Below are 56167 nucleotides of genomic sequence, written 5' to 3' on the forward strand. Positions count from 1 at the left end.
TAGGCCGCGTGGTCCATGAACGAGCCGTCCAGCTCGATCACGGCGCGCGCCTCGTGCGGGATCTGGTTCAGCACCCGGCTCAGCCGCGGCACGGCCAGGAAGGTCAACTGCCCGCGCGCCCGGATCCGGTGGACCCCGCCGTCGAGCTCCTCCAGCGTGATCCTGGTCCGGGCCAGCCGGTGCAGGGCCAGCGCGACCGCGACGGCGATGCCGATGGCCACGCCCTCCAGGACCCCGCCGAGCACCACGGCCGCGATGGTCGTGCCGTAGACCACGATCTCGCGGTGCCGCGTGACGGTACGCAGGTGCGTGGCGCTCACCATCCGCACCCCCACCGCCATCACCAGCGCGGCCAGTGAGGCCAGCGGGATCAGGTCGAGGGCGGGGACGAGCAACCCCGCCGCGAGCAGCACCCAGAATCCGTGCAGCATGACCGACCGCCTGCTGACGGCACCGGACTTGACGTTCGCCACGCTGCGCATGGCCCCGCCCGCGACGGGCAGCCCGCCCAGCGCGCCGGAGACGATGTTCGCCGCGCCCTGCCCCCGCAGCTCCCGGTTGAGGTCGGCGCGGGGCGGGCGGTTGCCCGTACGCCGCTCGGAGACGATCAGCTTGTCGGTCGCGACGGCGGAGAGCAGGGATTCCACGCTGCCGACCAGGGTGATGGTCAGCACGGCGGCGATGATGCCGAGCACCGGGCCCTCGGGCAGTTCGGGCAGCGCGTGGCTGCGCCAGGACGGCAGGTCCACCCGGGGCAGGCTGAGGCCGGCCACGGCGGCGAGGGCGGTGGCCGTCGCCACGGCGGCCAGCGCCGCCGGCACCCTGCGCAGGGCGCGGCCCGTCCGCCCGGGCAGCTTCGGCCAGCCGAACAGGACGAGCAGCGTCAGCACGCTGACACCGAGCGCGACCGGGTGCAGATCGGCCAACTGATCGGGCAGTCCGAGGACGTTGGCGACGGCGGAGCTCTGCGGGGTGCCGCCGAGCACGATGTGCAGCTGGGCCAGCGCGATGGTCACGCCGATGCCCGCGAGCATGCCGTGCACGATCGCCGGGCTGACCATGAGCGCCGACCGGGCGGTGCGCAGGGCGGCCAGGCCGAGCTGGCAGATGCCGGCCAGCACGGTGATGGCACAGGTGGTACGCCACCCGTAGTGCTGGATCAACTCGGCGGTGACGACCGTGAGTCCGGCTGCGGGCCCGCTGACCTGGAGCGGTGCGCCGCCGAGCCGTCCGGCCACGATCCCGCCGACCGCCGCGGCGACCAGGCCCGCCTGGAGCGGGGCCCCCGTGGCGAGGGCGATGCCGAGCGAGAACGGCAGGGCGATCAGGAAGACGGCGATGGAGGCGGAGAGGTCCGCCGAGAGGTTCGTGGGTGTGGGGGAGGTGGCTGTCATAAGGTCCCGTCTCCTCGGGGGAGGGGTGAAGCGGCGGGAGTCTCAACACTCGGTAAATGGATGGTAATGGAGAGTAAAGAGGAGTGGTGGGGAATGGGGGCAAATGGACTAGGAATTAGCACTCGGGGGTGATTAAGCATTTTGTACGGCTTGTCACATCTTCCTCACGGTGAACCCCATGGGACGTTGCGGCGCGGAAGCGCTGAAACGGAACTGCGAGGGAGAGGTGGGGCGGATGATCGCCGCCACGAAGAAGATCGCCGGCGGCCTGGTCGCCACGGCGCTGGTGCTGGGAGCCGCCGGCTGCAGCTCCTCGGGTCCCGCCAAGTCCCCGGCTTCCGGGGCTCAGCGGAAGGGCGCCAACGCCCCCGAGGCCCCCGGCAGCGTCAACCGGCTCATCGGTGACGGCTCGACCGCGTACACCGGTGCGCAGCCGCACGTGCAGAAGGCGGAGAAGCTGAAGCCCGGTGAGAAGCCGCCGCAGTTCGTGGTGTTCTCGTGGGACGGCGCCGGCGAGGACAGCCAGAAGCTCTTCTCGCACTTCCGCGAGGTCGGCAAGCAGTACAACGCCCGGATGACGTACTTCCTCAGCGGCGTCTACATGCTCCCGGAGGAGAAGAGCTCCCTCTACACCGCTCCCCAGCACTCACCCGGCCGTTCCGACATCGGCTTCGGCGACCTCCAGGGCATCAAGGACACCGCCACGCAGGTCCGCGAGGCGTGGCTGGAGGGCAACGAGATCGGCACCCACTTCAACGGCCACTTCTGCGGTCCCGACGGCGGCGTCGGCACCTGGTCGGTCGAGGAGTGGAAGAGCGAGATCAACCAGGCCAAGTCCTTCGTCAAGAACTGGAAGACGAACGCGGGCCTGAAGAGCATGCCGGCGCTCCCCTTCGACTACGACAAGGAGCTGATCGGGGCCCGCACGCCGTGCCTGGAGGGCCAGAAGAACTTCATGCTGGCGGCGAAGGACATGGGCTTCCGCTACGACTCCAGCGGCATCAGCAAGCAGATCTGGCCCAAGAAGACGGACGGCCTCTGGGACCTGCCGCTGCAACTGGTCCCGATGCCGGGGCGCGGCTTCGACACCCTGAGCATGGACTACAACTACATGGTCAACCAGTCCGGGACGACCTCGCAGGGCGACCCCTCGCAGCACCAGTACTGGGGCGACCAGATGCGCGACGGCCTGAGCCAGGCCTTCGACCGGGCCTACGAGGGCAACCGCGCGCCGCTGATCATCGGCAACCACTTCGAGTCCTGGAACGGCGGCACCTACATGCGCGCCGTCGAGGAGTCCATCAAGGGCATGTGCACGCGGAAGGAGGTCCGTTGCGTGCCGTTCCGCGAGCTGGCGGACTGGCTGGACGCGCAGGACCCCAAGACCCTGGAGTGGATGCGCACCCTCGACGTCGGCGAGGCGCCGAAGCAGGGCTGGACGAAGTTCCTGACCGCGGGGCCGCCGCCCGCGCCGCCGGCGGCCCCCGCCGCCGTCACGCCGGCTGCGGAGCCGGCTGAGGGGGCTGCGGACGAGGGCTGACGAGGCCCTCTGCCCCGCCGGGCGCCCCGGCACCCTCACGCAGGACGAAATCGGGGTCGACCTGGTCCGCCAGGTCGACCCCGGTCTTGGCGTTGCCCCAGCTCTCCGCGTTCTTGAGGTGGAAGCGCACCATCTGCTCGGTGTACCGCTCCCAGTCGCGGTGCGCGTACGAGTCGTCGGCCGCGTCCTGGAGGGACTGGAGGGCGAGCCGGTTGGTCGCCTCCAGCAGCTCGAAGGCGGCCGGCCGGCCCTTCTCCATCGCCCGCACCCAGTCGGAGTGCCCGACGGTGACCAGCAGGTCCTCGCCCACCTCGTCCTGGAGGAACTCGATGTCGTCCGGGCCCTGCACCTTGTTCCCGATGACCTTGAGCGAGACGCCGAAGTCCCGCGCGTACTCCTTGTACTGGCGGTAGACGGAGACGCCCTTGCGGGTCGGCTCGGCGACCAGGAAGGTCATGTCGAAGCGGGTGAACATGCCGGAGGCGAAGGAGTCCGAACCGGCGGTCATGTCGACGACGACGTACTCGTCGGGGCCGTCGACGAGGTGGTTGAGGCAGAGCTCGACCGCCCCGACCTTCGAGTGGTAGCAGGCCACGCCCAGATCGGCCTCGGTGAACGGCCCGGTGGCCATGAGCCGTACGGGCGCCCCGTCGAGCAGGAGCGTGCGCGCGCAGGCCTCGTACACCGGATTGTCCTCGGTGACCCGCAGCAGGCGCGAGCCCCGGCCGGGCGGGGTGGTCTTGATCATCGTGTCGACGGACGCGATGCGCGGGTTGGAGCCCCGCAGGTACTCCTTGATCAGGGGCAGGTGCGCCCCCAGGGCGGGCAGTTCGGCGGCCTCGTCCTCGCCGAGTCCGAGCGCGGCGCCCAGGTGCTGGTTGATGTCGGCGTCCACCGCGACGACGGGAGCCTCATTGGCGGCGAGGTGGCGGATGAAGAGGGAGGACAGCGTGGTCTTGCCGCTGCCGCCCTTTCCCACGAAAGCGATCTTCATGTTCACCAAGCGTAGTGGACCGATCGCGGTGAGTTGTCAAGGTGAGTGAAGAAGACCACTCCAAGGAGGGGTCGGTGCTATGGGTGTGCAGTGCGTAGGCTCCCTACTTATGAGTAGCGCTTCTGACCCGTTGGCCGCCCTGGCCGGGCTGCCGGGTGTCGCCGAGTCCGTGGATTCCGTACGCAAGGCAGTGGACCGGGTCTACGGGCACCGGGTGATGCGCCGTCGCAGTGGCGAGATCACCTCGGAGGCCGCGCTGCGCGGCGCCCGTGCCAGCGCGGCGCTGTCCGGTGCGGACTGGGCGCTGGAGGAGGTGCGCCGCCGGACGGACTTCGGGTCGGAGCCCGAGGCGCTGACGGTGGGCGCTGCGCTCCGCCTCACCGCGGAGGCCGGGCAGCTGCTGAGCATCTGGCGCCAGTCGCCGCTCCGGGTCCTGGCGCGGCTCCACCTGGTCGCGGCGGGTTCGACGGCGGCCGGGGACGTGGTGGGCCGGCCGCGGCTGGCGGGCGAGCCGGTGGACGAGCCGCTGGTGGAGCTGGAGCTGCCGAGTGCGGAGGAGGTCGCCGGGCGGCTGGACGGGCTCTCCCGCCTGATCATCGCGGGCGGCTCCGCCCCGGCGCTGGTCACGGCGGCGGTCGTGCACGGCGAACTGCTGGCCCTGCGGCCCTTCGCCACGTACAACGGGCTGGTCGCGCGGGCCGCCGAGCGGATCGTCCTGATCAACAGCGGTCTGGACCCGAAGGCGATCTGCCCGGCGGAGGTCGGCCACGCCGAGCAGGGGCGCGAGGCGTACCTGGCCGCGTTCGAGGGCTACGTCTCCGGTACCGCGGAGGGGATGGCCGCCTGGATCGCCCACTGCGGGCGGGCGATCGAGCTGGGCGTGCGCGAGTCGACGGCCGTCTGCGAGGCGCTTCAGCGCGGCGCGGCCTGAGGTTCGCGCGTGGTGTCCGGGGTTTTTCGCCCGGACATGGGTTGCGGCGACACCGTACTGCTTTGGTGTCGCCGCTGGCATTTACGCCCAGTTACCAAGCGTCCTCGATGGTTGCCCATCAGGTCGGGAACTTTGCCCGTCACCTGGTGCGGCTGGCCCGTAATCGACGGGTCGACGTCGCGTGGGTGCTCGGCGTTCATGCTTCGGTCCGTGGGCCTTACTGCGTTTTAAAGATGATCCTCTCGGATGTTCTTTGGTCTCGCGGGCCGTTGCTTTATTTGTACTCCGCTTGGGAGCCATGCGAAACCCCTGGCTCCACTTTTTACTTTCCAGGGCAAGATCGGGCGAACTGGACGGCCCGTATCGGTGCAGGTCAGGACAATCACGCGGACGCGGCGGCGGCCAGCGCGTTGGCCCGGCGCCGGCTCGCGTACCAGACCAGCCCCGCCGTGGCGGCTGCCGCCCCGACGGCCGCGGCGGCGACCAGCGCCGGCCGCGCCGGCATCGACAGCCCGGGCAGCCGCTGCTTGAGGCGCACCGGGCGGTCGAACACGAGCACCGGCCACTCCCGCGCCAGGGCCTCGCGCCGCAGTGCCCGGTCGGGGTTGACGGCGTGCGGGTGCCCGACCGCCTCCAGCATGGGGATGTCGGTGGCCGAGTCGCTGTAGGCGTAGCAGCGGGCGAGGTCGTAGCCCTCGGACTCGGCGAGCTCGCGGACGGCTTCCGCCTTCGTGGGCCCGTAGGCGTAGTACTCGATCTCCCCGGTGAAACAGCCGTCCTCGCCGACGACCATGCGCGTGGCGACGACGCGGTCGGCGCCGAGCATCTCCCCGATCGGCTCGACCACTTCCGCACCGGAGGTCGACACGATCACCACGTCGCGGCCCGCCGTGTGGTGGGCCTCGATGAGGGACGCGGCCTCGTCGTAGATGATCGGGTCGATCAGATCGTGCAGGGCTTCCGCGACGATCTCCCGCACCTGCTGTACGTTCCACCCCTTGCAGAGGGCGGAGAGGTACTCGCGCATCCGTTCCATCTGTTCGTGGTCGGCGCCACCGGCCAGGAAGATGAACTGTGTGTACGCGGTGCGCAGCACGGCGCGACGATTGATCAGTCCGCCCTGGTAGAAGGACTTGCTGAACGTCAAGGTGCTCGACTTCGCAATGACCGTCTTGTCCAGGTCGAAGAAGGCTGCGGTGCGAGGCGAGGAGTGCGGCAAGGGCTGATTTTCCACGCACTGAGCATATGCGCCCACCATTCGGCGTAAGGTGTGGCGCGTGGGTTTGCCTGAGAAGGCTCTCGGGTACACCATGGAAGTCACGGATCGTTCGCGACCGTGCTAACCCGGTCTGGCTCCTCCCCCCCCGAGTCGGACCGTGGGGACGACCCCCGCTCTCCCCCCCGGCGGGGGTCGTCGCATGTCCGGACGCGGTTTGCGTCCCTGCCTTCGGCCCCAAGTGACCATCCCTCCGGCCCTCCTGTGTCTACGGGGCCGGCGCGGCGAAGGCCCTCACCCTCTCAGACTCGTAACGGTGCGTAGTGGTTCCACCGCGCTCCGGAACTCACCTGAGAGAGTGACCGGGTTATTCACAATCGACGCGGTGTCCACAGTTTTCGAGCAAGATCCACTTCTTTTTCCTGATCGCTGCACGGTGATTCCAGCCGCGAAGTCCGCGGTGCTGGATTTCGCAGTGAGAAGGGGGCGGAGATCGTGGTCCGATCGAAGTCGTGTGAAACACCCGAGTCCGTGGTGGGCGGGGCGGCGCCCGGTGGCGGGCGACCGCTGATCATCACCGAGGACCCCCTGCTGCTCGACGACCTGTTGCGGCTGTGCGCCGCCGCGGGGGCCGAGCCGCATGTGCACCACGCGGTGCCGGAGCAGAGCGGAACGGGCGGCGCAAGCGCCGAGGGCCCCGGGAGCGTCGGATGGGAGTCCGCGCCGCTGGTGCTGGTCGGGGACGACGCCGCGCTGCGGGTGCGCGGGGCGCCGCGCAGGGAGGGGGTGTTCCTCGTCGGCCGGGAGCTGGACGACCCCCTCGTGTGGCAGCGGGCCGTGGAGATCGGCGCCGAGGAGGTGCTCAGGCTGCCCGACGCCGAGAGCCGGCTCGTCGACCGCATCGCCGATGTGGTGGAAGGCGCCGGCCGGCCCGCCCTCGCCGTCGGCGTGATCGGCGGCAGCGGCGGGGCCGGGGCCTCCACCCTCGCCTGCGCGCTCGCCCTCGGGGCCGCCCGCGCCGGAGAGCGGACCATCCTCATCGACGGGGACCCGCTGGGCGGGGGCATGGACGTCCTGCTCGGCGGCGAGGCCGCGGAAGGACTGCGCTGGCCCGACTTCGCGGCCTCGCGCGGCCGGGTCGGAGCCGGAGCGCTGGAGGAGTCCCTGCCCGAGCTGCACGCCCTGAGGGTCCTCAGCTGGGACCGCGGGGACCGGGTGGTGGTGCCGCCCGAGGCGATGCGCTCGGTGGTGGCAGCCGCCCGCCGCCGGGGCGGGGTCGTGGTGGTCGACCTCCCGCGGCGGGTGGACGAAGCCGTGGCCGAGGTGCTGGCCCAGCTCGACCTGGTGCTGATGGTGGTCCCGGGCGAGCTGCGGGCGGTGGCCGCCGCGGGCCGGGTGGCCGCCGGCGTACGGATGGTGGCCCGGGACGTGCGTGTCGTCGTACGGGGCCGCTGCCCCGGCGGTCTCGACGCCGAGGCCGTCGCCGGGCTGCTGGGGGCGCCGCTGGCCGGCGAGGTGCCGGTCGAGGTGGGGCTCCCCGGGCGGGTGTGCGAGGGGGAACCGCCGGGGGCGCAGGGGCGGGGCGCGCTGGCCCGGTTCTGCGACGGCTTCTGGCAGCGGGTGCTCGGCTCCGCCCAGGGGGTGACGGCATGAGCGCGGTACTGCTGGATGCGGTGCGCCGGCGGCTCGCCGAGACCGGGGCGGAACCGACCCCGGCGCGGGTGGCGGCGGCCCTGCGGGCCCAGGGCCGGCTGCTCGGCGATGCGGAAGTGCTGGGTGTGGCCGCCGAGTTACGGTCCGAGCTGGTCGGGGCTGGCCCGTTGGAGGCGCTGCTCGCCGACCCCGAGGTCACCGATGTGCTCGTGGCGGCCCCCGACCGGGTGTGGGTGGACCGGGGCGGCGGGCTGGAGCTGACCGGCGTGACCTTCGCCGACGCCGATGCCGTGCGCAGGCTCGCCCAGCGCCTCGCCGCCGTCGCGGGACGGCGGTTGGACGACGCCCGGCCCTGGGTGGACGCCCGGATGCCGGACGGCACCCGGCTGCACGCCGTACTGCCCCCGGTGGCGGTCGGGACGGCCTGCCTCTCGCTGCGGGTGGTGCGGCCGCGGGCGTTCACGCTGGAGGAACTGGTCGCGGCCGGGACCCTGCCGCCCGGCGGGCACCGGCTGCTCCGGGAGATGGTCGAGGCCCGGCTGTCGTTCCTCGTCTCCGGCGGGACCGGCACCGGCAAGACCACCCTGCTCAGCGCCTTGTTGGGGCTGGTGGGCCCCGGCGAGCGGATCGTGCTCGCCGAGGATTCGGCCGAGCTGCGCCCGGACCATCCGCACGTGGTGCGGCTGGAGACGCGCCCGGCCAACCAGGAGGGGGCGGGCCTGGTCACGCTGGCGGACCTGGTCCGGCAGGCCTTGCGGATGCGGCCCGACCGGCTGGTGGTCGGCGAGGTCCGCGGCCCCGAGGTGGCCGACCTGCTCGCGGCCCTCAACACGGGACACGAAGGCGGCTGTGGGACGGTCCACGCGAATGCCGCCGCCCATGTTCCGGCCCGCCTGGAGGCGCTGGGGACGGCCGCCGGGCTCGACCGGGCCGCCTTGCACAGCCAGTTGGCGGCCGCGCTGAACCTGGTCGTCCACCTGATCCGGGACCGGGAAGGGCGGCGCCGGGTGGCCGAGGTGCACGTGCTGGAGCGGGACGCCGCCGGGCTGGTGGTCACCGTACCGGCGCTGCGGTGGGCCGCGCGGGGCTTCGTACGGGAGCGCGGCTGGGAGCGGCTGCGCCCGCTGCTGCGAGGTATCCGGTGAGCGCCGGGGCGGTGCTGCCGGTACCGGTGTTCGCCGGGGTGCTGTGCGCCGGGGCGGCCGCCTGGGTGCTGGCCGGGGGCGACCGGGTCTCCCGGCGGGCCCGGGTGCTGGTGGCCGGGGGCGGGCCGGTGGTCCCGGGCGGGCCGGTGCGCCTGGAGCGGCTGCTGGCCGGCGTACGGATGCGGGCGGCGCGGTGGCGCGAGTGGGCCTGCCTCGGGGCCGGGCTCCTGGTCGCCGTGCTGGGCGGATCGGTGGTCCCGCTGGTGGCGGGGGCGGCCGCCGTGCCCCTGGTGCGGCGGTGGCTGCGGACCCGGGCGCGGGAGCGGGCCCGGGTGGCGCGGGCCGCCGAGGTGGTGGCCCTGTGCGGGGCGGCCGTGGGGGAGTTGAGGGCGGGAGCCCAGCCGGGGCAGGCGCTGACGGCGGCCATACGGCGGACGGCCGCGGCCCCGGGCGGCCCGGGCCCGGCGGAGGCGGGGGTGCTGGCCGCCGCCGCGTTCGGCGGGGACGTGCCCGCCGCGCTGCGCCAGGCGGCTCGGGAGCCCGGCGCGGAGGGGCTGGCCGGGATGGCCGCCTGCTGGCGGGTGTCGGTGGACGGCGGCGCGGGCCTGGCCGCCGGGCTGGAGCGGCTGGAGGGCGCCCTGCGGGCCGAGCGGGACCGCCAGGAGTCCCTGAGGGCCCAGTTGGCGGGAGCCCGGTCCACGGCCGTGGTGCTCGCCCTGCTGCCCCTGGTGGGCCTGCTGATCGGCACCGGACTGGGGGCGGATCCGCTGCGGGTGCTGCTGCACACCCCGATGGGGTGGGGGTGTCTGCTCGCGGGCGGCGTGCTGGAGGCGCTGGGACTGGTGTGGTGCCGGCGGATCGTACGGGCGGGGGAGCGGTGATGGGCGGCTTCGGGGGCTTCGATGTCCACAGGCTGGGGATGGTGCTGTGCCTGGCGGTGGCGGCGCTGTGGGCGGGGTCGGCGGTCGTGGCGCGGGTCCGGGCGCGGGCGGCCCGGCGCCGGTTCGCGGTCCTGCTGGGGGTGAAACCGGGTCCCAAGGGGCCGGCGCCGGGCTTCAGGGTGCGCGGCGCGGTCGCGGCCTGGGCGGGGCCGGCGGGGGCGCTGCTGGCGGGCTGGGTGCTCGTCGGCGGGGTGACCGGGCTGGCCGCCGGCGGCCTGGCGGCGTTCGCGGTCCGCCGGTGGGGGTCCCGGGCGCGACCGCCGGCGGGGGTGGACCCAAGGGAGGCGGAGCGTCAGCTGCCGTTCGCCGCCGACCTGTTGGCGGCCTGCCTGGCCGCCGGGGCCGGCCCGGTGGAGGCCGCGGAGGTGGTCGGGGAGTCGCTGGGCGGCCCGGTGGGCGAGCGGCTGGCGCGGGCCGGGGCGGAGTTGCGGCTCGGCGGCGAACCGGGCGCCGCGTGGGGGAGTCTGGCGGAGATACCCGGTGCCAGGGCGCTCGCGCAGTGCCTGGAACGGGCGGCCCGGACCGGGGCACCCGCGGCGGAACCGGTCTCACGGCTCGCGACGGCCCTGCGCGAGGACCGCACCCGCCGGGCGGGCTCCAGGGCGCAGCGGGCGGCGGTCCTCGTCACCGCTCCGGTGGGGCTGTGTTTCCTCCCCGCATTTCTCGCGATCGGAGTCGCCCCGGTGGTGATCGGTATGGCCTCCGGTCTCCTCTCGAACACCTGAAGTCACATCAACAACAGACGTCGACAGCACACTTCGCAAGGAAATCAACGGGAGGTTGCCATGAGGATCATCTGGTTTCGGGTACGGGCGGCGCTGGGAGCCCGCGGGAGCGATAGGGGGATGTCCACTTCGGAATACGCCATGGGCACGATCGCGGCCTGTGCATTCGCGGCCGTTCTGTACAAGGTGGTGACGAGTGAAGTGGTCGCCACGGCCCTTCAGTCGACCATCGGGAAGGCGCTCGATGTGCCGTTCTGAGGAAAGGGCCGGGCGGAGCCGGGGAATCGGGGGCCGGGGCGACCGGGGATATGTGACGGCGGAGGCCGCCCTGGTGATTCCGGCGCTGGTGCTGTTCGCGGCGCTGCTGGTGTGGGCGCTGATGGCGGCGGCCGCGCAGATCCGGTGTGTGGACGCGGCCCGGGCCGGTGCCCGGGCGGCGTCCCGGTCGGAGCCGGCGGAGGTCGCGGTGGCGGCGGCCCGGGCGGCCGCGCCCTCGGGAGCGGAGGTGCAGGTGGAGCGGGCCGGGGACCTGTGGCGGGTCCGGGTGTCGGCCCCGGCGCCGGGGCCCGGCGGGCTGCCGGTGCGGCTGGGGGCGCAGGCGGTGGCTCTGGCGGAGGACAGCGTGGGGCCGCCGCCGTGAGCCGGGACCGGGGCTCGGCCACGGTGTGGGCGGCGCTGGTGGCCACCGTGCTGGGGGCGGTGTTCGGCGGGGTGCTGTTGCTGGGCCAGGCCGTCGTGGCCCGCCACCGTGCGGCGGCGGCCGCGGACCTGGCGGCGCTCGCTGCGGCGGCGGGCTGGGCCCACGGCCCGGAGGCGGCCTGCGCCACCGCACGGCGCGTGGCGCGGGCCCAGGGCGCGGTGCTGGCCGTGTGCCGGGTCGAGGGTGAGATCGCCGAGGTCACGGCCCGTCCCGCGACGGGCCCGTTCACCCCCGGGATCCGGGCCCGCGCGGGCCCGCCCGCGGAGACGACGGGCCGGCCGGAGCCGCAGGCCCCGCCGGCCCCGCCGTGACGGGCCGGCGCTGTCAGGGCTGGTCGGGGTCGGTTCGGTCGGGGGTCGGGGATTCGGAGAGGAGGCGGGTGAGGAGGCGGATGGCGCCGCGCTTGTGGAGGGGGTCGTTGCCGTTGCCGCACTTGGGGGACTGGATGCAGGAGGGGCAGCCGGCGTCGCATTCGCAGGCCGCGATCGCGTCGCGGGTGGCCGTCAGCCAGGCGCGGGCCGTGTGGAAGGCCCGCTCGGCGAATCCGGCGCCGCCGGGGTGGCCGTCGTAGACGAAGACCGTGGGGAGGAGGGTGTCGGGATGCAGCGGCACGGAGACGCCGCCGATGTCCCAGCGGTCGCAGGTGGCGAACAGCGGGAGCAGGCCGATGGAGGCGTGCTCGGCGGCGTGTAGCGCGCCGCCGAGGATCTCCGGGTTGATCCGGGCCTCGTCGAGCTGGTCCTCGGTGACCGTCCACCACACGGCCCTGGTGCGCAGGGTGCGGGGCGGCAGGTCCAGCTTGGCCTCGCCCAGGACCTCGCCGGTGATCAGCTTGCGGCGCAGGTAGGAGACGACCTGGTTGGTGACCTCGACCGAGCCGTAGCAGAGCCGGGCCCCGCCCCAGGGGATCTCGGTTTCGGTTTCGAGGATGGAGATGGAGGTGGTGTCGCGGGCGGTGGTGGAGAAGGGCGGGTTCGCCTCCTCCACGAGGGCCGCCGCGTCCTCCAGGTCCAGGTGCTTCACGAGGTACGTGCGGCCCTGGTGGAGGTGGACGGCCCCGTCGTGGACGGCGGTGTGGGCGGCGGACTCGTCGACCGTGCCCAGCAGCCGGCCGGTCGAGGCCTCGACGATCTGCACCGGGCGGCCGCCGCCGCCCCGGATGTCGGTCAGGTCCGAGGCCCGCTCCCGGCGGGTCCAGTGCCAGGCCGTCGCTCGGCGGCGCAGCAGCTTCGCCGCTTCCAGCTGGGGGAGGAGGTCGTGGGTGGCCGGCCCGAAGAGCTTCAGGTCGGCATCGGTCAGGGGCAGCTCGGCCGCCGCCGCGCACAGGTGGGGGGCGAGGACGTACGGGTTGTCGGGGTCCAGGACGGTGGCTTCCACCGGACGGCGGAACAGCGCCTCCGGATGGTGGACGAGGTAGGTGTCCAGGGGGTCGTCGCGGGCGATCAGCACGGCCAGGGCGCCCTGGCCCGAGCGCCCGGCGCGGCCCGCCTGCTGCCACAGGGAGGCCCGGGTGCCCGGGTAGCCGGTGATCAGCACGGCGTCCAGGCCCGAGACGTCCACGCCCAGCTCCAGGGCGGTCGTGGCGGCCAGGCCCAGCAGCTCCCCGGAGTGCAGGGCCCGCTCCAGGGCCCGGCGCTCCTCGGGCAGGTAGCCGCCCCGATAGGCGGCGACACGCCGGGCCAGCGAGCGGTCCACTTCGGAGAGGCGTTCCTGGGCGATCACGGAGATCAGCTCGGCGCCGCGCCGGGAGCGGACGAAGGCGACCGTACGGACGCCCTGCACGACCAGGTCGGTCAGCAGGTCGGCGGTCTCCGCCGTGGCTGTACGGCGTACCGGCGCGCCTTTTTCGCCCCGCAGCTCGGTGAGGAGCGGCGGCTCCCAGAGGGCGAAGACCACCTCTCCGCGCGGGGAGGCGTCGTCGGTGATCTCGATCACCGGGACCCCGGTCAGCCGGGAGGCGGCCGCCGCCGGGTCGCTGGCGGTGGCGGAGGCCAGCAGGAAGACCGGCTCGGAGCCGTAGCGGGCGCACAGCCGCCGCAGCCGGCGCAGCACCTGGGCCACGTGGGAGCCGAATACCCCGCGGTAGGTGTGGCACTCGTCGATCACGACGTAGCGCAGGGCCCGCAGGAAGGAGGCCCAGCGCGGGTGGGCCGGGAGGATCCCGCGGTGCAGCATGTCGGGGTTGGTGAGGACGTAGTTGGCGTACTGGCGCACCCATTCGCGTTCCTCGACGGGCGTGTCGCCGTCGTAGACGGCCGGGCGGACCGCGTTGCCGAGCGGGGCGGCCAGCTCCCGCACGGCGCGCCGCTGGTCGGCCGCCAGGGCCTTGGTGGGGGCCAGGTAGAGGCCGGTGGCCCCCCGCCCGTTCGCGGCCTCGGCACCGTCCGCGAGGGCCGAGAGGACGGGCGCCAGGTAGGCCAGCGACTTGCCCGAGGCGGTGCCGGTGGCGACGACCACGGACTCGCCGTCCAGGGCGTGCTCGGCCGCCGCGGCCTGGTGTTCCCACGGATGGCCGATCCCGGCCGCCTGAATCGCGGCTACGACATCCGTTCGGATGCGGTCGGGCCAGACTGCATGACGGCCCGCCCGAGGGGGCAAGTGCTCCGTATGAGTGATGCGCGCAGCTCGGGAAGGCCCCCGTGACAGCCGGTCCAGGACCGTGCCGGGGGTGGGTCGGGCGTCCGCGGGTGGCGTGGGCCGACCGGGACGGTGAGTATTGGCCATTGGAACCGAGTGTGTCACCGGCGTGCGGGACAATGGTCCGAAGGCGTCGTGCGCGCCTGCCGGTAAGTGATTGAATGCCATCGCGGCAGCCAATCCCTCACCTACCTTCGGGTGGGGAGGCCCCTGGGGGGCGCCGCTCGATAGCAAGGTGCTGGAGGATCCGTGGACCTGTCCCTGTCGACTCGCACTGTCGGCGACCGTACGGTCGTGGAGGTCGGTGGCGAGATTGATGTGTATACCGCGCCCAAGCTGCGCGAGCAGTTGGTCGAGTTGGTGAACGACGGCAGCTACCACCTGGTTGTCGACATGGAGCGAGTGGACTTCCTCGACTCCACCGGACTTGGTGTGCTCGTGGGAGGCCTCAAGCGCGTCCGCGCGCACGAGGGTTCGCTGCGACTGGTGTGCAACCAGGAGCGCATCCTGAAGATCTTCCGCATCACCGGTCTGACCAAGGTGTTCCCGATCCACACCACCGTGGAAGACGCCGTCAACGCCACCGACTGACGGCTCCCTGGAGCAGGGAGCCGACGAGGAGAGCGGGGGCACCGGGCCACGGTTGGCCCGGTCCCCTGTCAAGGCACGCCCGTAGTCCGAGGGGGACGCGCATGGCCACCGTTGAACTGCGCTTCAGCGCCCAGCCCGAACACGTCCGGACGGCCCGCCTGGTCGCGGCCGCCGTGGCGCGGCGGGCCGGCGTGGACGAAGCCGTGCTCGACGAGGTCCGCCTCGCCGTGGGCGAGGCCTGTTCGCGCGCCGTCGGGCTGCACCTCAGCAACGGGCTCACCGCGCCCGTCCGGGTCGTCCTGACCGAGGAGGAGAAGGTGTTCTCCATCGAGGTCGGAGACGAGGTCCCCGGACCGGGCGGCGGCCCGGGCGACGCCGTGTCCGGCATCGACGCCGTCCTGGACCCGGACAACGAGGGCGAGGACGAGATGGGCCTCGCCGTGATCAGCGGGCTCGTCGACGACGTCGAGGTGACCAGTGGGGAATCGGGCGGGACCATCCGGATGAGCTGGCCCGTGTCGGGGAGCTCCGACCTTCCGTAGATCCACTGCGCCCCGCATTCCTTCGTATCTTCCGATCTTTATCAAGGCCCTGCTGAGCAGGGCCTTTTTCATGCCTGAACGCATTTCCTAGATCATTGATGGGGCGTCAATGGCTTTGAACCATTAGCACTTTCGGGGGTAATGGAGTGACGCGATCTATTGCTGAGGAGCAAGAGCACGCCAATTCCGTTTCCTGCGCACTGTTTTGATCAGGGCGCGCTCCCTACAATCCGTCCACATCTTGAGCTCATCACGTCAAGGAGGACGAATGACGGGGCTCTTCACCCCTATCGCGCCGGATGCCACCACCGATCTGGCAGCCGCAGTACTCACCGATGACAATCGCCTTATCGTGATCGTCATCGCGGCCGTGGCACTGGCCGCCCTCGTCGTCGCGCAGATCCTGGTCCGCCAGGTCCTCGCCGCCGACGAAGGAACCGACAGCATGAAGAAGATCGCCGCGGCCGTCCAGGAAGGCGCCAACGCCTACCTCGGCCGGCAGCTGCGCACCCTTGGCGTCTTCGCCGTCGTGGTCTTCTTCCTGCTCTTCCTGCTCCCCGCCGACACCTGGTCGCAGCGGGCGGGACGTTCCGCCTTCTTCCTCGTGGGCGCCCTCTTCTCGGCGGCCACCGGCTACATCGGCATGCGCCTCGCGGTCCGCGCCAACGTCCGCGTCGCCGCCGCCGCACGCGAGGCCACCCCCGCCGAGGGCGGGCCCGCCAAGGACCTGACCGAGGTCGCCCACAAGGCGATGAAGATCGCCTTCCGCACGGGTGGCGTGGTCGGCATGTTCACCGTCGGCCTCGGCCTGCTCGGCGCCTCCTGCGTCGTCCTGGTCTACGCCGCCGACGCCCCCAAGGTCCTGGAGGGCTTCGGCCTCGGCGCCGCGCTGATCGCGATGTTCATGCGCGTGGGCGGCGGCATCTTCACCAAGGCCGCCGACGTCGGCGCCGACCTGGTCGGCAAGGTCGAGCAGGGCATTCCGGAGGACGACCCGCGCAATGCCGCGACCATCGCCGACAACGTGGGCGACAACGTCGGAGACTGCGCCGGAATGGCGGCCGACCTCTTCGAGTCGTACGCCGTCACCCTGGTGGCCGCCCTCATCCTGGGCAAGGCCGCCTTCGGCGACCTGGGCCTCGCCTTCCCGCTCATCGTGCCCGCCATCGGCGTCATCACCGCGATGATCGGCATCTTCGCGGTCTCCCCGCGCCGCAGCGACCGCAGCGGCATGACCGCCATCAACCGCGGCTTCTTCATCTCCGCCGTGATCTCGATGGTGCTGGTCGCGATCGCCGTCTTCGCGTACCTGCCGTCCAGCTACAAGGAGCTCGTCGGCGTCGAGAACGCCGCCATCACCGGGCACTCCGGCGACCCGCGCGTCCTGGCCCTCGTCGCCGTCGCCATCGGCATCCTGCTCGCGGCCCTGATCCAGCAGCTGACCGGCTACTTCACCGAGACCAACCGCCGTCCCGTCCGGGACATCGGCAAGTCCTCCCTGACCGGCGCGGCCACCGTCGTCCTCGCCGGCATCTCCGTCGGCCTGGAGTCCGCCGTCTACACGGCGCTGCTCATCGGCCTCGGCGTCTACGGGGCGTTCCTGCTCGGCGGCACGTCGATCATGCTCGCGCTCTTCGCGGTGGCCCTGGCCGGCACCGGCCTGCTCACCACCGTCGGCGTCATCGTCGCCATGGACACCTTCGGACCCGTCTCCGACAACGCCCAGGGCATCGCCGAGATGTCCGGCGACGTCGAGGGCGCCGGCGCGCAGGTCCTGACCGACCTGGACGCCGTGGGCAACACCACCAAGGCCATCACCAAGGGCATCGCCATCGCCACGGCCGTGCTCGCCGCGGCCGCGCTCTTCGGCTCGTACAACGACGCGATCGCGGGCGCGATCAAGGAAGTCGGTGCCAAGGCCGGGGAGATGAACCTCAGCCTCGACATCGCACAGCCCAACAACCTGGTCGGGCTGATCCTGGGCGCGGCCGTCGTCTACCTGTTCTCGGGCCTGGCCATCAACGCGGTCTCCCGCTCCGCGGGCGCCGTGGTCTACGAGGTGCGCCGCCAGTTCCGCGAGCACCCCGGGATCATGGACTACAGCGAGAAGCCCGAGTACGGGCGCGTCGTGGACATCTGCACCAAGGACGCGCTGCGCGAGCTCGCCACGCCCGGCCTGCTCGCCGTCCTCACCCCGATCGCCGTGGGCTTCTCCCTCGGTGTCGGCGCGCTCGGCTCCTTCCTCGCCGGGGCCATCGGCACGGGCACGCTGATGGCCGTCTTCCTCGCCAACTCCGGTGGCGCGTGGGACAACGCGAAGAAGCTCGTCGAGGACGGCCACCACGGCGGCAAGGGCAGCGAGGCCCACGCCGCGACGGTCATCGGCGACACGGTCGGCGACCCGTTCAAGGACACCGCCGGCCCGGCGATCAACCCGCTGCTGAAGGTCATGAACCTGGTGGCGCTGCTGATCGCCCCGGCCGTCGTGCAGTTCAGCTACGGCGCGGACACCAGCGCGACCGTACGGGCGATCGTGGCGGCGCTGGCGATCGTGATCATCGTCGGCGCGGTGTACGTCTCCAAGCGCCGCGGCATCGCGGTGGGCGACGAGGGCCAGGGCGGGGCCGCCGAGCGGGTGGCCAAGCAGGCCGACCCGGCGACGGTCTCCTGACCCGAGGCACGACAGCGGTACGGGCAGAGCCGGGCAGGGCCGGCCGTGCGCCCGAACGGCGGACAGGCGGCGCGGACTGACGCGCCGTCTGTCCGCCTTTGTGCGCCGCCGGATGGCAGCCGTGTATCTTCCGGGCCGAGAGCCTTCGAAGGGACCAATCCGGTGAACAAGAAGCTTGCGGCCGCATTGTCGGGCGGTGCGGTACTGATGCTCGTGCTGTCCGGTTGCGGCGGGGACGACAGCGACAAGAAGGCCGACGACTGGGCCAAGAAGGTCTGCGACCAGTGGCAGCCCGAACTCAAGAAGATCGAGGCGGCCAACGCCGACATCAAGCGCGTGGCGACGGAGAGCAGCAAGCCCGACGAGGTCCAGAAGACGGACTCGGCGGCGTTCGGGACGATGTCCGAGTCGTACAAGACGATGGGGTCCGCCCTGCAGGGCGCGGGAGTTCCGCCGGTCAAGAACGGCCAGACCACCCTGGACAAGGCGGTCAAGGGCTTCGAGGAGACCTCCAAGGGCTACGCCGACCTGAAGACCAAGATGGACGCTCTGGACGCCAAGGACCAGACGAAGTTCGCCGAGGGCCTCAAGGAGGTGGCCGGCGGTCTGGAGGCGGCTGCGAAGGGCGGCAAGGACGCCCTCGCCGAGCTCAACGCGGGCGGTCTGGACAAGGCGATGAACAGCCAGAAGGGCTGCCAGGTCGCGGCGCCCTCGCCGTCGCCCAAGTAGTCGCGGTGAGCTGACCCGAGACCGACCGGGGCGGCCGGGGCCCGAGGAAGGGCCGCGGCCGCCCCGTCGCACGTTCCGCGCCGCCGTGCTGCCGCCCCGCCCCGCGCGAGCCGGGGCCCGGCTGATCGGCAAGACGGGCCCCAGCGGACACAATGGTCGGGTGAGTACCACCAGCCTCCCCTCGCCCGACCACGCCGCCGAGCTGCGCGCCGCCTTCCTCGCGAACGGCTTCACCGCCGACGGGCTGCTCGAACTGCTCGGCGCCCCCGCCTACGCCGCGCTGGCCCGCAGCGAGACGGTCCCCGCCCTGCGCGCGACGCGCGGCGACGGCCCGCTCGCCTGCCTGGTCCGGCTGTTCCTGCTCCAGCAGCCCGTGCCGCACGTGCACGCCGGGGCCGCGCTGCCCGTCGACGTGGCGCTGGCCGACGGCTGGCTGCGGCGCGAGGGCGACGAGGTGCACGCCACCGTCGACGTGCGCCCGTACGGCGGCCCGGACGGCGAGGACTGGTTCATCGTCTCCGACCTCGGCTGCTCCGTCGGCGGGGCCGGCGGGATCGGCAGCCGCGAGGAGGGCGTGGTCCTGGGCGTCGGCGGCGCCTCGACCACCCTGGCCGGGATCACCGTGCGCATCCCGGTCGGCTCGGCCCTCGACGTCGGCACCGGATCGGGCATCCAGGCGCTGCACGCCGCCCAGCACGCCACCCGGGTCACCGCCACCGACGTCAACCCGCGCGCGCTGGAGTTCACCCGTCTGACGCTGGCGCTGTCCGGCGCCCCGGAGGCCGAGCTGCTCGCCGGGTCGCTCTTCGAGCCCGTCGGAGAGGCGACGTACGACCTGATCGTGTCGAACCCGCCCTTCGTGATCTCCCCCGGCGCCCGGCTGACGTACCGGGACGGCGGGATGGGCGGCGACGACCTGTGCCGGATCCTGGTGCAGCAGGCCGGCGCGCGGCTGAACCCCGGCGGGTACGCGCAGTTCCTCGGGAACTGGCAGCACGTGGAGGGCGAGGACTGGCACGACCGGGTCCGCTCCTGGGTGCCGCGCGGCTGCGACGCGTGGATCGTGCAGCGTGACGTGCAGGACGTGACGCAGTACGCGGAGCTGTGGCTGCGCGACGCGGGCGACCACCGCACCGACCCGGCCGAGTACGCGAGCCGCTACGAGGACTGGCTGGACGAGTTCGAAGCCCGCAAGACCAAGTCCGTCGGCTTCGGGTGGATCACCTTGCGCCGGTCGGACGCGGCCGAGCCCTCGATCGTGATCGAGGAGTGGCCGCACTCGGTGGAGCAGCCGCTCGGCGAGACCGTCCTGGCCCACTTCGCCCGCCAGGACTACCTCCGGGACCACGACGACGCGGCCCTGCTGGAGGGGTACTTCGCCCTCACCGCTGAAGTGGTCCAGGAGCAGGTCGGCGCGCCCGGCGCGGAGGACCCGGAGCACGTGGTGCTCCGGCAGAACCGCGGGATGCGGCGCGCCACCAAGGTCGACACGGTCGGGGCGGGCTTCGCCGGAGTGTGTGACGGCTCACTGACCGCGGGCCGGATCCTGGACGCGATCGCGCAGCTCGTGCAGGAGGATCCGGTCGTTCTGCGGGACCGCACCCCGGAGGCCATCCGGATGCTGGTCGAGCAGGGCTTCCTGGAGCCGGTGACGGGCCCCGCGCGGTAGCCGGAACCTGAATGTAACCCGGGGTTCGCCCCCCCGTACGCCCCGGGCTGTCAGGGTCGTGCGCAGCGGGATCCGGGGGGATCCCGGGAGCGGCCCGGGGTGGGGGGAGCTGCACGGAAGACGGCCCGGGGATCTTCGCGGGGCCCGTGTTTCTGCTGTTCGGGGCCGCTCTGCCGGCCTGCCCGGGGGCGCGCGCCCGGCACCGCGCGCCGGTGGCTGAGGGCGTGCGCCCCGTCGTGGCCGTCCCGCCGGCCCTGCGCGCCGGCGGGGGGTCGACGACCCTCGGGGTGCGGTGCCCCGCGCGGCACTGACGCGGGGGTGCGACGGGACGGGTTCCGGCCAGGAATGCCGACGTCAAAGCGGTCGTGGAAGCCGTGGTGAAAGTGCTCCTGGGGACCGCCGCGGGGACGGGTGCGCAGGCGGGGCCAGACGGCCCCCCGGCCACTCGGCCCGGTGATCGCGAAGGGTCCGGCGCGGCATCCGGGCGGCAGAAATGGCACTTGTCGGGTTACCGTTCGAGTGGCCGTTGCGGGCTTGTGCCGTTTGACACGGGGGCGGGTTGTACCGTCACACTCCGCAGCGTCGCCGAACCGCGACCGAGTGCCGACCGTGCCGACCGGAGAGAAGAGCCAAGTTGTCCCCGACTAGCGAGACCGCAAAGGGCGGCCGCCGACTCGTCATCGTCGAGTCCCCTGCCAAGGCGAAGACGATCAAGGGCTACCTCGGCCCGGGATACGTCGTCGAGGCGAGCGTCGGGCACATCCGCGACCTCCCGAACGGCGCGGCCGAGGTCCCCGACAAGTACACCGGCGAGGTCCGCCGCCTCGGCGTGGACGTCGAGCACGACTTCCAGCCGATCTACGTCGTGAATGCCGACAAGAAGGCCCAGGTCAGGAAGCTCAAGGAGCTGCTGGCCGATTCCGACGAACTCTTCCTCGCCACCGATGAGGACCGCGAGGGCGAAGCCATCGCGTGGCACCTGCAGGAAGTCCTCAAGCCCAAGGTCCCCGTCCACCGGATGGTCTTCCACGAGATCACCAAGGACGCGATCCGCGACGCCGTCGCCAACCCGCGCGAGCTCAACCAGCGCATGGTCGACGCCCAGGAGACCCGCCGCATCCTCGACCGCCTCTACGGCTACGAGGTCTCGCCGGTCCTGTGGAAGAAGGTCATGCCGCGCCTGTCGGCCGGCCGCGTCCAGTCGGTGGCCACCCGCCTCGTCGTCGAGCGGGAGCGCGAGCGCATCGCCTTCCGCTCCGCCGAGTACTGGGACCTGACCGGAACCTTCTCCACCGGCCGCGCCGGCGACCCCTCCGACCCGTCGTCGCTGGTCGCCCGCCTGAACACGGTCGACGGCAAGCGCGTCGCCCAGGGCCGCGACTTCGGCGCGAACGGGCAGCTCAAGAGCGAGGTGCTGCACCTCGACGAGGCGAACGCCCGCGCGCTGGCCGCCGCCCTCGCCGACACCTCGTTCGCCGTCCGCTCGGTCGAGTCCAAGCCGTACCGGCGCTCCCCGTACGCCCCGTTCCGTACGACGACGCTCCAGCAGGAGGCCTCGCGCAAGCTGGGCTTCGGCGCGAAGGCCACGATGCAGGTGGCGCAGAAGCTGTACGAGAACGGCTTCATCACCTATATGCGTACGGACTCCACGACGCTCTCCGACACCGCGGTGTCGGCGGCGCGGGCGCAGGTCACGCAGCTCTACGGCGCCGACTACCTGCCGGAGAAGCCGCGCGTCTACGCGGGCAAGGTCAAGAACGCGCAGGAGGCGCACGAGGCGATTCGTCCTTCGGGTGATCGTTTCCGCACTCCGGCCGAGACGGGTCTGACCGGCGACCAGTTCCGCCTGTACGAGCTCATCTGGAAGCGGACCGTCGCCTCCCAGATGAAGGACGCGACCGGCAACTCGGTCACCGTGAAGATCGGCGGCACGGCCTCGGACGGGCGCGACGCCGAGTTCACCGCCTCCGGCAAGACGATCACCTTCCACGGCTTCATGAAGGCGTACGTCGAGGGCGCGGACGACCCGAACGCCGAGCTCGACGACCGCGAGAAGCGCCTCCCGCAGGTCGCGGAGGGCGACGCGCTCGCCGCCGAGGAGATCACGGCGGACGGCCACTCCACCAAGCCGCCGGCCCGCTACACCGAGGCCTCGCTGGTCAAGGAGCTGGAAGAGCGGGAGATCGGCCGCCCGTCGACCTACGCGTCGATCATCGGCACGATCCTCGACCGCGGCTACGTCTTCAAGAAGGGCACGGCGCTCGTGCCGTCCTTCCTGTCCTTCGCCGTGGTCAACCTGCTGGAGACGCACTTCGGGCGCCTGGTGGACTACGACTTCACCGCGAAGATGGAGGACGACCTCGACCGCATCGCGCGGGGCGAGGCCCAGTCCGTGCCGTGGCTGAAGCGGTTCTACTTCGGCTCGGAGGACGCCACCGAGGTCGTGCCGGCCGACGGTGACGCGCTCGGCGGCCTGAAGGAGCTGGTCACGGACCTGGGCGCGATCGACGCCCGGGAGATCTCCTCCTTCCCGGTCGGCGAGGGCATCGTGCTGCGGGTCGGCCGCTACGGGCCGTACGTGGAGCGGGGCGAGAAGGACGCCGAGGGCCACCAGCGGGCCGACGTACCGGACGACATGGCTCCGGACGAGCTGACGGTCGCGTACGCGGAGGAGCTGTTCGCCAAGCCGAGCGGGGAGTTCGCGCTCGGCAAGGACCCGGTCAGCGGGAACGAGATCGTCGCGAAGGACGGCCGCTACGGGCCGTACGTGACGGAGATCCTCCCCGAGGGCACGCCGAAGACGGGCAAGAACGCCGTCAAGGCGCGCACGGCCTCGCTGTTCAAGTCGATGTCGCTCGACTCGGTCACGCTGGACGACGCGCTGCGGCTGATGTCCCTGCCGCGTGTGGTCGGTGCGGACGCGGAGGGCGTGGAGATCACGGCCCAGAACGGCCGCTACGGCCCGTACCTGAAGAAGGGCACGGACTCGCGGTCGCTGGAGACCGAGGACCAGCTGTTCTCCATCACGCTGGACGAGGCGCTCGCGATCTACGCGCAGCCGAAGCAGCGGGGCCGGGCCGCGGCCAAGCCGCCGCTGAAGGAACTGGGCACCGACCCGGTGAGCGAGAAGCCGGTGGTCGTGAAGGACGGCCGCTTCGGGCCGTACGTGACGGACGGCGAGACGAACGCGACGCTGCGGCGGGACGACGACGTCGAGACGATCACGCCGGAGCGGGGCTACGAGCTGCTCGCGGAGAAGCGGGCGAAGGGGCCGGCGAAGAAGACGGCCAAGAAGGCCGCCGCGAAGAAGGCCCCGGCGAAGAAGGCGACCGCGACGAAGGCCGCTGCCGCGAAGAAGACCGCCGCGAAGAAGACGACCGCCAAGAAGACGGTGGCCAAGAAGACGGTGGCCAAGAAGACGGCGGCGTCCGCCCCGGCGGACGAGTAGCCGCAGGCCGCAGACGCAGGCCCCGCGCTGTGCGCGGGGCCTGCGTCCGTTCGGCGCCGATACGGGCGCATCCAGCCCCGCCGGCGTTCGAGGCGCGGGGTCCGGGCGGAGCCCCGGGAGGTGGGTCCGGGGTCACAGGGGACCTTGTCCACAGGCCTCCGCAGCTGCCAAGCGCAGCGGATAGGCTGGGCGGATGACGCGAGCCGAGCAGCCGACGGTCGTGACCGCCCCCGCGAACCCCACCTACGACGAAGCCCTAGCCGCGGATTCCCGCGAGCGTGCGGTGCGCGCACTGCTGCGCACCCCCAGGCTGCGCCGGCTGTGGAGCGCCCAGCTCGTGAGCGGCATCGGCGATGCCCTCGCCCTGCTGGTGCTGGTGCTGCTGGCCCTGCAGGCCGCGGTCACCGCGCCCTCGGCAGGTCCCTTCGGCGACGGCTACCGTGGCGCGGCCCTCGCCGTCGCCACCGTGTTCGGGGTCCGGATCCTGGCCACCCTCCTCTTCGGCGCGGTTCTGCTGGGCCCGCTGCCCGGGCTCATCGGCCCCGGTGGCAAGCTGGACCGCCGCTGGACGATGATCGGCGCCGACGGGGTCCGTCTCGGGCTGTTCGTCGTCGCGCCGCTGTGGCTCGACTGGATCCCGGCCCACGCGCTCACCGCGCTGCTGGCCACCGTCTTCGTCGCCGGCGCCGCCGAGCGGCTGTGGACGGTGGCCAAGGACAGCGCCGCTCCCGCCCTGCTGCCCGCGCCGCCGCCGGAGGGGGCGACCGTACGGCCACTGCCGGACCACCTGGACGCGCTGCGGCGCCTGACGCTCCGTACGGCCTTCGCGGCGCTCCCGGTCGCCGCCGCCGTGCTGCTCGCCGCCACCCTGGTCGGAAAGGCCCTCGGCCTCGGCATCGACTGGTTCGCCGAGAACCAGGCCGCCCTCGGCTCGTACGTGGCCTCCGGCCTCTTCGCGGCGTCCGTGTCGCTGCTGCTCCCGCTGGTCCTGCCCGGCACGAAGACCCCGCGCCCCCGTTCCCCGCTGGAGGGCCTGCGCGCCCCCAAGGCGGGAGACCGCCCCGACAAGGGCCGTACGGGCGCCATCCCCCTCCTGGTCCTGGCCTGCGCCGCGGTCGCCGGAGCGGTGTCCTGCGCCGTCGCCGTCTCCGTACTGCACGCCTTCGACCTCGGCGGCGGCCCGGCCTCCTTCGCCCTGGCGGTCCTCGCGCTGGTCGGCGGCACCGCCGCCGGCATCCGCGCCGCCCAGGCCGGGAAGGTGCTGCCCGGCCTGTCCCGGCGCCGCCTGCTCGCCCTCGCCATAGCGACGGCCGGCCTGGCGCTGCTGCTCACCGGGCTGGTCCCGGACACCGCGACCGTGCTCTTCCTGTCGCTGCTCGCCGGCACCGCCGCGGGCGTCGCCGCCAACACCGGGCACACCCTGCTGGACCAGGAGACCGAGGAGTTCCGCCGGGCCCGGGTCACCGAGCACCTCCAGGCCGTCGTCCGGGTCGCCATCGCCGTCGGAGCCGTCCTCGCCCCCGTACTGGCCGCCGTGATCGGGCCGCACCGGCTCACCGGCGCCGAGATCGTCTTCTCGCACGGCGGGGCGGCCTTCACCCTCATGCTGGTGGGCGCGCTGCTGCTGCCGGTCGCCGTGGTGGTGCTGACCAAGGCCGACGACCGCAGTGGCGTACCGCTGCGGCGCGACCTGCGCGAGGCGCTGCGCGGCGGGGAGCCGGTGCAGGCGCCCTCCGCCACCGGTTTCTTCATCGCCCTGGAGGGCGGCGACGGAGCCGGCAAGTCCACCCAGGTGCAGGCGCTGGCCGAATGGATACGGGGCAAGGGCCACGAGGTCGTCGTGACGCGCGAGCCGGGGGCCACCCCGGTCGGCAAGCGGCTCCGCTCGATCCTGCTCGACATCTCCTCGGCCGGGCTGTCGAACCGCGCCGAGGCGCTGCTGTACGCCGCCGACCGCGCGGAACACGTGGACACGGTGGTGCGCCCGGCCCTGGAGCGCGGGGCGGTGGTCATCTCCGACCGCTACATCGACTCCTCGGTGGCCTACCAGGGCGCCGGCCGTGACCTCTCCCCGACCGAGATCGCCCGGATCTCGCGCTGGGCCACCGACGGGCTTGTCCCGAACCTGACCGTGCTGCTCGACGTTTCGCCGGAGGCGGCGCGGGAGCGGTTCACGGAGGCTCCGGACCGGCTGGAGTCGGAGCCGGCGGAGTTCCACCAGCGGGTGCGGTCCGGGTTCCTGACGCTGGCCGCGGCCGACCCCGGGCGTTACCTCGTGGTCGACGCGGGCCAGGATCCGGACTCGGTGACCACCGTCGTACGGCACCGCCTGGACCGCATGCTCCCGCTCTCCGAGGCCGAGGTGGCTGCCCAGGCGGAGGCCCGGCGCCTCGCCGAGGAGGAGGCCCGCCGCAAGGCCGAGGAAGAGGCGGCGCGCAGGGCGGAGGAAGCCCGGCTGAAGGCCGAGGAGGAGGCCCGGCTGGCCCGCGAGGCCGAGGAGGCCCGCATCAGGGCCGAGGCGGAGGCCGCCCGCAGGGCGGCGGAGGAGCGGCAGCGCGCCGAGGAGGAGGCCCGGGCCCGGGCCGAGGCCGAGCGGCTGCGCGCGGAGGCCGAGGAGAAGGCGCGGGCCGCGGAGGCCGAGCGGCTGCGCAGGCAGGCCGAGGAGGAGGCCCGGCTGCGGGCCGAGGCCGAGGAGCGGCGCCTGGAGAAGCAGCGGCGGGCGGAGGAGGCCCTGCTGAAGGCCGAGGAGGCGCGCCGGCTGGCGGCCGCCGCGGCGGCCGAGCAGGCGGCGAAGGCCGCCGAGGCGGCTGCGGCTGCGGCTGCCACTGCCGCCGCCACGTCGGCTGCGGAGGCTCCGGCTCCGGCTCCCGCTCCCTCTGCCTCGCCGAAGGTCGGCATGACGAAGGCCCCGCAGGCGGACGACGCCGTGACGGTCGAGACCCCGCTGGTCGACAGGCGGGTCGTACGGCCGGACGACGTCACGCAGACCGTCCCGGTCCCGAAGGTCGATCCGGCGGCGGACGCCTCCGCCGCGGACACCTCGGTGCTGCCGCCGGTCCGGGCCACCGACGAGACGGCCGTCCTGCCGCCCGTCGTGCAGCCGCCCGTACGGCCGTCCGGTGGGACCGGAGCGTCCCGGTCCGCCTCGCGTCCCACGAGCAGGCGTTCCGACGAGAACCCGGCCGACCGGGTGCCGCCGAACATCTTCCGGGACTCCGGCACCGACTCCGGCAACGACAGGACGCGGGAGCTCCCGGTGCTCGGCGACGACGGCCGCCCGCGGCGCCCGCGCCCGGACTGGGCCGAGGAGACCCCGCTGGACGACCTGCCGACGCTGGCTGACGAACTGCTGGGCCCCCACGGGGACGACGAGGACGACGACCGGGGCCCGCGCCGCCGCCGCTGACCGCGGCGGAGCCGGCTGGACCGGATTGTCAGTGGCGCCCGCCACAATGGGTGCACGGAGAGTGAAAGGTGGTGGGCGGGATGCCCGTATGGGACGACCTGGTGGGTCAGGAGCGGGTCCAGACGCAGCTGGCCGCCGCCGCCCGTGACGCCGACGCCCTGGTCACGGCCGTCGAGCAGGGGGGCGAGGCGCCCACCGCGTCCAAGATGACCCACGCCTGGCTGTTCACCGGCCCGCCCGGCTCCGGGCGGTCCACCGCCGCCCGGGCCTTCGCGGCCGCCCTGCAGTGCACCAGCCCCGACCGCGCCCTCGGGGGCGAGCCCGGCTGCGGCTTCTGCGACGGCTGCCACACCACCCTGGTCGGCACGCACGCCGATGTGGAGATCGTCCGTACGGACCTGCTGTCCATCGGCGTGAAGGAGACCCGCGACCTGGTCCGCCGGGCGCAGCTCTCCCCGGCGGTGGGCCGCTGGCAGGTCATCGTCCTGGAGGACGCGGACCGGCTCACCGAGGGCGCGGGCAACGTGCTCCTCAAGGCCGTGGAGGAACCCGCTCCGCGGACGGTGTGGCTGCTGTGCGCGCCCTCCCTGGAGGACGTGCTGCCCACGATCCGCTCCCGCTGCCGGCACCTGACGCTGCGCACCCCGCCCGTCGGCGCCGTCGCCGAGGTGCTGGTCCGGCGTGACGGCATCGAGCCCGCCGTCGCCGCGGCCGCCGCCCGCGCGACCCAGGGGCACATCGGCCGGGCCCGCCGGCTCGCCACCGACGAGGCCGCCCGCTCCCGCCGGGCCGCCGTGCTGAAGCTCCCGCTCCGCGTGGACGACGTGGGCGGCTGCCTCAAGGCCGCGCAGGAGCTGGTCGACGCCGCCGCCGAGGACGCCAAGCAGGTCGCGGAGGAGGTCGACGCCAAGGAGACCGAGGAGCTGCGGGCCGCACTCGGCGCCGCCGCCGGCACCGGCGGCCGGATGCCGCGGGGCACGGCGGGTGTGATGAAGGAGCTGGAGGACCGGCAGAAGCGCCGCCGTACCCGTACCCAGCGCGACAGCCTCGACCTGGCGCTGACGGACCTCACCGGTTTCTACCGCGATGTGCTGGCCCTGCAGCTCGGCTCGTCGGTGGCCATCGCCAACGAGGAGATACGCCCGGACCTCGACCGGATCGCCCGTGCCTCGGGTCCCGAGCGGACCTTGCGCCGGATCGAGGCGATCATCGCCTGCCGGGACGCCCTGGACCGCAATGTGGCCCCCCTCCTCGCGGTCGAGGCGATGACGATGTCGCTGCGCGCGGGCTGAGGCGCAGCGGCCGTCCCCGGTTGACCGGCTCACCCGTACGGGCGGACCGGCCGTCCGGGTCGGCACGGGCCCGGTCCGTGGCAGGCCCGGTGCGGGCCACGGAAGGCGTGCGGCCGTCCGGTGCACGGCCGCCCGCCGGGCCCCGCCGACAGGACGTAGGCTCCGGGAATGGACACCAGGAGCCTGCTGCGCACCACCGGGACCGTGATCGCCGCCGCCGGGCTGCTGCTCTCCGGATGCACCTCGGGCGGGTCGGGAGGGCCGAAGGCCTCCGCGTCCTCCGCCACGCCCTCGGCGCAGCCGTCCCCCGACCCGGTCGCGCTGCGCCCGTACTACGAGCAGAAGCTGACCTGGCGCGACTGCGGTGTCCCGGGATTCCAGTGCTCCACCATGAAGGCCCCGCTGGACTACGCGGACCCCGGCTCCGGACAGGACGTGGACATCGCGGTGGCCCGCCGCCAGGCCACGGGCCCGGGCAAGCGGCTCGGCTCGCTGGTGGTGAATCCGGGCGGCCCCGGCGGCTCCGGCATCGGCTACCTCCAGGCGTACGCGGGGATCGGCTATCCCGCGCCCGTCCGCGCCCGGTACGACATGGTCTCCTTCGACCCTCGCGGGGTGGACCGCAGCAACCCCGTCGAGTGCCTGACCGGGCCGGCGATGGACAAGTACACGCAGGTGGACCAGACGCCGGACACCGCGGCCGAGCAGGCCCAGCTGGTGACCGCGTTCAAGGAGTTCGCGGCGGGCTGCGAGGAGCGCTCGAAGCGGATCCTGCCGCACGTCTCCACCGTCGAGGCGGCCCGCGACATGGACCTGCTGCGGGCGGTGCTCGGCGACGCGAAGCTCACGTACGTCGGGGCCTCGTACGGCACCTTCCTGGGGGCGACGTACGCGGACCTCTTCCCGGACCGGGTCGGCCGGCTGGTCCTGGACGGCGCGATGGACCCCACCCGTCCGGCGCTCGACCTGAACCGCGACCAGACGGAGGGCTTCGAGACGGCCTTCACCTCCTTCGCCCAGGACTGCGCGAAGCAGTCCGACTGCCCGCTCGGCAAGGGCAGCCCGGAGGCGATCGGGGCGCGCCTGAAGGAGTTCTTCCGCAAGGTCGACGCCCAGCCCGTGCCCACCGGCGAGGCGGCCCGCCCGCTGGGCGAGGCCCTCGCCACGACCGGGGTGATCGCCGCGCTGTACGACGAGAGCGCCTGGCCGCAGCTGCGGGAGGCGCTCGGCGCGGCCATGGACGGGGACGGAGCGCCCCTGCTGGCCCTCGCCGATAGCTACTACGAGCGCGAGCCGGACGGCAAGTACGCCAACCTGATGTACGCGAACGCCGCCGTGAACTGCCTGGACCAGCCCCCGGCCTTCACCGGCCCGGAGGCCGTCGAGTCCGCCCTGCCCTCGTTCGAGAAGGCCTCCCCGGTCTTCGGCGCGGGCCTGGCCTGGGCCTCGCTGAACTGCACGTACTGGCCGGTGAAGGCCACGGGCACGGCGAAGCCGCTGACCGCGAAGGGCGCTCCGCCGATCGTGGTGGTCGGCACGACGCGCGACCCGGCGACCCCGTACAAGTGGGCCCAGGCCCTGGCGGACCAGCTCGACTCGGGCACCCTCCTCACCTACGAGGGCGACGGCCACACGGCCTACGGCCGCGGCAGCGACTGCATCGACACCTCGATCAACCAGTACCTCCTGGAGGGCAAGGCCCCGGAGCCCGGCAAGAAGTGCCGTGGGACCTCCAAATCCTAAAGTCGAGCCCGATATGCCCCAATTGCCCGAGTCTGAGCAAAGCGGTTCGGGGCACCCTTCCGCACCCTGTAGACTTGGCGCCGCTGCTGATGAGCACGCTCCTCCGGGGGAATGCTTGTCTGACCAGCGGTGCCGCCTTAGCTCAGTTGGCCAGAGCAACGCACTCGTAATGCGTAGGTCTCGGGTTCGAATCCCGAAGGCGGCTCGGATTAACCCCAGGACTCACTCGCCGTGACCTGGGGTTTTTCTTGTTCTGAGCCAACCTGCGGCGGGACGCGATGATCTTCGCGCCGTCCTGCGTGCCCATTGCGTGCCCATTCTGCTGAGCCGGTACCGGTGTGACCTCGACCTCATCCTCGACCGGAGCGGCGACCTGAACGGGCCGCCGTACGGCACCCCTCGGCACCATGGCGGCCGTAGCCTCGGCGGCGTCGCGCGCAGCCTTGGGCATAACCGACTGATAGATGTCCCGCGTGATCCGGCTGTCACTGTGGCCGAGGGTCTCGGACACGATCTTGACGTCGACGCCGGCCGCGAGCATGAGCGAGGCGGCGACGTGCCGCAGATCATGCAGACGGATCGGCGGCAGACCGGACAGCTCGACGAGCCGCTCGAACTGGTCGGTCAACCACCCGGGGTGAATCCACTCGCCGTTTTCCTGAGTGAACATCCGGCCCGTGTCCTGCCACGCCTCGCCCCATTCGATGCGCTCGGCGCCCTGCTTGGTCCGATGCGCTTCGAGCACCTCGACGGTGTACTCGTCGAGCGAGATGATCCGCTCGCCGCTGTCCGTCTTGGGCGCCGACTCGACGACTTCCCAACCGTCCTGCACGAGCTGCGTCGCGACCGTGAGCTCGCCCGTGCCGGTGTTGTAGTCGGACCACCGGACGCCGCACGCCTCGCCGCGGCGCAGACCTCGGAACGTGATCAAGTGGAACAACGGCAGCAGCCGGTGCCGGAAGTCGGCGAGGAAGTCGAGGAACGCGCCCGCCTGCTCGGGCGTCCACACCATGACAGCGCTCGGCTTCTCGCCGGTGCGCAGCCACTCGGCGATGCGCGCGTCGGTCCACACCATCGCTTTCGGACGCTTGGCGGCGACGAGCTCGACGTGCTGCGCGGCGTTGAACGTGATCGAGCCTCGGGCTATCGCCGTGTTCAGCGCGGCCCGCAGGGTCGCCCTGATGTGCTGCTGCGTCGAGGGCCCGGTGATCCGTCGAAACGGCGGCATGGCGTCGATGGCCTCGCGCATGGCCTTACGTCGGGCGCGGTTCTCTCCTCCCTTCCAAGGGATCGTCTTGAGCTCGGCGACCGCGGCGCGACGCGTGGTGTTCGCCTCGGTGATTTCGATGTTCGTCTCGGCGATGCCCTCGAACATGGCGTCGAGGTGCGGCACGGTGAGGCGGTCGAGGCGGATGTGCCCGACCCGTGGGCGCAAGTGGCACCGGATGTCGAGCTCGTACCGGTCGTGTCCGCTCTTGCGCAGTGCCTTCTTTCCGGTGAGCCACAGGTCGAGCCACTCGGCGACGGTCATGTGCTGCGTGAGCGACTGGCCGGTGCCGAACTTGCGCTTCGTCTCGTCGTAGTCGGGGATCGCTTCCTTGGTCGCGCCGACGGATTCGAGCAGGTCGCCGATGCGGGCGCGGCCGTCCTTGTCGTCCTTGTCGGCGATGTTCAGCAGGGCGCGAACCTTGTCGAGGTCTGCCTGCGCCTCGGTCTGCGTGTCGTATCCGGCGCGGCGGAACAGTCGGCGATCGCCGTCCTTGGTCGGGGGCAGTTCCTGCCGGATCGACCACACGCCGTGGGTGCGCTGCTTGAGCTTGGGGCAGGAACTGCCCAGCGGCTTGCCGGCCTTGTCGCGGCAGTAGCAGCGTTTCGTCGTTGTGCCTTTCGCGGTCACTCAGTACCTCTCGGGTTGATCTGGTCGGGATGGTCGAGCAGGCCGAGCCGCTTCAAGTCGTCGCCCAACTCGGTTGGCAGAGTGGGGACGGTGAGGCTTGCGCGGTGCATGTCGTTGACGATCTGCGCGAGCTCGTCGAGGCGGTCGACGTACTCGGTCTGTGCGGATGGGTCGAGTGCGGCGCGTAGCCGGGCCTTGTGGGCCGTTTCGCGGCGCCGTGCGAGCTCGGGGTACAGCGAGGCCGGATAGGCCGCTGTGGCCCATGCGGCGGCCCACGTCTGGCCGGTGCCGGCGATCTGCCGGGAATCGGGGACGTACCGCCCGTCGAGGGGCCCGTCGAGCGTCGGCGTCGCCTCGCCGGTCATCCACTGCCACACCGTGTACGGGTCGCGCGGGTCGGCGGCCGGAACGGTGGGCACTGTGTCCTCGCTCCCGAGAGGGAGCATCAGGAGCAGCGGCGGAGTGGCGAGGGCGAGGCCGAGCACGAACAGGTCGTCGACGTCCACCGGACGGCGGCGCTGTTTACCCTCGCCGCCGGATCGACCGGTCTCGATGCTGACGATCACGGCGTACGTGATGTCGGGACGCCCGAGGCGGGCGCACTCGGCGGCGAGCTCGTGCCTGTTCATGCCGAGGCGCTCGCGGTGCCGGCGGATCTGGGCGGCGACGATGTCGCCCAGTGTCTGGTGACTGTGCATATCGCAAAGCTAGCTTTGTTGGTTGCAAAGCACCAGTCTTGATCGTACGTTGCTGATCTAGCACTACTCGGCACCACCGGGCCGACGTGCACACCGATGTCCCAGGGGGCAGATCATGAGCACCACAGAGCAGGGGATGACACACGACGAGCTGATGACCCTTCCCGTCGCGGTCCCCCTGGAGACCGCCAATCGGGCACTGCACCTCGGTCGAACCACCGGGTATCACCTCGCGCGGACGAACCGGTATCCGGTGCGGGTCCTGCGCCATGGTCGCGCGTACAAGGTGTCGCGGTATGACCTGCACCGGCACCTCGGCGTCGTTGCGGATGCGCCCGCGGACGGCGCGAAATAGTTCAGGAACGCCGCTGCCCGCCGACCATGCGGTCGGCGGGCAGCGATGCCATGGGGGTTCAGAGGTTCCAGCGTCGGCCGCTGTTGTGGTGGGTGATGTGGGCCGAACCGTCCGCCTCGCGGACGTAGTCGAACTGTTCCTGCTCGGGGCGTCCCTGGTCGGTCCACCACGCCCACGCCTGTTCGACGTTGCGCCACAGGGACGGCGAGCCGCCGTACGTAACCGTCGGGTCGCCCGCGATCGGCGAGCGTGCCCATGTTCCGTCCGGCTGCTGGAGCTGGATCGACAGGTTGCCTGTCGCCGGGTCGGAGTAGTAGACGAACTCGGCGTCGCGCAGCTCGGCGGCGAGCAGCAGGCGGAAGGTGTAGTTCGCGCGGAAGTCTGCCCCGGTGACGCTGGTAGTCCGCGTTCCGGTCTCTTCGGCGAGCGGGGCGCGGTCCTTGACGGGGTAGGTCTTCTCGTTGCCGCGGGCGGGCATGAAGGTGCCCCCGTGGGGGCTGAAGTGCCCCACGGCTCGGCCGTCGCCCTCCACCACGAGGCGCACGACGCCGCTCTCGATACCGAAGCCCAGGTTCGTCACGAGCACGGTTCCGGGCCTGGTGCACCGCATGAGTCCGTCGGTGATCTCGGGCAGCGAACAGGTGCTGATGATCCGGTCGAACTGCTCGCCGGTCGGGTAGCCCTGGCGTCCGTCGTCGGGTACGAGCTGCGGCTCGTACCCGATCGAGGCGAGGCGCTGCTGTGCGGCCCGGACGAGATCCGGGTCGATGTCCATGGAGTACACGTACCGGTCGCCGAGGCGGGCACAGAGCACTGCCACGAGGTAGCCGGGGCCCGTGCCGAGATGCAGAACGGTGGTGCCGTCCTCGACCTTGAGCTCTTGCAGCATCCCCGCGAGGACGCTCGGGAGCGTGCTCGACGAGGTCGGGATGCCGGTCCACAGCCCCTCGTCGACCTGCTCGGCGGTGTCCGGGTCGAGGGCGGTCACGAGGGTCTCGTCGCGGTACACGAGCGGCAGGGAATCGCTCGTCACGGTGCGCTCGCGCCATGCCGAGATGCCCTTGTCGGTCGTCTCGTGCTCGAACCAGCGGGGCACGAACACCTCGCGCGGTACGGCGGAGAACGCTGCCTGCCATGCGTCGGATCTGATCAGGCCGGCGTTCCGCAGTTCCCGCACGAGCGTGTCGAGGTGGGGGCGGGCGTCGGCCGAGATGGTCGTGCTCACGGGGTGACTCCTTGCAGCTCGTCGGCGATTGCCTCGGCGATGGGGTGTCCGGTGGCGTGCTGAATCCAGTCCCATTGCCCGCAGGGGTTGACCTCCAGAAAGATCCATTCCCCCACGGGAGAGACGATGAAGTCGAGGGCGCCGAAGCGCAGATTGAGAGCGCTCATCAGGCGCCGCACGCCCTCGGCCACGTGAGGTGGGACGGTGGTCGTCTTGTAGGTGAGCGAGCCGTAATCGCTGCGCCAGTCGATGCGCGCTGCCTCGCTGCCCGCGTGGACTTCCGCGGCGAACATGCGGTCGCCGACGACGGTCAGCCGCACCTCGTGAGCCTTGTCGACCCACGCCTGAAACATGTGCGCCGTGGTGTCGATGCCGCGGAGATCGGCGAGATCGTCCTCGGTGACCACGCGGGTGTAGACGCTGCGCAACTCGTCGTCCTCGATCAGCACCGGGGACGCGATCGGCTTGCAGATGACCGGCCCGGGGATCTCGGCGGTGAACCTGCGGACGTCGTCGGGGCTGTTTGTGACGAGCGTCTGCGGGATGGCGAGTCCGCTGCTGCGCGCGGCGGCGAGCTGGACGGGCTTGTACTCGGCGCGGCTCATGGCCGAGGGGTGGCTAACCCATCGGCAGTCAAGTGCCGCGATGATCCCGCCGAGGCCGGCTCGCGCCTGCGCCATGGCGAATTGGCGCTCGGGTCCGGACATGCCCTCGGGAAAGCGGAAGGGGTTCGGCGTGCGGTAGTAGCAGCTCGCCACGTCGGAGAGATCAAGGCTGCGGGTGGCGCTGCTGAGCCGCCCGGTCCACCCGTGCGGGTCGGCGATTCGGCCGGCGAGGGTGAGCTGCTGCGGGAAGTCTTCAGCGTCGAGGCGGAACACCTCGGCGCCGCGATCCTCGGCGAGGATCTTCACCACCCGATCGGTGGGCCAGTCCTCCCGGGATGCGATGACGAGAATGGTCGGCATCAGCGTCAGTCCTTCGCGCCCTCGTCGAGCGGCGGCGGGTTGGTCGTGCTTCCGTCGGGGACGGTGGGGCTGTGCGTCTGCATGTAGGGCAGCAGGTCGGTGTCGACGCCGATCGACAGCTGCCGCTCCTCGTCGTACAGCGCGGCGGGCAGGCGCACGGCGTTGGTGGCGTCGGGAGTGCGAGCGAACCGCAGGGCCCACGGCCGGGTGTCCGGTCCGGACGGGGGCTCACTGCTGCGGGGCAGGCGACCGCCCTCGGGGGCGAGCGGGAACGTCTCGGTGGCGGAAGCTAAGCGGCTCATAGTGACCTCTCGTGTATCAGGGGCGGGTGCCCGGTGCACAGGGTGTGCGGCGGGCACGTGGTGGGTTACGCCGAGGCGCGGGGCGAGCAGCCCCACGCCAGGGTGAACAGGGTCAGAGCGTGCAAGGTGGGGCGGGTGGGTGCCCAGCGGTGCCACAGGGCCTCGAACTCTCGGTCGGTGCTCGGGAAGGTGAGACCGTGGGCCGCTTTGGTGGCCCATGCCCGTACGGCAAGGTCGCCGTGCGGGTAGATCGAAAAGTCGCCGGTGTAGTCGGCCGCGGCTGCTGCTGCCGTCCACTCGTCGATGCCGGAGACCTCGATCAGTTCTTTGATCAGCCGTTCGGGGTCAAGGGCGGTCCATTGCTGGCCGCGGTCGAGGTATGCCTCGGCGGCGGCTCGCAGGGTGGGTTCGCTGGCCTTGCATCCGATGGCCGAGTAGCCGCTACTGCTGACTTGCAGCAGGACCTCGGGGGGCGGTGTGAGGTAGAGGTCGCCCGCCCGGGTGGCGACGCTGCGCCCGTAAGCGGCATACAAGCTGTGGTGTCGTCTCTGGGCCTGCGGTACGGGGACGACTTGCCGAAGGATCGCGGTGCAGAGCGCATCCCAGATCGAGGGATTGTTCAGTCGTGCCACGGTGCCGAGCTGCACCAACTCGGCGAACAGCGGCTCGGCATGATCGGGGGTTGCCGGTAGCTCGATCGGGGAGGTGTAGGCGACTGGCGGTTGATCGGCGGCGGCGTCGCCCGTGATGGGCCAGAGTCCGAGGTGCTCCGCGCGCGGGTTCCAGATCGTGAGCCACGCGTCGCCCTGGTGCTCGACGAGGCGGGCCTGCTCGCCGGTGGGGGTGATCCGCCATGCCGGGTGATCGGCAATGATCGTCGTGCTCATGAGATCAATTCCGTTCGAGAGCAGGCGCGTTCGGAGGCGCAATGTGAGCTCGTCCGCAATTCGACGTAGGGTGCGGGATGCACGGACCATTCGGCGACGGCCCCGCTTCCGAGTACCACGGTGAATCCGCACTGATGGCCAGAGGCGAGCAGTCCGAGGGCGTAGCGCCATCCCGATTCCGCCCACTCAACCGCTCGCGTGATCTCCCTGGGGGTCATCCCGAGCACGTGCGCTCCGCGGATCTGAACACGCATCGTGCGTAGCGCGGCGGCGGCGGTGGGGAAGGCGCGGGGGGCCTCGACAGGCTCGGCGTTCGTCGAGTTCTGCGACCTATAGCGCACGACGGTGAGCACGAACCCGTGCTCGATCGCGGCACTCACCCCAAGAGCCTGTCCGCGGTTGGTCTCGACTTGCAACGTTGGACCCTCGGCGATCGGGGGGCGGCGCAGCACCTGCATTCTTACCTCCCTGCTACGGCGTCTTGGTCGCACTCTGCCGGGCCACAGTTGGAACGGCAGGCATGGTGCGACCTGGGGGAGAACATCGCCCAACGGGCATAGCTAAGCGCGGAGTTATGCCACGTCAGGCATGGTGTAGCGCGGTAAACCGGCACCGCCACGGTGACGCAGGGAGACCGTAACGCCACGCACAATGAGGTTGCAAGGGTGGACCGGTACAAACATGCAGACTGGCATATGCAAAAACCCCCCGGCCCTGGTCAGGTGGGGGGTTGTCGACGCCTACGGCGCCGAGCGGGCAGGCGTCCTTAGTTGACGAAGTGGTCGAACTCGCCAGCCTTCACGCCCGCGATGAACGCGGCGAGCTTCTCCGGCGACGTGGTGATGATGCTTGCCGGGTCGTCGCTCTCGCAGAGCAGGATCGCGCCGTCGTGTCCCTCGGCGACGTGCAGGCACTGCTCGCCGCCGCCCCCGGAAAAGCTCGACTTCTGCCAGTTGAATTCGCTGTTCATTCCTGATCTCTCACAGTTCTCTTGCGATGTGGTGAATGAAACTCCGCGACTCGTCGGGGTCGAGTGAGGTCTGCTCGGCGAAGTCGAGCAGGGCTCTGTACCGGTCGAGGTCCGCGGCTGTGTCCAGGAAGCGACCACCGAAAGGCGTGTCGATATGAACGGTGTCAAGCTGCGGGACGGCGCCGGTCGCGTACATCACGGTCTGTGTGACCTCGATGAAGTCGTCGGCCGTGAAGGGGATCACGCGGAGTGTGACCCACTCTTGCTCGGCTGCCTGCAACAGGTGTTCGAGCTGAGCTCGGGCCACCTTCCGGCCGCCGACCCGCATCCGCAGCGCAGCCTCGTGCACGATCGCCTCGAACCGCGGCGGGGTGTCGCGTTCGAAGATTGCTCGGCGCTTCATGCGGTGCTCGACCCGGGCGTCTACCTCGTCGCTCGGTACCTGGGGGATGACGCCTGCGAACAGGGCTCGTGCGTACTCCTCGGTCTGCAAGACGCCGGGGAACGTCATTGGTTGGAGGCACCGGAGCTTCAGTGAGTGGTGTTCGAGTTCGGCGATGTCGAGGAATCCGGGGGCGAGAATGCCGCGGTACTCGTCCCACCAGTGTGTTCCTCGGCGCTCTCCGGCGATGACGCACAGGGCGGAGAGCAGGGCGTCGTCGTCGCATTGGTAGAAGGTGAACAGCCTGCGAATGCGCTCGTCGCTGATGCCGAGGCGGCCGGCCTCGATGTTGCTGATCCTGGCCGCGTCGGTGGAGAGCAGGCCCCCGGCATCTCGTGCGGTCATGCCGGCGCGCTCGCGCAGCTTCCGCAGCTCAGAGCCCAAGCGGATCTGTCGGGCGGTCGGATTGTCCCTCGGCGGCATGTGTCCCTTCCCCTTGTCCTACCTGAGTTTGCCGGTTGCGGCGTCACGGGTCCACCCGCAGAGGTTCTTAGGGGTACAGGGTTGTACCGGTCCAACCTTTTACCCTATGGTCCTGGCAGCACCGCGCAGCACGCCAGTAAGACCGAAGTGCAGCCGCTGACACGCGCCTTGACGCGCAGTCACCCCGGGGGCGGCCATTGCCACGCATGGCGGGCAGCGCGAGCTCAACCGCGTTGGGAGACGACATGAGCATCAGCGCTTTACCTGCACAGCACAGCCCGAGTGTCAGTTATCGGTTCGTCGTGCCTCGTACCGCTATGGCGCCGAGGATCGTGCGCGACTTGGTGGCGACCTTGGTTGCCTTGTACGGGCACGAGGACATCGTCGAACACCTGAAAGTCTGCGTGTCCGAGGTAGTGACGAACGCCTACCAGCACACGCGTACGGCCCAAATCACGGTGGACGTATCCCTTGGTACGGACAACGTCACTGTGTGGGTGGACGACGGCCGGCCCGGCTGGTTGCCCCAGGTGCCGCGCTCTGAGCCGCCCTGGCACGACGAGTCGGGGCGCGGCCTCTACCTCGTGTCGCGGATGTCGGACGCGCTGAACGTCGGCGTGAGCCACGAGGGCGCGCCGCGGCTCGGGTTCTGCATCGGCTACGAGGGGGCGGCGTAATGGCCTGGCGCGAGCTGAACGTCGGGGCCATGTACCGGCCGGGGGACGGCGACGGCGAGGAGCGCGCCGTGTGGCTGATCGACAGGACGTACACCCCGATCTGTGAGATTCCCGAGGGTGACGCGCGCGGCCTCGCGATCGAACTCGCCGAGGTGCTCGGGCTGTTCGTCTGCGATCGCGGCGCGGTGGGGGAGGCGGCGGAATGATCAGCGATCAGATGGTCGTCGGCGTTGTCTCGGTGTGCGTCAGCCTCGGGCTGCTCGCCCTCACAGCGGTATGGGCGTCGATGCCGAGCGCGCGGCGTGCAGTCACCCCTGCGCCGGACCGGCCCGGGAAGCGGTACCGGTGCTACTGCTGGAATGAGCCTGTCGTCGTCTTAATCGAGGCGCCGGCCGCCCCGATGGTCGAAGCGCCGCCCGCCCCGACGATCGAGGCGCCCCCATTCCCGGTGTTCGAGGCGCCGCCCGCCCCGAGGTTCGAGGCGCCGCCGGCCGCGCCGAGGGCGGCGTCGCAGGCCCCGGGGTTCGGGGCGCCGCCCGAGCCGAGGATCTCGCCACCAGCGCCGCGCGGGCGCCATGCCAAGCGGCCCGCCACGGACCACGCCGCCCGCCCGGATAGCGCCTCCCTCGCGGGGGCGGGCGGCGGTGGAAGGGGAGCACCTCCCGTGCGTGCGGTCGTGTAGATCGCGCACACGGTGACCTCGGGCAGAGGGCCCTCGACGAGTGCACCGTCGAGGGCCCTCTCGCCTGTCTCCAAAACGAAAAAGTGCGCCCCCGCCACCGGCACGAGGCCGGGGCGGGGGCGCGCTGTGTTCAGTGGGCGACGGTCTGCCAGAGGGTGAGGGCGAGGCCGATCACGGCCACCAGGGCGAGAACGCTCGGGAGCGGCCAACGGGTCTTTTCGAGAGCGTCGAGCCTGCTCTCGTGGTCGGCGAGCTGCCGGTCGACCTGATCGCCACGCTGCACGACGAGTGCGAGCTGTCCGTCGAGGCGGGCGAAACCCGCCTCGACGACACCCCTCAGTCTTTCGAGTTCGAGGGCAACGTCGGACGGCGAAGGGTCGGTCACGGGCGGCCGTCCGGGCGGCGGTCGAGTGCGAGTAGCTCGGCGTCGCGGTCCGGGCCGGTCCGCAGCCACGCGGGCAGCAGGGCCTCGACGACAGGCAGGGCCATCACGCGGGTAACGCCACCCGCGACGGCGAGGGCGAGGCCGACGCCGGCCGCGGTCTGCGGGATGCCCGAGGCGTCGATGATCAGGGGGAGTCCGGCCGCGAGGGCGAGCACGGTCTGCACCACAGTACGGACGGTGCGGCGAGTCGCATCGGTCATGGGGTGTACCTCTCTTCTGTTCACACGTTGGGGAAGGGGCGCCCGCCCGCGGTGGGCGGGCGCGGGGGAGTGCTCAGACCTTGGGGACCTTGAGCGCGGCCCACGAGGACGGGCCCGGCCACCCGTCGGCGTCTTCGCCGGAGTAGCCGAGGTGGCGCTGCCACGCGGCGTAGGACTGGCGGTCGGACTCGGTCCACTGGGGGCCCGGTCCCTGCGAGTAGCGGCTGCACCCGACCGCGACGAGGCGCCGGCCCATGGCCGTGATGAGCGGCGAGCGGGGGTTCTGCTTGAACCACGAGGCGCCGGGGAACGGGGCGTACTGCGTTGCCGGCGGCTCGGTGGGCTTGGGCTGCTCGGGGGCGCGGCCGAGGCGGCGGTCGATCCGCTCGCGCATGTCGTCCATGGACCACCCGCGCGGGTCCGACTTCCAGTCGCTCCACTCCTTGTGGCCGATGACGGATGCGGCCGACCACCCGTACGCGCGGCAGATTGCCGCCGAGGTCCGCTCGATCGCGTCGAGCTGCTCGGCCGGCCACGGGTCGCGGCCGTCGCCGAGGTTGACGCACTCGAACCCGTAGAACGCCGAGTTCCCGTCGGCCGCGCCCGGCGATCCCTCGTGCTTGTTCGTCGCGGGCAGGGACCGCTCGGCGACGACAGCGGAGAGAACGGCAGGGTCGCCCCCGCCGGCGTGGTTCGCACGGCCCGAGCTGATCAGATAAACGGTGCCGTCCTTGGCGATCACGCCGTGACACAGCGGACCGGGCAGGGAGTCGTATCCGTCGTAGCAAAGCCGCACCGACGACTCGGTGCCCGAGCTCACGGTGTGGTGGATCATCACGCCGTTGATCGGGCCGAACGGCCCGCGGTGGTTGCGGTTGTGGGTGCGCCACTCGTCGACCTCGACGACGCGCACGCCCTCGGCGCGCAGGATCGCGACGAGCCGATCAGGGCTGAAAGGGACTGCCATGCGTGGTGTCTCCAGACATGAAAAAAGCCCCGGCCAGAGAGGCACGGGGCGTACGGAAAAGGGGATTCAGGCGAGGGCGCACCAGAAGCGATTGGCGCCGTTCTCCATCGAGGCGACATTGATCGTTGCGGGTGCGGTGGCGACGCCGGCGGTGTAGACGCCGAAGCGCTTCACGGCGGTCTGTCCGAACACATTGGGGGGCGCACCCGCGCCGCTCTCGGCGGCGAGGAGCATCGGCCCGTCGCCGACGCTCGTGTTGTACTGCCAGCGCGAGGCGACGTAGTAGACGCCGGCCGGCGCCGAGTAGGACGCCGTCAGGGGCGAGCTGATCGTCGCCCCGCCCGCGGTGTGGACCTCGGCCGGCTCATAGGTCGCGGTGGACATGTCGCCGGTCGCGGCCACTCGGGTACCGGCCGAGTCGTAGATCGCGGCCCAAGACCCGGTGGTGAGTCCACCCGCGTATCCGGTGGCGAACCACACGACCCGGGTCACGGTCACCGGTACACGCAGGATGACCGCGGTTACCCGTATCGGGCCGCTGCCCGGATAGAGGGCGGTCGACTGGCCGATCGCGGGGTCGAATGCCCACGTGAGCAGCCCGTGATCGCTGGGCAACCACTCGCCGCCCCCGAGCGCGTCGACGTAGCTCTTGCGGGTCAGATGGTTTGCCGTGGTCGGCGCGGCCGAGCTCGACGGAATGCTGCTGAACGTCTTCGCCCCGCTGATCGTCTGCGTTCCGGCGAGCAGGACAGCGGCCGTCGTGAGCGGGTACCGTGCGTCGGCGGCGGCCTGATCGAGCGCGCCGACGTCCGCCGCAGTGAGCACGACCGCGCCCGTTTTCGAGTTCACCGATTCGACGGCGCCCCCGCCCGCGGCGGGGAGCTGCGCCGCGGGCACCTTGCCGTCGGCGCCGAGCGTGGCGACGCCGGATGGTGCGCCGGCCGCGGTGGTCGCGAGGGCGCCGACGTCGGCCGCGTTCAAGGTCACGGCGGCGGCGCTCTTGCCGTTCACGGACTGCACGACGCCGCCCGGTCCGGTCGCGCCCGTCGCTCCGACGTCGCCCTTGTCGCCCTTCGGCCCGCGGAGACTACCGATCGCAGTCCCCCACCCGGACGCGGTGCGCTGCCACAGATCGCCGGTATCCGTTCTGATCAGAAGATCACCGGGCTTGGTGTTCGTCGAGGGCGTTGTCGTGTTGTTGGTGTAAATCGCCGCGCCGCGCACGTCGCCGCCGATCTGCGCCCATGCGCCGGCGGTCCGTTGCCACGTCGAGACGGTCGTCGAGGTGACGTTCAGGAACGTCGTCGTCTCGTACCGCACGTAGAGGTCGCCGTCGACGCCGAGGCCGACCCCGGGGGCGGCGGCGCCGCTGTAGATACGCGATCCGGGGTTGCCGGGTACGCCCTGCGGCCCGGTCGGTCCGGGTACGCCGACGTAGTTCGGTTTCGAGGGGTCGGTCGGGGCGATGTCGGCGAGGTCGACCTCGGGCTGCGCCCGGGGCAACACGATGTTGTACGAGCGGCCCACGGGGATTCCCGAGAGCTGCTCGGTCACGATGTACGCCCATCCGACGGGGTCCATGTCGGGGGCGTCGGTGGCGGGCAGGGTGACCTCGACGGCCCCCTGCGCGTCGAGCTGGACGGTTACCGGGCCGCCGAGGATGACGTCGGCCGCGGGAAAGGTGAGCGTCGCGGGTGCGCGGAAAACGATCGCCCCCGACAGCGGCGTGCCGTCGGGGGCGAGGAACCGTGCTCTCACGGTCACAGTGGGAATGGACGCAGGCAGCAGGGCGGGCCCTCCTAATCGTCGATGGTGCGCCACCCGGGCTCGGCGGGGGCGGAAGGCTTCTCGGGCGGCGGCCCCTCGGGAACGCCGGTGAACCCCCGCGCCGCGGCTGCGGCGCCGAACGGCGGCGGGTCGGGCGCCTCGTCTGCGCTGAACGTGTTCCGGGTGTAGGCGTGAAAGACGCGCGTCTCAATGCCGCTGTCGGCCCCGGTCACGCGGTGCTGAATGTTCCAACCGACGTAGTCCTGATAGCCGACGCGGTGCAGAGGTTGCGTGATCGTCTTGTTCACCCACGTGCGGGGCGGCACGTCGTATTCGGCGACCGCTACCTCGCCGCCCCCGGGCGGAAGCATGTTCACGCGCACCTGTCCGCCGGACGGGCTCGCGATGCTCGACAGGGTGATGACCGCGACGGCGTTGTGCGCCGGCGCACCGCCCACCCATGCGTACTGATAGGTGGTGCCCTCGGTCCCCTGCTGCTTCGTGGGAAAGAGCTGGATCGGCATCCACGGACGGCCGAGGAACTCGGGCGAGTAGTAGTCATCCATCAAGATCACGGCGCCCGCGCGGGAGAACGTTCGAATCATGTTCGAGCCCTCGCCCGATCCGCCGACGTTGAAGGCGAGGGTGGCGTCGGAACGCTGGATCGCGACGCCGAAATCGCCGTCCCAGAGGCGGCCGACGCCGAAAATGCCGGTGCCGTCCGGGGCCCGGACTTCAAGCGATCCGCCCTCGGCGATCTTCACGGGGCCGCTGGTGATCTCGTTCAGGGCCGGCCGGATCTGAGCGCGGCCGGTGAGCTCGCGAACCTTGCGTTCAAGCTCGCGGATGCGGTCGAGCAGGTCGAGGGGGATCGCTGCCACTAGGCGGCCTCCAGAAAGAGTTTCGCGGTCTCGGGCCGGCCGCGCAGGGGCGGACTGATCGCGAGGCCGACAACGCGGTATCTGCGGTCGAGCCCCTCGGCCCACCACAGATCCCGGATGCGCACGCGCACGGTAGCGCCGAGCAGGGCAGGCGACAGGGGGACGCGGTCGAGGGCGACGGTCAGCTCGGGAATCGGCCGCGGGTTGAGCGCGGCGGCGAGATCAGCGCGGGCGTGCGCGGCGAGCGTGGCAGGCTCGGTAACGGTGGAGTAGTCCGACGTGCCGTCGAGCCGCGGCCATCCGGCGCCGAGCTGCGCGTCGTCGACGAGCAGCTCGGTCATCATGGGCAGGGACTCGGCGGTCTGGTTCTTGTTGTCGCTTGCGCCCCTGCTCTGCCAGACGTTGGCGCGCACGGTCGCGTCGATGGGCCACCCGTAAGAGAGGACCGGCCCGGGGTGGTCGAGGACGATCTCGGACTCGCCCGTACGAATCACGGGCGCCCCGAGCTGCAACTGCTTGATGCGCCGGCCGCTGCCCGTGTCCCGGTAGCTCGCGATCCGCCACTCGAACCCGTTCTCGACGCTCGCGAGTTGGTCGATGACCTCTCGTATGCGCGGCTGGTCGAAGCGGCGATACGTACGGTCGCGCACGACTCCCGAGAGCTGCTCGGCGTCGTACTCGATGCCGATGTCACCGCCGGTCAGGCTCGCGCTGTAGTCGAGCAGGCCGCGCACGATGTCGAACTGATCGACTTGGGTCGCCTGCTGAGTGTGGAAGATGGCTCTGTGATCGAGATAGGACGCCCACCCGCCGGCCTGAACGCGCAGGCCGAGGGTGCCTCGGGCATCGCTCGTGAGGTCGGCGGTCCAGGGGATGCCGCCCCACCAGATGTCAGGGCCGCGCTCGATCCACATCGCGGTACGGCCGAGTTCGAGGGCGGCTCGGGCACGGGCCGCGATCTGGCGGTTCGGCAGCGGGACGGTCGCCGAGGCGGTGCCGATCTTGCCGATGTAGTCGTCGAGCGCTACGTCGCTCACGGGCAGGATGTCGAGCACCTGATCAGAGCGCAGGTCGCACAGAACGACGCGGTACGCGGGGGACGTCATCCGATCACCCCCTATCCGTCGAGTGGGTAGATCAGCCCCGACAGGGCCGCCCACGTGGTGAGCTGCGGGTTACCGATGAACTTGAGGTGTCCGTCGCGTTGACAGTCGACCTTGATCGGGACGCCGCCGGCGGCGATCGACGCCGAGGTGTGCAGCGCCGGCCGGAGGGCGGCCGGCAGCGGCGCGGCGAGCGGCTGACCACTGGCGGGCGGCGCGGCGTTGGTCGTCCAGGACACGCCCCCGCGCCATTGCAGATGGGGGACGCCGCCGAGCATGATCGCTCGGTACCTGAGCGGCCCTTGGCTGTTTCCTCCGTTGGTGTATCCGGCGGCGAGGGTGGGCGAGGTCCACCCGATGACCGGGTCGAGGGTCTGCCACGCAGAACCGTCCCACCGATCAAGGCCAGACCCATTGTCGCGGTACTGGCCCGGGTAGGCGCCGGCGAAGCTCAACCCCCAGCCTCGGGGGATGATCCCGCCGTATCCGGAGGTGTAGCGGCGGCGGTCGGCGAGCGCGCTCGCCCACGTGATCCCGCCAGTACCGGCGGAGGTGCCGGCCGGAACCGTGATCTCCCACAGTCGGAGCGCCGCGTTCGGCAGGTTGGGCGGGGTGGGGGTGGCGTTGGCGGCACCTTGGACGATCTCGACGCGGGCGAGGGTCTGCTGCCCGTTGTCGTACTGCGGGTCGTAGACGCGCAGCACCACCGCGTCGATCCGTGTGAACTGCGCGTTCCCGTCGGCGATGGTGAGGGTTTCGGGAGCGGTGACGGCGACGGGGTAGGCGCCCTGTGCGTCGAGCCCTTGCACCAGGGCGCGGCCGACGCCGATCTGCACCTGCATGGCGCCGACGCCGGTCGCGGCGAGGGACGTCCCGCCGGCGATCACGCCGTCGCGAGAGGTCATCGCGCCGTCGGGCGCCATGGTCCCGAGCGGCACGAGGCGGGTGTCTTCTCGGGTCTGCCCTGCGGGGAGCAGCCATCCGGCACGGACGGTCAAAGGGATACCTCCTTACCAGTAGGCGGAGCGCCATCGGATCGAGCACGAGGCGCGGGCATCGGCGGCGCCGGGCGCCGAGCGAAAAAGCAGCGTGGTCGCGCCGGGCGGGAGAACGAATAGGTTCTCGGGCAGGCTGCGGCCGGTCGCGGTGTAGAGCCGTGCGGCGGTCCCGTTCAGCGTGACCGTGCCGGCGGCGGTGTCGACGAGCAGCTCGTCGTCGAGCGCGAGGTCGATGTCGTACTCGATCACCTCGCCCGTGCGCACGTTGGTCACGGACGGAAGCGAGACCGGGCCCCGGATCACGATCACGGGATGGCTCGGGGCGTCGCCGTCGTTGACGGCGAGCAGCGCGCCCGTGCTCCCCGGGGTGCCGAACTCAAGCGGATAGGTGAGCCGCTCGGGTCCCGGGCTCACCTGCCAGTCGAGGCCCGGTTCGGCGATGGGCAGTCCTGTCTCGGTCTGCCGCTCGTCGAGGCTGTAGCGGCGCGGGTCGCTCGCCTCGAACATCAGCGCCGCCCCCTGCACGACGCCGACCGTGTACCCGCCGACGCCGACGGGGATCGAGCGGCGCAGGCAGCGGGCGAACGAGAGCAGGGGCGGCTCGTCGTCGAGCTTCACGACGAGCGGCTGCTCGTCGTCGCGCAGGGCGGTCATCGCGCGCAGCCTGCGCACGGCGGCGCCCATCCGACGGGGCTCGGTACGGATCACCATCTCGTCGAGGGTGATCGTCCGAGGCTGCGCGAGCAGCCGGCCGGGGTAGGCGCCGTGGGCGTCGGACCGGTTGACGGTGCCCGAGTCGAGGCCGGGGGAGTCCTCCCAGCCGGCGAGGGTTCGCCACCGGTAGGCGGTGCCAGGGCCGAGCAGCAGCTCGTCGCCGAACTGCACGTGCCCGGGAACGGCTACCCGGTCACCTGCGGCCATCGTCACCCCCTGCCCTTGGCGTGCCAGGCGAGCGCCGCCGCGGTCTGGTCCGCGGTCGCCGTACCGGCGTTCCAGTTCTCGATGTGGACAGCAGGGCCGCCCCAACCCCCGCCCGCGCTAGCGCCGTTGGCGGGCGCGCCCGCGGTGGCGAACTGCGGGCCGGCGGGAACAGAGACGAGATTGCGCATGGTGCGGTCGATCGCGGGGGCACCGGCCTTGATGCCTTCGACGATTCCCGCGGGAATGAACTTGCCGATCTTGTCCCGCATGAGACGACTCGGAGAATGAATTCCGAGCGCCTTTGCGATCGGCCCCGGAATCAAATTTTTGGCCCAAGACATGAGGGTTGAGCGCAGCCAACTGCCCATGCCCTTGATGCCGTTCCACAGGCCCATGATCAGATCACGGCCCTTGTCGTAGAGCATGAAGTCGAAATTTCCGAAGTAGCCTGCGATCATTCCCGGCAAGCCCCGGACCCAATCGAGCATTTCACCGGCCTTGCGGACGGTGCCCGACTTGATCGAATCCCAGTGCTTGATTATCAGTCCGACGAGAGTCCAGTTAAGGAAGAAGTCGACGATCCGGCCAGGGATGCCGCGGACCCAATCCACCGTTGCATTCCACGCGGATATGGTCCCGCTCTTGATGGAATCCCAGTGCTTGATAATCAGTCCGACGAGCGTCCAATTAAGGAAGAAATCGAGGATCGCCTGACCAACCCACTTGAGCTTTCCCCACACCCAATCCCAAGCGGCCGACGTCGCCGAAACGATCGTGTCCCAGTTGGCGACGACAAGTGCGACGATGCCGACCACGGCGGCGATGATCAGCCCAACAGGACCCATCGCCAGCAGCCACGCAGCAGCCATGCGGGCGCCCTGAATCATGGACTGCGTGCCCATGAGAATCCAGGCGCCGACAACGCGCAGCGCGGTGGCGCCGGCGCTTGCTCCCTGCGCCACCCAACCCGCCAGCATCACGGCGTTGAGCAGCACAAACCGGGCTGCAGCGGCTACGCCTGCCGCGGTCTGAGTGGCCCAGCCGGTGACGACTGCTGTCGTCGTCGTCCACGCGGTGATCCCGAGCGCGACGAGCGTCGGCAGCATCAGGAGCGTGATCACGCCGGCGGCGATCGAGAGCGCCGTCGAGTGCTCGGAGATCCACCCCACGGACGCGCGCAGCGCGCCGCCGAGGCCACCCTCGCCGATGAAATCAGCGGCCTTTTCGAGAGCGGGTACAACGTTGTTTCCGAGGACGGTTACGACTTTGTCTATCGCCGCTCGCTTGAATGCCTCGAACTTGGTCGCGGCATTGTCGCGCATTGCGTCGCCCGCCGCGTCCGTCGCACCCTTGACGTTGCCGAGAGCGGCGACAGCGGTTTTCGGGTCGAGCTTGAAAAGTGCCTGCTGTAGATCCTCGGCCTTAGTTCCGAAAAGAGCGACCGCGGTCGCATTTCTCTCGGCGGGGTCCTTAATGGCCTTGATGCGTGTAAGGACTTCTCCGAGGGCTTTCGAGGCTTCGGGTCCACCCTTGGTGAACGTCGCCGCCATCTTGTCGGCGTTGAGTCCGATCGACGTGAAAGCATCAACGGACGTCTTGCTCATGTCCTTTGAGCGAATCGCGAACTCTTTCAGGGCGTCCGCGACAGTGTCGGCGTCCCTTGCGCCCCCTTGCAGCCCCTGCTGCATGAGGCCCATAGCGGTTTGTGCGTCGAGCCCCAAGTCGCGGAATTGCACGGGGTATTCACTGAACGTGTCGAGAAGATCCTCGGCCGCGTTCGTTCCGTTCTGGCTGCCCTTTACAAGGACGTCCATCGCCTCTTCGGCGTTCTTCGCGATGCCGGATTTCAGCATCACGCCGACCGCACGCGAGACCTTCCCGACGTCCTCGCCCAGTACCGAGGCCGTATCGGCGACCTGCGTCGCCATGGTCTTGATCTGGCCCTGCGTTGCCTCGGGTGGCAGCAGACCCTGCTGCGCAATCCCCTTCAGGATGTCGGCGCCGTCGGCGACCGACTCGACGATCGCGCCCGAGTAGAGCTGTCCGGCAACCTTGCCGTACTCCTTGGCCACTGGGCCCGACGTGCCGAGCTGCGCCTGTAGCTTGCCGGCGACCTTTCCGCGGTCCATCGCTTCTGCGATGCCGCCCATGAGCGCGCTACCGATCGCCCCGCCAACCGCCGCGGCGGCGAAACCTTTCAGCGCCGTTCCCATGCCGCCGGCCGCGCGCTCGCCGCCGTCGGCCGCGCCCTCGGCGAGACCGTCGCCGAGGGCGTCGCCCGCTTCCTGTCCGGCCTGATCTGCGGCGGCGGCGATCTGATCGCCGCCCGCCTGCACCGCGGCGCGGGCGCGCGCCATTCCGGCATCTGCGCCGGAGTCATCGATCGTGATTGTGGCGGCGAGCTCGCCCACCATGAGGGCCACGGGTGGTCACCTCCTGGCGGGTGCACCTCCCGTCGGGGAGGTATCGGGCGGAGGGGTGAGCACCCGGGCGAGGCGAGACTCGGCCGAGAGAAGAGCGAGGATGCGCGTGCGCAGCCATCGCCAGGAACGGGCTTGCAGCAGCCCGGGATCGCCTACGTCGACGCCGTAGACCTCGTGCAGATCAGCCTCGACGAGCGGCCACTCGGCGAGGATCGCCGCCCACGTCAGTGACGCTTGCGGCCCTTCTTGCCCGCGCCGCGGCCGGGTGCCGGGCGGGTACTCGTACCACTCGTAGAGCCCCGAGACGGGGTCGAGCTCGCCGCACCCGACTGGCTGCTGCGGCGGGCCGCCCGGTTCGGGGCCAGTCGAGAAGGGTCGCCGGCCGCGGTCCAATAGCGCTCGGCCGCGGCCTTGTCCTGCGCGATCCACACCATGGCGGTGATCGCCGAATGCTTGAGGGTCGGCCACTTCACGCCGTCGGCGATCATCTCGTCGTGCGCCGGCCCGAGTACATCGCGGTAGAGGTCGCGTTCGGCGGCGTCGCCGAGCACCTGCTCGTCGGCGCGCCCGCCGTCCGCGGCGACCGCGGCGGCATGGATGAGCGCCTGCGTCCGCAGTCCGATCTCAGCCGACGGCGCGGGCACGGTGTAGATGCGGCCGGCGATCGGCAGCTCGATCGCCTCGTCGAGCAGTTCGCCGAGGTCCTCGAACGCCACTACGCGTCACCCCCCGTCTTGGCCGCGACGGTTCCCCCACCGGCCGCGGGGTTGGTGATCTCGGCGAGTGGGCCGCTGCCGGTAAGCGTGACCTTGATCGTGTCGACCTCGTCCGGGCCGCCCCCGTCGGGCTCCCACGTCACGAGGGCGAGGCCCTGCTGCGCGTCGTCGGCGCCGTTGCGGTCGTAGTAGCGGACGCTCACGTACGACTTGGCGCCGAACGAACGGGACGCCTTCCGCAGAGCTTCCTGTGCGGCGTTGAACTTGCCGGTCGTCGGGTGGGCACGGTGGGCGATCGTGGCCTCGATGCTCCACGCGAGCATGGTCACGGCCTGCTCGCTCCATCCCTCGGCGTCGTAGGTCGTCACCTCCTGCTGAGTGGGTTCTACCTTCGGCGTGAACTCAGTGACCCCCGGAACGAGGGTCCATATCGGCGTACCGGGCGTCGTGCCCATGTCCAGCTCAAGGCGGTACCGGCGGGCGAGCGCGGTTACGGTCTCGGCCGGGGGCGTCGGGGTGCTCAACGGCGCCTCCTATTCGAGGTTGGGGTGCGCCCGGTGGGCGCGGGCGTAGTAGTTGGAGGACCGCTCCCAGCGGCCGGCCGAGTCGGCGCCAATCGGGGCGGCCGAGACGCGATAGACGAGCTGCACGGGCACGGCGCCGAACCGGTGCGGTCCGGACGCGTGCAGCAGCTCGTGCACCTGGTCGTCGAGGGCGTCGACCTCGCGCGGGTCGGCGCCGGCGCGGCTACGGACCTGAATCCCGGTGGTCGTGTCGGTGAGCACCGACGAGTCGGTGACCGGGTAGGCAGACAGACAGATGACGCGGTCGGGCGCGGGAGGAAGGGCGGCGACGGTGATCGCGGTCTCGCCGGCGGCGTACACGCCGTCGGTGCGGTAGGTGCCGACGCCGGCGGCGTGCAGCAGGCGGGCGAGACCGTCGAGCAGGTCGACGGTGTAGGTCATCGCAGCGCGCGCCGGATCTGCGCGGCGATCAGTGCCTGCACTTCTCCCGCGGTCTCGGGCAGCACGCTTTCGAGGTATTTCGCGCTGCGCCCGGGGGAGTGCCGGGCGGTCATGTCCTCGTGAACACGGGTCGCGTACGGCACGTCGTAGGACACCGCGGCGACGAGCTGCTGCTCGTCGACCGAGGTCGCCCCCGAGCGTTCGAGGGTGCCCTCGTTGATCGGCACGCGCTGCCTGCTCGCGCCGAGCACGTGCTCGGCGCCGAGCAGCACACCGCGGGCCGCAGCGTCGCGGATCGCGCCAATGACGGCGTCGCCGTTCCAACGGAGTCGGGCGCGCTGCGGGCTCATTCGCACATCACCTCCGTGGACGCGGGGACCGGAAGGCCCGGGGCGGTGTGCGAGGCGGTCGTGATCGCTGTGGTGATGCGTCCGCCGGGCAGGGTGACGCGTGATCCGGGCGGGCAGTCGAGGCCCGGGGCGGCGATGATCTGTGCGCTGCTGGTGACCGTGCGGCCGTCGGGGGTGCGCACCATGCGCACGGCCTCGCCGACGAGCGCGGGGTGCCCGACGAGCGGCCCGTACGTCGGGCCGTACGCGCCGTCGCCGAGGTAGGGCTCGACGCCGACCCGGTGGCGGAGCAGGGAGGGCGGGACACGCGTCACCACGGGATCACCCGCCCCGGTTCGAGGCCGGCGCGGCGCAGCGCTCGGGCGGCGCGCGGGGCGAGCTCGACCCCGGACGCGCCGGCAGTCGAGGCGGCGCGGCCGGACAGGGACACGGGGCCGATCGAGACTGAGTCCCACTTGCCCGCGGCCCCGGTGCCGTCGTCGCCGGCGGCGAGCCAGTATTCGACCTGCGCGCACGTCGCCGAGCTGAGCGCGGCGGCGATCGTCTGGTCGAGCGGGTCGCCGTCGTCGTCGACGGGGTAGATCGCGGTCAGCAGCGCCGAGTCGATGTCCTCGCCAGCCCGCGCGATCAGCCGCTCGGCGTCCGGCGGGGCCGGTGTGCCGAGCCACGCGGCGAGGGCCTCGGGGGTGGCGTAGGGAAGTCGCGCCACACGGTCACCCCCTCGGCTTGCCGCGGACAGCAGAACGGCCCGCCGACTTGTCGTCTGGCGGGCCGTCCGGTTCGGTCGTGGGCTCGTCGCCCGGCGGATCGTGGTCGAGGGGCTCGACGGAGTAGCCGGCCCCCTGGCAGTAGCCGATCACGGCTCGATCGCTGGTGGTCGCGGTGCCGTTCACGAACGGCACGCCGCCGGGCCCCTCGCCGGTGAAGTCGGCGAGCGGGGCCGTAATGCGCATGGTGGTCATGTGCCGCCCCCTCACGCGCTCTTGATGTTGCGGAAAACCGCGGCGGCGCGGGTGGCCTTGAGCACCGGAGCAACCGGCCCCATCTCGACCTCGCCGACCTTGACGGCGCCGGCCCGGTCGAACTCCGGAAGCCACGTGTTCACCAGCGGCGAGCCGCCCCCGACCGAGGCACCGTGGAAAGCGTCGAGCCCGTACCGGACGGCGTAGAGATCGCCAAGGCCGCTGATGTTCCCCCCGGTGCCGGCGCCGTCCGGGTCACGAGTGACGAGCGAGATCACGTCCGTGTTCGAGCCGGCCTTGCTCTTGAGGTCGACGAGCGGGATTCCGTTGTACGCCGTGACCGGGCGGCCGAACGCGTCGGTCGTCTTGTCGAGCTGATCTGTCCATGCGGCGATGGTCTTGAACAGGGACAGGGTCTTGCGGTTGCCGTAGATCACATCCGGCGCGTCATCCATGGTGGCGAGCCAGTCGTCGACGTGGCGCTGCGCGGCGAGCGCGGCGCCCTTGTCGTTGATCCCGGTCCAGTCGACGAAACCGGCCGCGACGCCATTGTTCAGCGGCAGGTACTCGGTGCTCGACCCGGTGAGGATCTTCGACAGACCGTCGAACCCCTTCGCGTCGGTGGCCTTGTCGCCGTTGATCACGGCGTCGGCGAACCGCGCTCGACTCGCCTTGATGAGCTGCTGCATGTTCAGCGTGACGGCGCCCGAAGCGGCCGGCCCGATACGGGCGATCACGCGGTCGATCTGGAACGAGCCGCCGAGCGGGACGAGATCGACGGTGTAGCGCTGCGTCGAGACCTCGGCGGGGGTGTACTCGGTGTTCAGCGCGCGGAAGTCGGCCGCGCGCTGCGTGATCAGCCGGCGGTACCCGTACGTGAGGGTGTCGCCGCCGGTCGGGCTCACGACGTTGTCGAACGTCATCCGGTCGAGGATGTCCGAGCTCTTACGGAACTCGTCGATCACGTTCACGTCGAGGTCATCGGCCGCGTTGTTCCGGGCCTCGGCAAGGGAGGTGGGCAAAGGTTTCTCCTAGGTGATTCAGCCGCCGAGGCGGGCGGCGACGGCGTCGTGCAGGGAGGTCGCGCGCCGGTCGCCGGCGGGCGGGCCGTTGAACTCGCCGCCCCCGCGCGGCGGCCCGGTCGGGGTGGTGCGGTAGAGGTCGGGGTCGGCCTCGACCGCGGCTTTGATCGCGGTCGTGAGCGCGGCGTCGAAACCGGCGTCGGCGGGGTCGAGGTCGGCGACCGAGGTAAGGAAGCTGCGGGAGTTCAGCAGGCGGTCGCCGCGGGCGCCCTGGTCGGCGGCGACTCGGGCGACGGCGAGCTCGACGCGTGCCGAGCGGAGCGCGGTCGCGTTCTCGGCGAGCAGCCGGTCGCGCTCGGCGACCGCGGCGGCGAGCGCGGCGGGGTCCTGCTCGGACTCGGGATCGTTGGGGTTGAGAGCGCGGGTCACGGCGTCCAGTGCGGCGCGCAGCTCGTCGCGCTCGGCCGCGGCCTGCTCGGCTCGGGTCGTGGCCTCGACGAGCTGCTGCTCGGCGGCGGGGTCACCGGCCGGCGGAGTGCTCGGGGCCGGTGCCGGGTTGGGGTCGCCGGCCGACGGGGCGGGCGGGGTGACGGGGTCGCCACCCTCGCCCGAGCCGCCCTTGATCGGCCAGATAGCGCGGCCGTCGCGGCGGCGGCCGAGGGCACGCTCGCCGGTGCGCGGGTGGATCGGCAGGGAGTCGTCAACGATGTGAACGGGCATAGTGATGCTCCTCAGTTGTCAGCGAGGGCGGCTAGGGTCAGCTCATGACGAGGTCTGCTGATCGAGCAACGCCGGACCCCGATTGGCGGGTCTACGAGAAGGCGGTCGCGGCTCACATAAGCCGGTTAGACCCCGGTTTGAACGTTGAGCATGATCAACGTCTGCCGGGGCTTTTGAGCGGTCGCCTCCGGCAGATCGACGTGCTTGTGCGCACGGTCATAGCAGGTGAAACGATCTTGATCGTGTATGAATGCAAGCACTTCCGGCGCCCCGTGGGACTGGCCACGGTTGAGGAGTTCATCGCCAAACTCGAAGACGTTGGAGCGAACCAAGGTGTCCTGTTCGTTTCCGGCGGGCTCACCGAGGCGGCCGTGCGTCGGCTTGAGAACACCACGCTGCCCCGTGTGAATGCGTACGCCTACGCACTTCCCGGGGCAGATCGACTGTCGGGAAGGTACGAGGAACTCGACTGGGAGGCCATGGCGTAGCCGCGGATCCATGCGGCAGTCAGCCGCGGGTCGGTGTAGCGGGGGGCGTCGGTCGGCGGGTGGCCGGCGCGCGCGGCGGCGAGCCCCTCGCGGCGGGCACGCAGCGCCTGCTCGCGGAACCCCAACAGATCACCCCCTACTGCTTGAGCCACTGGGCATGTGCGGAACTCCGGGCGGTCTCGCCGGCGCCCGTGCGGACGCCGGTCACCCCCTCGGAGAACTCGGCGAGGGTGATACGGGGCGAGACGTCCTCCCAAAACCTGATCAGTTCCTCGCTCGCGCGGGCGTACGCCACGTGGGCCGGCCCTGAGAACAGGCTGCGCGGGTCATGCCCCGCGGCCCGGGACTTGCGGTTGAGCAAGATCCCGCGGGTGTAGTCCTCGGCGGCGAGCCACTGCACATAGATGTGCTCGTCGTACATCTCGCGTATCTCTGCGCGGCTGTACGCCCCCCGCGCCGAGCGGGCTTCGAGCTCGCGCTCGTACACCCATCGCTCGGTTGAGGACATGTGCTCGGTGCCGTCCGGGCCGCGCTCGACGTCGGCGCCGTACGGCCCCCACTCGTCGGGGTCCGCGGGCGGCGGATCGTCGAGGCGGATCGGGTGCATGGCGTCGTCGAGGGCGTCGCGGGCGGCGAGGGTGTCGGCGACCGTCGCGCCGGCCGCGGGCGGCGGCGGGGCGGGCGGGTGCCGGCGGTCGATCTCGCCCGCGATCCGCTCGGCGTCCGCCGGCGAGGCGTAACGGATTCCCCACACGAGCAGCTCGTCGCCGAGCTCGGAGAGGTCGCCGACGAGGCGCCCGCCCGGAAACAGGGAGTCGAGCAGGCGCCGCCGGTGAATCTCTGCGCCGATCGCCGGCCGGTCCTCGGGCACGTGCCGCGCCCGGGTGGCGAGCGCCTGCTCGGACATGCCGAGCAGGTCGGCCCGCACTCCGGGCATGGCGGCGTCGATGTCGCGGCGGTCGGCCTCCGCCATGACGCGCAGCAGACCGTCGTCGTCGAGGTGCAGCGCGACGCGAGCGAGCTCGTCGTCGCTGAACTCGGCAAGGCTGTCGACCATGCGCCCGCCGGGGCGGATGCGGTCGAGCAGCGCCTGCTCGTCGCGGCGGTCTGCCTCGGCGGTGATCCGGTCGCGGTCGCGCTCGTCGAGCACCCCGGGCCGCAGTGCGGCGCCGAGCTGCTCGTCGGTCATCTCGGGCAGGGAGCGCTCGTCACCGGCGCGGACCCGCGCGGCCTCGAACGGGTCCGACCCCGGGCCGCTCGGCGTACCGGGGCGGCCCGCGGTGCCGCCGTCCGGCGGGAGGTTGCTCGCTCCGGGCTGCTCGCGCTCGCGGCGGCGGATGAGCTCGGGATGCTGCGCGAGGTGATCGCGCATCCGGCCCTGCCACTGCCGCACCCGCGCCTCGGCCGCTTTCTTGGCCTCGGGCGTCGTGGCGGTGGCGCTGCGGTTCTTCCACTTCCTGATGGCGCGCTCGATCGCCCTCTGTCGTTGCGTTGCTTCGTAGCCGACGGGGTCCTCGGAGTGCTCGACCGGCGCCCGGGTAACCCCGGGAAGGTAGGCCGAGGTCGAGTGGCGGCAGTTGGGGTGTTGCAGCCCCGAGCGGCGGGCGTCGTCCAGAGATCCGGCGACGTGCACCCGCACAGTGCGGTCGTCGTCGGTGGCGTGCTCGACCTCGATCGTCCGGGCGCCGCCCGGACCGTCGAGCGCAAGCACCTTGCCCTCGAACGGGTCGCAAAGATCGCAGTTGTGGG

The 56167-nt window shown here is 71.5% G+C and carries 53 protein-coding genes, 1 tRNA gene and 1 pseudogene (2 of these 55 only partly in view); 23 read left to right on the forward strand and 32 right to left on the reverse strand.

What is annotated here, in order from left to right:
- A protein-coding gene (locus ACFTXQ_RS09360) for a bifunctional SulP family inorganic anion transporter/carbonic anhydrase (RefSeq protein WP_382637549.1) crosses the window boundary here: on the reverse strand, positions 1-1394 show its 5' portion. It extends 949 nt beyond the left edge of the window; the window shows 1394 of its 2343 coding nt (coding positions 1-1394); the start codon lies at positions 1392-1394; its stop codon lies beyond the left edge, outside the window.
- Positions 1395-1629: 235 nt separating this feature from the next.
- Here ACFTXQ_RS09360 and ACFTXQ_RS09365 point away from each other — a divergent pair, with 235 nt between their 5' ends.
- Positions 1630-2934: a hypothetical protein gene (locus tag ACFTXQ_RS09365; protein WP_382637552.1), complete on the forward strand. Its 1305-nt coding sequence runs from the start codon at positions 1630-1632 to the stop codon at positions 2932-2934.
- On the opposite strand, the gene ACFTXQ_RS09370 is transcribed toward ACFTXQ_RS09365, so the two are convergent.
- Positions 2888-3928, reverse strand: coding sequence for an ATP-binding protein (locus tag ACFTXQ_RS09370; RefSeq protein WP_382637555.1), 1041 nt, complete (start codon positions 3926-3928; stop codon positions 2888-2890). The genes ACFTXQ_RS09365 and ACFTXQ_RS09370 overlap by 47 nt on opposite strands.
- A 109-nt stretch (positions 3929-4037) precedes the next feature.
- Here ACFTXQ_RS09370 and ACFTXQ_RS09375 point away from each other — a divergent pair, with 109 nt between their 5' ends.
- A complete protein-coding gene (locus ACFTXQ_RS09375) occupies positions 4038-4859 on the forward strand; it encodes an oxidoreductase (RefSeq protein ID WP_382637558.1) in 822 nt (273 codons plus the stop codon).
- 382 nt (positions 4860-5241) lie between these two features.
- On the opposite strand, the gene ACFTXQ_RS09380 is transcribed toward ACFTXQ_RS09375, so the two are convergent.
- The gene (locus ACFTXQ_RS09380) at positions 5242-6117 is read right to left on the reverse strand and encodes an HAD family hydrolase (protein ID WP_382637560.1); all 876 of its coding nucleotides are present in this window, start codon (positions 6115-6117) and stop codon (positions 5242-5244) included.
- Positions 6118-6570: 453 nt separating this feature from the next.
- On the opposite strand from ACFTXQ_RS09380, the gene ssd reads away from it, so the two are divergent.
- From ssd to ACFTXQ_RS09415, 7 genes are read left to right on the forward strand one after another with little or no spacing between them, the layout of a single operon-like run.
- Positions 6571-7728 (forward strand): septum site-determining protein Ssd, encoded by a 1158-nt coding sequence (gene ssd, locus ACFTXQ_RS09385; protein ID WP_382637563.1) that lies wholly within the window; start codon positions 6571-6573, stop codon positions 7726-7728.
- A complete protein-coding gene (locus ACFTXQ_RS09390) occupies positions 7725-8873 on the forward strand; it encodes a TadA family conjugal transfer-associated ATPase (protein WP_382637566.1) in 1149 nt (382 codons plus the stop codon). Before ssd ends, ACFTXQ_RS09390 begins: the two co-directional genes overlap by 4 nt.
- Positions 8870-9754 carry a type II secretion system F family protein gene (locus ACFTXQ_RS09395; protein ID WP_382637569.1) on the forward strand — a complete coding sequence of 295 codons (885 nt, stop codon included), beginning with the start codon at positions 8870-8872 and terminating at the stop codon, positions 9752-9754. Before ACFTXQ_RS09390 ends, ACFTXQ_RS09395 begins: the two co-directional genes overlap by 4 nt.
- Positions 9754-10539 (forward strand): type II secretion system F family protein, encoded by a 786-nt coding sequence (locus ACFTXQ_RS09400; RefSeq protein ID WP_382637572.1) that lies wholly within the window; start codon positions 9754-9756, stop codon positions 10537-10539. The genes ACFTXQ_RS09395 and ACFTXQ_RS09400 overlap by 1 nt, the downstream gene beginning before the upstream one ends.
- A gap of 60 nt (positions 10540-10599) precedes the next feature.
- Complete coding sequence (locus ACFTXQ_RS09405) at positions 10600-10797, forward strand: DUF4244 domain-containing protein (protein ID WP_382637575.1); 198 nt, start codon at positions 10600-10602, stop codon at positions 10795-10797.
- On the forward strand, positions 10784-11179 hold the full coding sequence (locus ACFTXQ_RS09410) for a TadE family type IV pilus minor pilin (RefSeq protein ID WP_382637577.1): 396 nt from the start codon (positions 10784-10786) through the stop codon (positions 11177-11179). The genes ACFTXQ_RS09405 and ACFTXQ_RS09410 overlap by 14 nt, the downstream gene beginning before the upstream one ends.
- Positions 11176-11550, forward strand: a complete 375-nt coding sequence (locus ACFTXQ_RS09415; RefSeq protein WP_382637580.1) for an Rv3654c family TadE-like protein — start codon at positions 11176-11178, stop codon at positions 11548-11550. The genes ACFTXQ_RS09410 and ACFTXQ_RS09415 overlap by 4 nt, the downstream gene beginning before the upstream one ends.
- Before the next feature lie 13 nt (positions 11551-11563).
- On the opposite strand, the gene ACFTXQ_RS09420 is transcribed toward ACFTXQ_RS09415, so the two are convergent.
- Complete coding sequence (locus tag ACFTXQ_RS09420) at positions 11564-14044, reverse strand: DEAD/DEAH box helicase (protein ID WP_382637583.1); 2481 nt, start codon at positions 14042-14044, stop codon at positions 11564-11566.
- Between the two features lie 81 nt (positions 14045-14125).
- Here ACFTXQ_RS09420 and bldG point away from each other — a divergent pair, with 81 nt between their 5' ends.
- The 10 genes from bldG (at position 14126) to ACFTXQ_RS09470 (ending at position 30172) form a co-directional block, all read left to right on the forward strand.
- Positions 14126-14467 carry an anti-sigma factor antagonist BldG gene (gene bldG / locus ACFTXQ_RS09425; RefSeq protein ID WP_008743037.1) on the forward strand — a complete coding sequence of 114 codons (342 nt, stop codon included), beginning with the start codon at positions 14126-14128 and terminating at the stop codon, positions 14465-14467.
- 101 nt (positions 14468-14568) lie between these two features.
- On the forward strand, positions 14569-15009 hold the full coding sequence (locus ACFTXQ_RS09430) for an ATP-binding protein (RefSeq protein WP_382637586.1): 441 nt from the start codon (positions 14569-14571) through the stop codon (positions 15007-15009).
- A gap of 268 nt (positions 15010-15277) precedes the next feature.
- Positions 15278-17680, forward strand: coding sequence for a sodium-translocating pyrophosphatase (locus ACFTXQ_RS09435; RefSeq protein ID WP_382637588.1), 2403 nt, complete (start codon positions 15278-15280; stop codon positions 17678-17680).
- 162 nt (positions 17681-17842) lie between these two features.
- A complete protein-coding gene (locus ACFTXQ_RS09440) occupies positions 17843-18409 on the forward strand; it encodes a small secreted protein (protein WP_382637590.1) in 567 nt (188 codons plus the stop codon).
- 160 nt (positions 18410-18569) lie between these two features.
- Positions 18570-20078: a methyltransferase gene (locus ACFTXQ_RS09445; RefSeq protein WP_382637592.1), complete on the forward strand. Its 1509-nt coding sequence runs from the start codon at positions 18570-18572 to the stop codon at positions 20076-20078.
- A gap of 634 nt (positions 20079-20712) precedes the next feature.
- Positions 20713-23526: a type I DNA topoisomerase gene (gene topA / locus ACFTXQ_RS09450; protein WP_382637595.1), complete on the forward strand. Its 2814-nt coding sequence runs from the start codon at positions 20713-20715 to the stop codon at positions 23524-23526.
- Positions 23527-23719: 193 nt separating this feature from the next.
- Positions 23720-26932 (forward strand): dTMP kinase, encoded by a 3213-nt coding sequence (gene tmk / locus ACFTXQ_RS09455; RefSeq protein WP_382637598.1) that lies wholly within the window; start codon positions 23720-23722, stop codon positions 26930-26932.
- Between the two features lie 80 nt (positions 26933-27012).
- Positions 27013-28224 carry a DNA polymerase III subunit delta' gene (locus ACFTXQ_RS09460; RefSeq protein WP_382637601.1) on the forward strand — a complete coding sequence of 404 codons (1212 nt, stop codon included), beginning with the start codon at positions 27013-27015 and terminating at the stop codon, positions 28222-28224.
- 168 nt (positions 28225-28392) lie between these two features.
- Positions 28393-29967, forward strand: coding sequence for an alpha/beta hydrolase (locus ACFTXQ_RS09465; protein ID WP_382637604.1), 1575 nt, complete (start codon positions 28393-28395; stop codon positions 29965-29967).
- A 131-nt stretch (positions 29968-30098) separates the two neighbouring features.
- Positions 30099-30172 (forward strand) — tRNA-Thr (locus ACFTXQ_RS09470).
- Positions 30173-30367: 195 nt separating this feature from the next.
- Here ACFTXQ_RS09470 and ACFTXQ_RS09475 read toward each other — a convergent pair.
- Positions 30368-31864 (reverse strand): annotated as a pseudogene (locus ACFTXQ_RS09475) (tyrosine-type recombinase/integrase); the annotation flags it as partial.
- A complete protein-coding gene (locus ACFTXQ_RS09480; RefSeq protein ID WP_382637607.1) occupies positions 31861-32562 on the reverse strand; it encodes a hypothetical protein in 702 nt (233 codons plus the stop codon). The pseudogene ACFTXQ_RS09475 and the gene ACFTXQ_RS09480, both read right to left, overlap by 4 nt.
- A gap of 115 nt (positions 32563-32677) precedes the next feature.
- Between ACFTXQ_RS09480 and ACFTXQ_RS09485 the strand changes: the two genes are divergently transcribed.
- Positions 32678-32917, forward strand: a complete 240-nt coding sequence (locus ACFTXQ_RS09485; protein WP_382637609.1) for an integrase — start codon at positions 32678-32680, stop codon at positions 32915-32917.
- Positions 32918-32975: 58 nt separating this feature from the next.
- Here ACFTXQ_RS09485 and ACFTXQ_RS09490 read toward each other — a convergent pair whose 3' ends face one another.
- The 7 genes from ACFTXQ_RS09490 to ACFTXQ_RS09520 form a co-directional block, all read right to left on the reverse strand.
- A complete protein-coding gene (locus tag ACFTXQ_RS09490; protein ID WP_382637612.1) occupies positions 32976-34142 on the reverse strand; it encodes a methyltransferase domain-containing protein in 1167 nt (388 codons plus the stop codon).
- Positions 34139-35107: an ATP-grasp ribosomal peptide maturase gene (gene tgmB, locus ACFTXQ_RS09495; protein ID WP_382637615.1), complete on the reverse strand. Its 969-nt coding sequence runs from the start codon at positions 35105-35107 to the stop codon at positions 34139-34141. Before tgmB ends, ACFTXQ_RS09490 begins: the two co-directional genes overlap by 4 nt.
- Positions 35108-35112: 5 nt before the next feature.
- Positions 35113-35409 (reverse strand): putative ATP-grasp-modified RiPP, encoded by a 297-nt coding sequence (gene tgmA / locus ACFTXQ_RS09500; RefSeq protein WP_382637617.1) that lies wholly within the window; start codon positions 35407-35409, stop codon positions 35113-35115.
- 65 nt (positions 35410-35474) lie between these two features.
- Positions 35475-36296 (reverse strand): hypothetical protein, encoded by an 822-nt coding sequence (locus ACFTXQ_RS09505; protein WP_382637619.1) that lies wholly within the window; start codon positions 36294-36296, stop codon positions 35475-35477.
- The gene (locus tag ACFTXQ_RS09510) at positions 36293-36754 is read right to left on the reverse strand and encodes a hypothetical protein (protein WP_382637622.1); all 462 of its coding nucleotides are present in this window, start codon (positions 36752-36754) and stop codon (positions 36293-36295) included. Before ACFTXQ_RS09510 ends, ACFTXQ_RS09505 begins: the two co-directional genes overlap by 4 nt.
- 308 nt (positions 36755-37062) lie before the next feature.
- Positions 37063-37266, reverse strand: a complete 204-nt coding sequence (locus tag ACFTXQ_RS09515) for a DUF397 domain-containing protein (protein WP_382637625.1) — start codon at positions 37264-37266, stop codon at positions 37063-37065.
- Positions 37267-37276: 10 nt separating this feature from the next.
- Complete coding sequence (locus tag ACFTXQ_RS09520; protein WP_382637627.1) at positions 37277-38131, reverse strand: helix-turn-helix domain-containing protein; 855 nt, start codon at positions 38129-38131, stop codon at positions 37277-37279.
- A 245-nt stretch (positions 38132-38376) separates the two neighbouring features.
- On the opposite strand from ACFTXQ_RS09520, the gene ACFTXQ_RS09525 reads away from it, so the two are divergent.
- On the forward strand, positions 38377-38808 hold the full coding sequence (locus tag ACFTXQ_RS09525; RefSeq protein WP_382637630.1) for an ATP-binding protein: 432 nt from the start codon (positions 38377-38379) through the stop codon (positions 38806-38808).
- Entirely contained in the window at positions 38808-39014 is a 207-nt protein-coding gene (locus ACFTXQ_RS09530; protein ID WP_382637633.1) for a hypothetical protein, read from the forward strand. Before ACFTXQ_RS09525 ends, ACFTXQ_RS09530 begins: the two co-directional genes overlap by 1 nt.
- Before the next feature lie 606 nt (positions 39015-39620).
- Here ACFTXQ_RS09530 and ACFTXQ_RS09535 read toward each other — a convergent pair.
- The 18 genes from ACFTXQ_RS09535 to ACFTXQ_RS09620 all read right to left on the reverse strand — a co-directional run bounded on the left by ACFTXQ_RS09535 (position 39621) and on the right by ACFTXQ_RS09620 (position 53930).
- A complete protein-coding gene (locus tag ACFTXQ_RS09535) occupies positions 39621-39875 on the reverse strand; it encodes a hypothetical protein (protein WP_382637635.1) in 255 nt (84 codons plus the stop codon).
- The gene (locus ACFTXQ_RS09540; RefSeq protein WP_382637637.1) at positions 39872-40135 is read right to left on the reverse strand and encodes a hypothetical protein; all 264 of its coding nucleotides are present in this window, start codon (positions 40133-40135) and stop codon (positions 39872-39874) included. Before ACFTXQ_RS09540 ends, ACFTXQ_RS09535 begins: the two co-directional genes overlap by 4 nt.
- 73 nt (positions 40136-40208) lie before the next feature.
- Positions 40209-41102, reverse strand: a complete 894-nt coding sequence (locus ACFTXQ_RS09545) for a peptidoglycan-binding protein (protein WP_382637640.1) — start codon at positions 41100-41102, stop codon at positions 40209-40211.
- 66 nt (positions 41103-41168) lie between these two features.
- A complete protein-coding gene (locus ACFTXQ_RS09550; protein ID WP_382637643.1) occupies positions 41169-42866 on the reverse strand; it encodes a hypothetical protein in 1698 nt (565 codons plus the stop codon).
- A 35-nt stretch (positions 42867-42901) separates the two neighbouring features.
- Entirely contained in the window at positions 42902-43750 is an 849-nt protein-coding gene (locus ACFTXQ_RS09555) for a hypothetical protein (RefSeq protein WP_382637645.1), read from the reverse strand.
- A complete protein-coding gene (locus tag ACFTXQ_RS09560) occupies positions 43750-44856 on the reverse strand; it encodes a hypothetical protein (RefSeq protein WP_382637647.1) in 1107 nt (368 codons plus the stop codon). Before ACFTXQ_RS09560 ends, ACFTXQ_RS09555 begins: the two co-directional genes overlap by 1 nt.
- An 11-nt stretch (positions 44857-44867) precedes the next feature.
- A complete protein-coding gene (locus ACFTXQ_RS09565; protein WP_382637649.1) occupies positions 44868-45851 on the reverse strand; it encodes a hypothetical protein in 984 nt (327 codons plus the stop codon).
- A 12-nt stretch (positions 45852-45863) separates the two neighbouring features.
- Positions 45864-46772: a phage distal tail protein gene (locus tag ACFTXQ_RS09570; RefSeq protein WP_382637651.1), complete on the reverse strand. Its 909-nt coding sequence runs from the start codon at positions 46770-46772 to the stop codon at positions 45864-45866.
- 2 nt (positions 46773-46774) lie between these two features.
- The gene (locus ACFTXQ_RS09575; protein WP_382637949.1) at positions 46775-49186 is read right to left on the reverse strand and encodes a phage tail tape measure protein; all 2412 of its coding nucleotides are present in this window, start codon (positions 49184-49186) and stop codon (positions 46775-46777) included.
- 233 nt (positions 49187-49419) lie between these two features.
- On the reverse strand, positions 49420-49911 hold the full coding sequence (locus ACFTXQ_RS09580; protein WP_382637654.1) for a hypothetical protein: 492 nt from the start codon (positions 49909-49911) through the stop codon (positions 49420-49422).
- The gene (locus tag ACFTXQ_RS09585; protein ID WP_382637657.1) at positions 49911-50435 is read right to left on the reverse strand and encodes a phage tail tube protein; all 525 of its coding nucleotides are present in this window, start codon (positions 50433-50435) and stop codon (positions 49911-49913) included. The genes ACFTXQ_RS09580 and ACFTXQ_RS09585 overlap by 1 nt, the downstream gene beginning before the upstream one ends.
- A 9-nt stretch (positions 50436-50444) precedes the next feature.
- The gene (locus ACFTXQ_RS09590; RefSeq protein WP_382637659.1) at positions 50445-50876 is read right to left on the reverse strand and encodes a minor capsid protein; all 432 of its coding nucleotides are present in this window, start codon (positions 50874-50876) and stop codon (positions 50445-50447) included.
- Positions 50873-51226, reverse strand: a complete 354-nt coding sequence (locus ACFTXQ_RS09595) for a hypothetical protein (protein ID WP_382637662.1) — start codon at positions 51224-51226, stop codon at positions 50873-50875. The genes ACFTXQ_RS09590 and ACFTXQ_RS09595 overlap by 4 nt, the downstream gene beginning before the upstream one ends.
- Entirely contained in the window at positions 51223-51543 is a 321-nt protein-coding gene (locus tag ACFTXQ_RS09600) for a hypothetical protein (protein ID WP_382637665.1), read from the reverse strand. The genes ACFTXQ_RS09595 and ACFTXQ_RS09600 overlap by 4 nt, the downstream gene beginning before the upstream one ends.
- Positions 51537-51935, reverse strand: a complete 399-nt coding sequence (locus tag ACFTXQ_RS09605; protein WP_382637668.1) for a hypothetical protein — start codon at positions 51933-51935, stop codon at positions 51537-51539. The genes ACFTXQ_RS09600 and ACFTXQ_RS09605 overlap by 7 nt, the downstream gene beginning before the upstream one ends.
- A gap of 4 nt (positions 51936-51939) precedes the next feature.
- The gene (locus ACFTXQ_RS09610; RefSeq protein ID WP_382637671.1) at positions 51940-52188 is read right to left on the reverse strand and encodes a hypothetical protein; all 249 of its coding nucleotides are present in this window, start codon (positions 52186-52188) and stop codon (positions 51940-51942) included.
- A gap of 11 nt (positions 52189-52199) precedes the next feature.
- Positions 52200-53210, reverse strand: coding sequence for a major capsid protein (locus ACFTXQ_RS09615; RefSeq protein ID WP_382637673.1), 1011 nt, complete (start codon positions 53208-53210; stop codon positions 52200-52202).
- 18 nt (positions 53211-53228) lie between these two features.
- Positions 53229-53930, reverse strand: coding sequence for a hypothetical protein (locus ACFTXQ_RS09620; protein WP_382637676.1), 702 nt, complete (start codon positions 53928-53930; stop codon positions 53229-53231).
- 44 nt (positions 53931-53974) lie between these two features.
- On the opposite strand from ACFTXQ_RS09620, the gene ACFTXQ_RS09625 reads away from it, so the two are divergent.
- On the forward strand, positions 53975-54418 hold the full coding sequence (locus ACFTXQ_RS09625; protein WP_382637679.1) for a restriction endonuclease: 444 nt from the start codon (positions 53975-53977) through the stop codon (positions 54416-54418).
- A gap of 136 nt (positions 54419-54554) precedes the next feature.
- Here the strand turns inward: ACFTXQ_RS09625 and ACFTXQ_RS09630 are convergent, their stop codons facing one another.
- Positions 54555-56167: the 3' portion of a phage minor capsid protein gene (locus ACFTXQ_RS09630; RefSeq protein ID WP_382637682.1), read on the reverse strand. 670 nt of this gene lie beyond the right edge of the window; the window shows 1613 of its 2283 coding nt (coding positions 671-2283); its start codon lies off the right edge, out of view; it ends in the stop codon at positions 54555-54557.

Source organism: Streptomyces sp. NPDC057010, assembly GCF_042673805.1.
In the GTDB taxonomy this organism is placed as follows: domain Bacteria; phylum Actinomycetota; class Actinomycetes; order Streptomycetales; family Streptomycetaceae; genus Streptomyces.

Coding starts and splice junctions, on each gene's coding strand:
- ACFTXQ_RS09365 (WP_382637552.1), top strand. CDS start 1,630: ATGATCGCCGCCACGAAGAAGATCGCCGGCGGCCTGGTCGCCACGGCG.
- ACFTXQ_RS09370 (WP_382637555.1), bottom strand. CDS start 3,928: ATGAAGATCGCTTTCGTGGGAAAGGGCGGCAGCGGCAAGACCACGCTG.
- ACFTXQ_RS09375 (WP_382637558.1), top strand. CDS start 4,038: ATGAGTAGCGCTTCTGACCCGTTGGCCGCCCTGGCCGGGCTGCCGGGT.
- ACFTXQ_RS09380 (WP_382637560.1), bottom strand. CDS start 6,117: ATGGTGGGCGCATATGCTCAGTGCGTGGAAAATCAGCCCTTGCCGCAC.
- ACFTXQ_RS09390 (WP_382637566.1), top strand. CDS start 7,725: ATGAGCGCGGTACTGCTGGATGCGGTGCGCCGGCGGCTCGCCGAGACC.
- ACFTXQ_RS09400 (WP_382637572.1), top strand. CDS start 9,754: ATGGGCGGCTTCGGGGGCTTCGATGTCCACAGGCTGGGGATGGTGCTG.
- ACFTXQ_RS09405 (WP_382637575.1), top strand. CDS start 10,600: ATGAGGATCATCTGGTTTCGGGTACGGGCGGCGCTGGGAGCCCGCGGG.
- ACFTXQ_RS09410 (WP_382637577.1), top strand. CDS start 10,784: ATGTGCCGTTCTGAGGAAAGGGCCGGGCGGAGCCGGGGAATCGGGGGC.
- ACFTXQ_RS09420 (WP_382637583.1), bottom strand. CDS start 14,044: ATGGCATTCAATCACTTACCGGCAGGCGCGCACGACGCCTTCGGACCA.
- ACFTXQ_RS09430 (WP_382637586.1), top strand. CDS start 14,569: ATGGCCACCGTTGAACTGCGCTTCAGCGCCCAGCCCGAACACGTCCGG.
- ACFTXQ_RS09435 (WP_382637588.1), top strand. CDS start 15,278: ATGACGGGGCTCTTCACCCCTATCGCGCCGGATGCCACCACCGATCTG.
- tmk (WP_382637598.1), top strand. CDS start 23,720: ATGACGCGAGCCGAGCAGCCGACGGTCGTGACCGCCCCCGCGAACCCC.
- ACFTXQ_RS09460 (WP_382637601.1), top strand. CDS start 27,013: ATGCCCGTATGGGACGACCTGGTGGGTCAGGAGCGGGTCCAGACGCAG.
- ACFTXQ_RS09465 (WP_382637604.1), top strand. CDS start 28,393: ATGGACACCAGGAGCCTGCTGCGCACCACCGGGACCGTGATCGCCGCC.
- ACFTXQ_RS09480 (WP_382637607.1), bottom strand. CDS start 32,562: ATGCACAGTCACCAGACACTGGGCGACATCGTCGCCGCCCAGATCCGC.
- ACFTXQ_RS09485 (WP_382637609.1), top strand. CDS start 32,678: ATGAGCACCACAGAGCAGGGGATGACACACGACGAGCTGATGACCCTT.
- tgmB (WP_382637615.1), bottom strand. CDS start 35,107: ATGCCGACCATTCTCGTCATCGCATCCCGGGAGGACTGGCCCACCGAT.
- tgmA (WP_382637617.1), bottom strand. CDS start 35,409: ATGAGCCGCTTAGCTTCCGCCACCGAGACGTTCCCGCTCGCCCCCGAG.
- ACFTXQ_RS09505 (WP_382637619.1), bottom strand. CDS start 36,296: ATGAGCACGACGATCATTGCCGATCACCCGGCATGGCGGATCACCCCC.
- ACFTXQ_RS09510 (WP_382637622.1), bottom strand. CDS start 36,754: ATGCAGGTGCTGCGCCGCCCCCCGATCGCCGAGGGTCCAACGTTGCAA.
- ACFTXQ_RS09515 (WP_382637625.1), bottom strand. CDS start 37,266: ATGAACAGCGAATTCAACTGGCAGAAGTCGAGCTTTTCCGGGGGCGGC.
- ACFTXQ_RS09520 (WP_382637627.1), bottom strand. CDS start 38,131: ATGCCGCCGAGGGACAATCCGACCGCCCGACAGATCCGCTTGGGCTCT.
- ACFTXQ_RS09525 (WP_382637630.1), top strand. CDS start 38,377: ATGAGCATCAGCGCTTTACCTGCACAGCACAGCCCGAGTGTCAGTTAT.
- ACFTXQ_RS09530 (WP_382637633.1), top strand. CDS start 38,808: ATGGCCTGGCGCGAGCTGAACGTCGGGGCCATGTACCGGCCGGGGGAC.
- ACFTXQ_RS09540 (WP_382637637.1), bottom strand. CDS start 40,135: ATGACCGATGCGACTCGCCGCACCGTCCGTACTGTGGTGCAGACCGTG.
- ACFTXQ_RS09545 (WP_382637640.1), bottom strand. CDS start 41,102: ATGGCAGTCCCTTTCAGCCCTGATCGGCTCGTCGCGATCCTGCGCGCC.
- ACFTXQ_RS09560 (WP_382637647.1), bottom strand. CDS start 44,856: ATGACGTCCCCCGCGTACCGCGTCGTTCTGTGCGACCTGCGCTCTGAT.
- ACFTXQ_RS09570 (WP_382637651.1), bottom strand. CDS start 46,772: ATGGCCGCAGGTGACCGGGTAGCCGTTCCCGGGCACGTGCAGTTCGGC.
- ACFTXQ_RS09575 (WP_382637949.1), bottom strand. CDS start 49,186: ATGGTGGGCGAGCTCGCCGCCACAATCACGATCGATGACTCCGGCGCA.
- ACFTXQ_RS09590 (WP_382637659.1), bottom strand. CDS start 50,876: ATGACCTACACCGTCGACCTGCTCGACGGTCTCGCCCGCCTGCTGCAC.
- ACFTXQ_RS09595 (WP_382637662.1), bottom strand. CDS start 51,226: ATGAGCCCGCAGCGCGCCCGACTCCGTTGGAACGGCGACGCCGTCATT.
- ACFTXQ_RS09610 (WP_382637671.1), bottom strand. CDS start 52,188: ATGACCACCATGCGCATTACGGCCCCGCTCGCCGACTTCACCGGCGAG.
- ACFTXQ_RS09620 (WP_382637676.1), bottom strand. CDS start 53,930: ATGCCCGTTCACATCGTTGACGACTCCCTGCCGATCCACCCGCGCACC.
- ACFTXQ_RS09625 (WP_382637679.1), top strand. CDS start 53,975: ATGACGAGGTCTGCTGATCGAGCAACGCCGGACCCCGATTGGCGGGTC.